43 protein-coding genes and 2 pseudogenes are annotated in these 57671 nt (G+C 71.8%); 27 read left to right on the forward strand and 18 right to left on the reverse strand.

Annotation, left to right across the window (positions count from 1 at the left end; all coding sequences use genetic code 11):
• Window positions 1-125 precede the first annotated feature (125 nt).
• The 5 genes from ACH4LD_RS32795 (at window position 126) to ACH4LD_RS32815 (ending at window position 7884) form a co-directional block, all read left to right on the forward strand.
• Window positions 126-3431, forward strand: a complete 3306-nt coding sequence (locus ACH4LD_RS32795; protein WP_398057921.1) for a lantibiotic dehydratase — start codon at window positions 126-128, stop codon at window positions 3429-3431.
• On the forward strand, window positions 3428-4735 hold the full coding sequence (locus tag ACH4LD_RS32800; RefSeq protein ID WP_398057920.1) for a lanthionine synthetase C family protein: 1308 nt from the start codon (window positions 3428-3430) through the stop codon (window positions 4733-4735). The genes ACH4LD_RS32795 and ACH4LD_RS32800 overlap by 4 nt, the downstream gene beginning before the upstream one ends.
• Window positions 4736-4774: 39 nt before the next feature.
• Complete coding sequence (locus ACH4LD_RS32805) at window positions 4775-5707, forward strand: JmjC domain-containing protein (protein WP_398057919.1); 933 nt, start codon at window positions 4775-4777, stop codon at window positions 5705-5707.
• A 1113-nt stretch (window positions 5708-6820) separates the two neighbouring features.
• Entirely contained in the window at window positions 6821-7360 is a 540-nt protein-coding gene (locus tag ACH4LD_RS32810; RefSeq protein ID WP_398057918.1) for a winged helix-turn-helix domain-containing protein, read from the forward strand.
• On the forward strand, window positions 7357-7884 hold the full coding sequence (locus ACH4LD_RS32815) for a transposase (protein WP_398057917.1): 528 nt from the start codon (window positions 7357-7359) through the stop codon (window positions 7882-7884). The genes ACH4LD_RS32810 and ACH4LD_RS32815 overlap by 4 nt, the downstream gene beginning before the upstream one ends.
• Window positions 7885-8056: 172 nt before the next feature.
• Here ACH4LD_RS32815 and ACH4LD_RS32820 read toward each other — a convergent pair whose 3' ends face one another.
• The 6 genes from ACH4LD_RS32820 to ACH4LD_RS32845 form a co-directional block, all read right to left on the reverse strand.
• A complete protein-coding gene (locus ACH4LD_RS32820) occupies window positions 8057-9244 on the reverse strand; it encodes a hypothetical protein (RefSeq protein WP_398057916.1) in 1188 nt (395 codons plus the stop codon).
• Window positions 9245-9573: 329 nt separating this feature from the next.
• A complete protein-coding gene (locus ACH4LD_RS32825; protein ID WP_398057915.1) occupies window positions 9574-11622 on the reverse strand; it encodes a hypothetical protein in 2049 nt (682 codons plus the stop codon).
• 49 nt (window positions 11623-11671) lie between these two features.
• On the reverse strand, window positions 11672-12811 hold the full coding sequence (locus ACH4LD_RS32830; protein WP_398106202.1) for a hypothetical protein: 1140 nt from the start codon (window positions 12809-12811) through the stop codon (window positions 11672-11674).
• Complete coding sequence (locus tag ACH4LD_RS32835; RefSeq protein WP_398057913.1) at window positions 12778-13758, reverse strand: hypothetical protein; 981 nt, start codon at window positions 13756-13758, stop codon at window positions 12778-12780. Before ACH4LD_RS32835 ends, ACH4LD_RS32830 begins: the two co-directional genes overlap by 34 nt.
• Entirely contained in the window at window positions 13755-14429 is a 675-nt protein-coding gene (locus tag ACH4LD_RS32840; protein WP_398057912.1) for a hypothetical protein, read from the reverse strand. The genes ACH4LD_RS32835 and ACH4LD_RS32840 overlap by 4 nt, the downstream gene beginning before the upstream one ends.
• Window positions 14430-14483: 54 nt before the next feature.
• Entirely contained in the window at window positions 14484-17210 is a 2727-nt protein-coding gene (locus tag ACH4LD_RS32845) for a protein kinase (RefSeq protein ID WP_398057911.1), read from the reverse strand.
• Window positions 17211-18003: 793 nt separating this feature from the next.
• Between ACH4LD_RS32845 and ACH4LD_RS32850 the strand changes: the two genes are divergently transcribed.
• The 6 genes from ACH4LD_RS32850 to ACH4LD_RS32875 all read left to right on the forward strand — a co-directional run bounded on the left by ACH4LD_RS32850 (window position 18004) and on the right by ACH4LD_RS32875 (window position 20344).
• Complete coding sequence (locus tag ACH4LD_RS32850) at window positions 18004-18420, forward strand: hypothetical protein (RefSeq protein ID WP_398057910.1); 417 nt, start codon at window positions 18004-18006, stop codon at window positions 18418-18420.
• Window positions 18417-18866 carry a winged helix-turn-helix domain-containing protein gene (locus ACH4LD_RS32855; protein ID WP_398057909.1) on the forward strand — a complete coding sequence of 150 codons (450 nt, stop codon included), beginning with the start codon at window positions 18417-18419 and terminating at the stop codon, window positions 18864-18866. Before ACH4LD_RS32850 ends, ACH4LD_RS32855 begins: the two co-directional genes overlap by 4 nt.
• A gap of 148 nt (window positions 18867-19014) precedes the next feature.
• Window positions 19015-19185 (forward strand): hypothetical protein, encoded by a 171-nt coding sequence (locus ACH4LD_RS32860; protein WP_398057908.1) that lies wholly within the window; start codon window positions 19015-19017, stop codon window positions 19183-19185.
• A 231-nt stretch (window positions 19186-19416) separates the two neighbouring features.
• Window positions 19417-19794: a hypothetical protein gene (locus ACH4LD_RS32865; RefSeq protein WP_398057907.1), complete on the forward strand. Its 378-nt coding sequence runs from the start codon at window positions 19417-19419 to the stop codon at window positions 19792-19794.
• Window positions 19795-19808: 14 nt separating this feature from the next.
• Window positions 19809-20201 (forward strand): hypothetical protein, encoded by a 393-nt coding sequence (locus tag ACH4LD_RS32870; protein WP_398057906.1) that lies wholly within the window; start codon window positions 19809-19811, stop codon window positions 20199-20201.
• Window positions 20198-20344, forward strand: a complete 147-nt coding sequence (locus tag ACH4LD_RS32875; protein WP_398057905.1) for a hypothetical protein — start codon at window positions 20198-20200, stop codon at window positions 20342-20344. The genes ACH4LD_RS32870 and ACH4LD_RS32875 overlap by 4 nt, the downstream gene beginning before the upstream one ends.
• A 522-nt stretch (window positions 20345-20866) precedes the next feature.
• On the opposite strand, the gene ACH4LD_RS32880 is transcribed toward ACH4LD_RS32875, so the two are convergent.
• A complete protein-coding gene (locus ACH4LD_RS32880) occupies window positions 20867-24364 on the reverse strand; it encodes a S8 family serine peptidase (protein WP_398057904.1) in 3498 nt (1165 codons plus the stop codon).
• Between ACH4LD_RS32880 and ACH4LD_RS32885 the strand changes: the two genes are divergently transcribed.
• Window positions 24351-24635 (forward strand): hypothetical protein, encoded by a 285-nt coding sequence (locus tag ACH4LD_RS32885; RefSeq protein WP_398057903.1) that lies wholly within the window; start codon window positions 24351-24353, stop codon window positions 24633-24635. The two genes, ACH4LD_RS32880 and ACH4LD_RS32885, sit on opposite strands and share 14 nt — an antisense overlap.
• Window positions 24636-24851: 216 nt before the next feature.
• Window positions 24852-25847 carry a LuxR family transcriptional regulator gene (locus ACH4LD_RS32890; protein ID WP_398057902.1) on the forward strand — a complete coding sequence of 332 codons (996 nt, stop codon included), beginning with the start codon at window positions 24852-24854 and terminating at the stop codon, window positions 25845-25847.
• A 460-nt stretch (window positions 25848-26307) separates the two neighbouring features.
• On the opposite strand, the pseudogene ACH4LD_RS32895 reads toward ACH4LD_RS32890, so the two are convergent.
• A pseudogene (locus ACH4LD_RS32895) lies at window positions 26308-27025 on the reverse strand (IS110 family transposase); the annotation flags it as partial.
• A gap of 377 nt (window positions 27026-27402) precedes the next feature.
• On the opposite strand from ACH4LD_RS32895, the gene ACH4LD_RS32900 reads away from it, so the two are divergent.
• Window positions 27403-27747 (forward strand): hypothetical protein, encoded by a 345-nt coding sequence (locus ACH4LD_RS32900; RefSeq protein ID WP_398057901.1) that lies wholly within the window; start codon window positions 27403-27405, stop codon window positions 27745-27747.
• Window positions 27748-28175: 428 nt separating this feature from the next.
• On the opposite strand, the gene ACH4LD_RS32905 is transcribed toward ACH4LD_RS32900, so the two are convergent.
• From ACH4LD_RS32905 to ACH4LD_RS32915, 3 genes are all read right to left on the reverse strand, one after another.
• A complete protein-coding gene (locus tag ACH4LD_RS32905) occupies window positions 28176-28508 on the reverse strand; it encodes a hypothetical protein (RefSeq protein ID WP_398106205.1) in 333 nt (110 codons plus the stop codon).
• 19 nt (window positions 28509-28527) lie between these two features.
• The gene (locus ACH4LD_RS32910; protein ID WP_398057900.1) at window positions 28528-28887 is read right to left on the reverse strand and encodes a DoxX family protein; all 360 of its coding nucleotides are present in this window, start codon (window positions 28885-28887) and stop codon (window positions 28528-28530) included.
• A gap of 167 nt (window positions 28888-29054) precedes the next feature.
• Window positions 29055-29549 (reverse strand): cupin domain-containing protein, encoded by a 495-nt coding sequence (locus tag ACH4LD_RS32915; RefSeq protein ID WP_398057899.1) that lies wholly within the window; start codon window positions 29547-29549, stop codon window positions 29055-29057.
• An 81-nt stretch (window positions 29550-29630) separates the two neighbouring features.
• On the opposite strand from ACH4LD_RS32915, the gene ACH4LD_RS32920 reads away from it, so the two are divergent.
• Together ACH4LD_RS32920 and ACH4LD_RS32925 are read left to right on the forward strand one after the other, a co-directional pair.
• Window positions 29631-30482, forward strand: coding sequence for a LysR substrate-binding domain-containing protein (locus tag ACH4LD_RS32920; RefSeq protein ID WP_398057898.1), 852 nt, complete (start codon window positions 29631-29633; stop codon window positions 30480-30482).
• Window positions 30483-30692: 210 nt separating this feature from the next.
• Window positions 30693-31178: a hypothetical protein gene (locus ACH4LD_RS32925; RefSeq protein ID WP_398057897.1), complete on the forward strand. Its 486-nt coding sequence runs from the start codon at window positions 30693-30695 to the stop codon at window positions 31176-31178.
• Here the strand turns inward: ACH4LD_RS32925 and ACH4LD_RS32930 are convergent.
• Window positions 31090-31944 (reverse strand): NAD-dependent epimerase/dehydratase family protein, encoded by an 855-nt coding sequence (locus ACH4LD_RS32930; protein ID WP_398057896.1) that lies wholly within the window; start codon window positions 31942-31944, stop codon window positions 31090-31092. The genes ACH4LD_RS32925 and ACH4LD_RS32930 overlap by 89 nt on opposite strands.
• A gap of 141 nt (window positions 31945-32085) precedes the next feature.
• On the opposite strand from ACH4LD_RS32930, the gene ACH4LD_RS32935 reads away from it, so the two are divergent.
• Entirely contained in the window at window positions 32086-32934 is an 849-nt protein-coding gene (locus ACH4LD_RS32935; RefSeq protein WP_398057895.1) for a helix-turn-helix transcriptional regulator, read from the forward strand.
• 928 nt (window positions 32935-33862) lie between these two features.
• Here the strand turns inward: ACH4LD_RS32935 and ACH4LD_RS32940 are convergent.
• The 6 genes and pseudogenes from ACH4LD_RS32940 to lanM all read right to left on the reverse strand — a co-directional run bounded on the left by ACH4LD_RS32940 (window position 33863) and on the right by lanM (window position 42363).
• Complete coding sequence (locus ACH4LD_RS32940; protein WP_398057894.1) at window positions 33863-34330, reverse strand: SUKH-3 domain-containing protein; 468 nt, start codon at window positions 34328-34330, stop codon at window positions 33863-33865.
• 420 nt (window positions 34331-34750) lie between these two features.
• Window positions 34751-35072: pseudogene (locus ACH4LD_RS32945) on the reverse strand (transposase); the annotation flags it as partial.
• A 286-nt stretch (window positions 35073-35358) separates the two neighbouring features.
• Window positions 35359-35589: a hypothetical protein gene (locus ACH4LD_RS32950; protein WP_398057893.1), complete on the reverse strand. Its 231-nt coding sequence runs from the start codon at window positions 35587-35589 to the stop codon at window positions 35359-35361.
• A 329-nt stretch (window positions 35590-35918) separates the two neighbouring features.
• Entirely contained in the window at window positions 35919-38825 is a 2907-nt protein-coding gene (locus ACH4LD_RS32955) for an AAA family ATPase (RefSeq protein WP_398057892.1), read from the reverse strand.
• A 69-nt stretch (window positions 38826-38894) separates the two neighbouring features.
• Window positions 38895-39101, reverse strand: coding sequence for a hypothetical protein (locus ACH4LD_RS32960; protein WP_398057891.1), 207 nt, complete (start codon window positions 39099-39101; stop codon window positions 38895-38897).
• Window positions 39102-39207: 106 nt separating this feature from the next.
• Window positions 39208-42363 (reverse strand): type 2 lanthipeptide synthetase LanM, encoded by a 3156-nt coding sequence (gene lanM / locus ACH4LD_RS32965; protein WP_398057890.1) that lies wholly within the window; start codon window positions 42361-42363, stop codon window positions 39208-39210.
• A 774-nt stretch (window positions 42364-43137) separates the two neighbouring features.
• On the opposite strand from lanM, the gene ACH4LD_RS32970 reads away from it, so the two are divergent.
• The 10 genes from ACH4LD_RS32970 (at window position 43138) to ACH4LD_RS33015 (ending at window position 57515) form a co-directional block, all read left to right on the forward strand.
• Entirely contained in the window at window positions 43138-43764 is a 627-nt protein-coding gene (locus tag ACH4LD_RS32970) for a LuxR C-terminal-related transcriptional regulator (RefSeq protein ID WP_398057889.1), read from the forward strand.
• Complete coding sequence (locus ACH4LD_RS32975) at window positions 43761-44399, forward strand: LuxR C-terminal-related transcriptional regulator (protein ID WP_398057888.1); 639 nt, start codon at window positions 43761-43763, stop codon at window positions 44397-44399. The genes ACH4LD_RS32970 and ACH4LD_RS32975 overlap by 4 nt, the downstream gene beginning before the upstream one ends.
• 161 nt (window positions 44400-44560) lie before the next feature.
• On the forward strand, window positions 44561-47752 hold the full coding sequence (locus tag ACH4LD_RS32980) for an amino acid adenylation domain-containing protein (RefSeq protein WP_398057887.1): 3192 nt from the start codon (window positions 44561-44563) through the stop codon (window positions 47750-47752).
• Between the two features lie 30 nt (window positions 47753-47782).
• Window positions 47783-49051 (forward strand): diaminobutyrate--2-oxoglutarate transaminase, encoded by a 1269-nt coding sequence (locus tag ACH4LD_RS32985; RefSeq protein WP_398057886.1) that lies wholly within the window; start codon window positions 47783-47785, stop codon window positions 49049-49051.
• A 27-nt stretch (window positions 49052-49078) separates the two neighbouring features.
• On the forward strand, window positions 49079-50026 hold the full coding sequence (locus ACH4LD_RS32990; protein WP_398057885.1) for an ornithine carbamoyltransferase: 948 nt from the start codon (window positions 49079-49081) through the stop codon (window positions 50024-50026).
• A 52-nt stretch (window positions 50027-50078) separates the two neighbouring features.
• On the forward strand, window positions 50079-52409 hold the full coding sequence (locus tag ACH4LD_RS32995) for a lantibiotic dehydratase (RefSeq protein WP_398057884.1): 2331 nt from the start codon (window positions 50079-50081) through the stop codon (window positions 52407-52409).
• Window positions 52406-53932, forward strand: a complete 1527-nt coding sequence (locus ACH4LD_RS33000) for an amino acid adenylation domain-containing protein (RefSeq protein WP_398057883.1) — start codon at window positions 52406-52408, stop codon at window positions 53930-53932. The genes ACH4LD_RS32995 and ACH4LD_RS33000 overlap by 4 nt, the downstream gene beginning before the upstream one ends.
• The gene (locus ACH4LD_RS33005; protein ID WP_398057882.1) at window positions 53929-54873 is read left to right on the forward strand and encodes a threonine/serine dehydratase; all 945 of its coding nucleotides are present in this window, start codon (window positions 53929-53931) and stop codon (window positions 54871-54873) included. The genes ACH4LD_RS33000 and ACH4LD_RS33005 overlap by 4 nt, the downstream gene beginning before the upstream one ends.
• A gap of 74 nt (window positions 54874-54947) precedes the next feature.
• A complete protein-coding gene (locus ACH4LD_RS33010) occupies window positions 54948-55208 on the forward strand; it encodes an acyl carrier protein (RefSeq protein ID WP_398057881.1) in 261 nt (86 codons plus the stop codon).
• Window positions 55209-55217: 9 nt separating this feature from the next.
• A complete protein-coding gene (locus ACH4LD_RS33015; protein ID WP_398057879.1) occupies window positions 55218-57515 on the forward strand; it encodes a lantibiotic dehydratase in 2298 nt (765 codons plus the stop codon).
• Window positions 57516-57671: the final 156 nt, after the last annotated feature.

Below are 57671 nucleotides of genomic sequence, written 5' to 3' on the forward strand. Positions count from 1 at the left end.
GGGCGGGGGCCCCCCCCGGGGGGGGGTCCCCCACCCCCCCCCCCCCCCCCGCGGGGTCCGGCGCTGCCCCGGCCCGGGGGGGGGGGCCGCGGCCGCCCCCCCCGCCCCCACGGCATGGAGCGAGTATGAAGGCGACGAGCGGGACCGGCAGGGCCGCGGCGGGCTTGTGGCGCGCGGGCCCGGTCCTGCTGCGGGCCGCCGTTCCGCGGTCCCTCCGTCCGCAGGAGGCCGATGAGCAGACGGCATCCGACGACACGGGGTTCCTGCGCGCCGTGGCGCACGACGCCTTTCTCCGCGAGGCCCTCCTGCTGTCCAGTTCGTCGCTCAGCGCGACCCTGGACAAGGTGGAGGCCGGGCAGCCGGTGCCGGCGCGCAAACTCCGCCGCGCGGTACGGGCGATCACCCGCTACCGCCTTCGTCTGGCCGGCCGGTCCACTCCCTTCGGCATCCTGGCCGGGGTGGCAGCCGGCGGCTTCGGGCCCGAGCCGGAGGTGCGCTGGGGGAGGGCCCACCGCAAGAGCGTGTACCCGGACGCCGGATGGCTCACGGACGTCCTGACGGAACTCGAAGGCGATCTGGGCGTCCTGCGGATGCTGCACGTGACGACGAGCGACCTGTGTTGGGCGCGCGGCGGCCGCCTCGTCGTCCCCCATGCCCCTGCCGGGGACAGCCGTGGCGTACGGCAGGTCTCGCTGCGTCACACCGCCGCCGTGCGAGCGGCGCTCACCGAGGCCGCCCGGCCGGTGGCCTTCACTCACCTGGAGAAGACGCTCGCCGTCCAGTTCCCTGCGGTCACCGAGGCGGTGGTGGCGAACCTGCTGCGGCAGCTGGTGGCCGTGGGGGCCCTGCTCACCGACCTGCGGCCGTCGTCGGCCACGCGGGATCCGCTGGGCCACGTCCTGGGATCGCTGTCCGGGACGCTCGACGAGGCGACCGCCGCCAGCCGTCACACACTGGCCGAACTGGCCGCCGTACGACGTGGCCTGGCCGAGTACGCCGGTACTCCGCTCGGCCGGGGCCGTTCGGTCCTCGGTCCGGTGACCGCGCGCATGGACGCGCTGCGCGCCTGCGCGCAGCCGGTCCAGGTGGACCTCGGCCTCGATGTGCGCGTCACGCTGCCGCCGGCCGTGGCCACCGAGGTGGAGCGCGCCGCAGAGGTGCTGACCCGGATGGCGGCCCGCCGGCCCGGCCCGGACTTCCTCGCCGCGTACCACGCCGATTTCCTCGAACGCTACGGCACGCAACGGGCGGTACCTCTCCTCGAACTCCTCGATCCGGACCGGGGGCTGGGCGCACCGGCCGGGTACCGTCACCCTGGCGGCGCGGCCAGGAAACCGGTCTCCCGGCCGTTGGTGCCGGACGGCATCGATGCGCTGCTCATCGCTTTGGCCCAGGAGACTTGCCTGCTGTGCGAGGACGAAATAGTGCTCGACGACACCCTGGTGCGGGCCCTGTGCGGCGAGGCCGGGTCAGCGGACGGCGGTTCCCGCACCGGATCCACTCTGCAGTCCTTCGACCTGCTGACCCATCTGCTCGCCGACTCCACCGCCTGTCTGGCCCGTGGCGACTTCCAGCTCGTCGTGCTGGGCGTCAGGACGCAGGCCGGCGCCTATGCCGGGCGGTTCGCCCACCTGCTGCCCACGGGCCCGGACGGCCACACCCAACTGCTGCGTGACCTGCCCGTCCGCCAACCCAGCGCCGTGCGCGCCCAGTTGGTGTTCGCACCCCTGCAACCGAGGGCCGCCAACGTGGCACGGACGGCGTATTGGGGCGCCACCCGCATCGAGGCCGGGACCTTCGCGGACCGCGGGAGCGAGCACGTGCTCGGACTGCACGACATCGCGGTCGTGGCGACCCCCCGCCGGCTGGCCGCCGTGGCTCTGTCGACTGGCTGTGAGATCGTGCCGACCCTGGCTGGCATGGTCGCCACTGACGCCCATGCCCCCAACGCCGTACGCCTGCTGAACGACATCGTGCGCAGCGGTGACACGGCCGCCCCCGGCTGGCGCTGGGGAACAGCCGAAGCACTGCCCTACCTGCCGCGGGTCCGCTACGGACGAACCGTGCTGTCCACCGCGCGGTGGAGACCGGTCGATCCGTCCCTGCACGACACCACGTCCTCCGACGAGCAGTGGGCGGCGGATTTCCGGCGGTGGCGGACGCGGTGGCGGCTGCCGGACCGAGTGCGCGTGGCCGACAGCGACCGCAGGATCACACTGGACCTGGACTCCCCGGCCCACCTCGCCCTGCTGCGCGGCGAACTGCGGCGGCGTCCGTCCGTCGTACTGGAGGAGCTGCCAGCCGGGGGCAGCACGGGATGCGGTTGGCTGGCGCCCGCCGACGGGGGCGCTGCGGAGGCGAACGGCGTCGCCGAGGTCGTCTTCTCACTCGTCCGGCAGCCGGGCGCCGCACCGGCCGGGACCGTGCCGTCGCTGCCCGGCCCGCTGGAGTCCCGGGACCTGCCGAAGACGCCCCACGCGCCGTCCGGCACCCCCGGCGCACGCCGGAACGCACTCCCCTCGCCCGACCCCGCCGTGCCGTTCCTGTACCTGCCCGGACGCACGGTCCACCCGCCGGGGTCGGAGTGGCTCTACGCGAAGGTCTACTGCGCGGCCGAACGCCACGACGAGATCCTCGCCGAACGCCTGCCCGAACTCCTGGCGGAACTTCCGCCCGAGGTAGACCGCTGGTTCTACGTCAGATACCGCGACGACTCCCCCCACCTGCGGCTCCGTTTCCACGGCGACCCCGGCGCCCTGACCGGCCGCCTGCTGCCCCGGATCACCGCCTGGACGCGCGGCCTCTCCGGTACCGGAACACCCCAACGGCTCGTCCTCGACACCTACGACCCGGAGGCCGAGCGGTACGGTGGTGCCGGCGCCCTGCCGGCCGCGGAAGCGTTCTTCGAAGCCGACAGCCGTACGTGCCTCGAAGAGATCCGCTTGCTGCGCCGGCCGCCGGCGGACATCGACCCGCTGATCGTCATGGCTGCCGATTACATCAACCTTGCCCACCGCATGCTCGGTCCGGATCGCGGGCACCGCTGGCTGATCGACAGGGCTTCCACGGAGTCCCCTGCCGTGGCCGGCCGCGACGCCGCCGCGCCGGGCGCGCGGGCCGAGAAGGTCCTCGACCCGGCCGACGACTGGAGCGCGCTGCGCTCGACCCCCTGGGGCGAGCACCTGACCGGGCTCTGGGCCGAACGGGGCGACGCGCTGGAGGACTTCACCAACCGGCTGCGGGCCGGAAGAACGGCCGACGAGGCCACCACGGCGGACACTGTCCTCGCATCCGTGCTGCACATGCACCACAACCGGCTGCACGGTATCGACCGGGCCCATGAGAAACAGGCGCTGGCGCTGGCCGCCAGAGCGTGCCGGGCCGCCGCCGCCCGCTCCCGCGCGGTGACCGTCGGGGACCGGCTCGCATGAGCCTCAGGGACGACGCGGCACACACGGTCGCCTCGATCGCCCGGCAGTTCTCCGACGTCGACGCCACCACGGCGGCCTGGCATGCCACCCCTCGCGGCTCGGTCGCCCGCACCACAGGCCTGGCCGGCGGCCTGCCCGGGATGGCGCTGCTGTTCGCCGAACTGTCCCGGCACGACGGGGCTTTCGCACGTACGACGCACAGGTGGCTCACTCAGGCTGCGCGTGCCCGGCCGGCCGCCCCGCCCGCCGGCCTGTACGACGGGACCGCCGCACTGTGCTTCGCGGCCCAGGCCGCCGCCGGCGGCACGGGGCACTACGCGGACACCCTGGCCCGCCTGGACCTGAAGATCGCCGCGCAGGTGCGCAGGCGCACCGAGACAGAGAGCCGGCGGCTCGCGCAGGGCCGCTGCGTCGGCATCGCCTCCTACGACGTGATCACCGGACTCACCGGGCTGGGAGCGCTGACCCTGTCCCGCGGGGCGGCCGGGCCGACCCGCTCGGTGCTCGACGCGCTCGTTGCGCTCACCCGCCCGCTGACCGCTCTCCGCATCGCGCAAAGCGGCGCCGGAGGAGGCCGGAGCGGGGCCGGCGGCATGCGTCCCGTCCCGGGCTGGTGGGTGGCCCAGAGCACGACCGACTACGCGCCGGCCCCCGTGCACGCCGGACACGCCAACCTCGGTCTCGCCCACGGCATCGCCGGCCCCCTGGCACTGCTCTCGCTCGCGTGGCGCGAGGGAGTGCGCGTGGCGGGGCAGCGGGACGCCGTCCACGCCATCGTCCGCTGGCTGCGCGAGCAGCGTCTGCCCGGCACCCCCGGCTGGCCGGCGATGGTCACCGAGGCCGGGCCCGTCCTGGGCGGTGCCCGCCTCTCGTGGTGCTACGGCACCCCCGGCGTCGCCCGTGCCCTGTATCTAGCAGGCAGCGCCTTCGGGCAGCCCCGGTGGCGGCAGGAGGCCGTCGCCGCCCTGAAGGCGGTCCTGCCCACGCCGTCCGGGCCGTTTTTGCCCGGTGACCCCGGCCTGTGCCACGGCCGGGCGGGGCTGCTGCACATCACCGCGCGCATGGCCGCCGACACTGGTGACGCCGAACTCCGCGACCGCCTCGACAGCATCGCCCGGCACCTCCTCGATCTCGCGGACGGCGACACGGACCCTCGTTTCGCCGCGGTGCCGCGTCCGGGACGGCCGCCTGAGGACGCGTTCGGGCTGCTGTCCGGCACGGCCGGCGTGGCCCTCGCTCTCCACGCCTACGCCACCGGTGAGCCGCCCCGGTCCGGCTGGGACCGCGCCCTGCTGGTGGCCTGACCCGTGAGACCGCACGCCCCATCGAGAGGGTTGAGCAGCATGATCCCCACTGCGCTGGACGACTGGACCGGCTCGACCGCCGCCTTCCTCGCGCGGCAGTGGCGCACGGCGCCACGTGTGTACCGCACCTCGCCCGTACCGCCGCTCACCGTGCGGGACGTCGACGCGGCGATCCGCGACCCCCTGCTGCGCACCCCACACCTCGCGCTCGTCAGGGACGGCGCCCCGGTGCCCGAGACGAACTACACCACCACCCGCACGGTCAACGGCACGGTGCTGACCGGATTCGCCGACGCGGCGGCGATCTTCCGGGGGCTGCGCGAGGGGTGCACCCTGCTGCTGCGCAACGTGGAGCACTGGCACACGGACGTCGCCACTCTGGCCGACCGGTGGCAGCAGGCCCTGGGACGGGCAGTGGAAGGCTTCCTCTTCATCACACCGCCCGGCGCTCAGGGGCTCGCCGTGCACCGCGACGACGCCGACGTCCTGCTGCTCCAGATCGGCGGGCGCAAGCAGTGGACCGTGTATCCCGGCCCCGCCGACGGCAACTGGGCACCGGGAGCGGCGTCGGACGTGGGTCCGCCCCTGCTGAAGGACACCCTGGCCGAGGGCGACGTCCTCTACATCCCCCGCGGTTATGCCCACAGTGCCATGGGCAACCGCGGACTGTCCGTCCACCTGTCGATGACAATCCGCGAGGCGAGCGCCCAGGACTCCTACGCTGCCCTCCAGCGGCTGCTCCTCACCGGCTTCACGGCACAGCCCCGCCCCCTGGACGACGCCGCGCTGACCGCCCACATCCGCCGGCTCACGGACCGGATGCGCCGGTCCCTCGACGAACTGGAACCGCACGAGGTCCTCACCGCGGCACGCTGCGCACGCATACCCCTCCACGGCACGCCCCCCGTGGACGACCTGACCAGCCTCGCCGCGTATTTCCGGGACCATTCACCAAACAGCACACGGCCGTGACGGCCACAAGGAGGGGGGTCGAACCATGCCTCTACCCGGCTGTCGGCCCCGCCCCCGGTCACCGACGGACAGCAGATACCACGCCGCCTTCGAACGGGTCAGACGATGCCGCGCCGGGCGCCACACCCGCAGGCGCGCTAGCGGGCGGCGGGGGTGCCGGTGATGTGTGCCCAGTAGCGGTCCGCGTAGGACCAGTGCCACCACTCGCTCGGACAGTTGACGAAAGCCTCTTCGCGCAGGCACTGGGCCGGCAGGTCGCGGTTGTCGCGCGGTCGGCGACAAGCCCGGAGCGTCGAAGGGACCCCACCGCTTCAGACGGCGCCTGGTTGCAGATCCGGAAGGACGGCGGGTGTGACCGCGGGTCCGCGCTGTCGCGTCCTGAACCTGCGCGCCGACCGGGTCACGGGCGGCGGCTGTGTGCCGGGCAGGGTGGCCGGCTCGTCGCCGAGGGGAGCAAGTGTCCGACGGGCTGCCAGTGGTCCCCACACCGGTCCGGCTCGCGGTCGCCTCGGCTCGTTCCCGGCCGGGGAGCATGCCCGGGGCCGGCCGGCTCTGTATCGGTCTGCCGGGCTTTCCCGGGTCACCTGACCGGGCATGGTTTCGGATGTACGGTCTGCCTGCTGTCAGCAGATTGTCCGCGCGCCTCCATGTCATGTGCACGACCGCTGTCTTTCCTGGCTCCTGTGCGTTCCTACCCGGCCGGGTCTTCCAATCGTGCGAAGTCGGTCAATCCAAAAGGGCGTCTTGGGCGTATGAGAAGTAGGGCGGCAGCCCGGGGTGCGCTTTGGTCAGCTGGAGGTGGAACTGACCAGCGACCGGTTTCACCGCGCCGACAATGGCGCCTACCTCACCCTCATCGAGGAACAGATCGCCCAGCCCGTAGCCGACTCACGGATGCCCCAGCAGTTCGGCAACGAAAACGGCTACCTCTCGCCATGTTCGAAGCAGTCACCAGCCACCCGCCCATCGTGGTCGCCGACCTCTTCGGCCTGAACATCACGACGGCCCAGAGGTGGGCGAACTACGCCAAGGACGACTGGAGTGCCTACTGAGGTTGAACTCGTCGTGTCGTAGGGGCTGACGAGCGGCAGTCCCCTGCGGTATCACCGGGGCATGCGGTATCCACAAGGGGGCGGGTTGACCGCCGAACGGCAGCAGTTCCGCGAGGGGTTACGGCTCCAGGCGGCCGAGCGGTTCGCCCGGGGTGAGGCGAGTTCTGTGATCGCCAAGGACCTGCGCGTCAGCGTCCGGTCGGTGCAGCGGTGGCGGCAGGCCTGGGAGGAGGACGGGCCGCGTGCTCTGCGGTCGCAGGGTCCGGCGTCGTTGCCGAGACTGAGCGAGAAGCAGTTCGCGCAACTGGAGGCGGAGCTGGCCAAGGGGCCGACCGCGCACGGCTGGCAGGACCAGCGCTGGACCCTGAGCCGGATCAAGACCGTGATCGGTCGGCGCTTCCACCTGACCTACACCATTCAGGGTGTGCGCAAGCTGCTGGTGCGCAACGGCTGGTCCTGCCAGGTGCCGGCCCGACGCGCGATGGAACGGGACGACGAGGCCGTGGCCGGCTGGGTGAAGGAGACCTGGCCCTGCGCGGAAGACTCGCGGCGGCCCGTGGAGCCTGGCTCGTCTTCGAGGACGAAGCCGGCTTCTCCATGACGCCGCCGCAGGCGAAGACCTGGTCACAACGCGGTCGAACCCCGGTGGTGCGGGTCCGCGGCCGCTCCCGCAGACGCATCTCCATCGCAGCGGCGACCTGCTACAAACCCGGTCACCGCTCAAGGCTGATCTACCGACCCCGCCGCGACGACGGCAACCGCGACGGACGCAAGAGTTTCTCCTGGCGCGACTACCGCGACCTGCTGATCGCCGCACACCGGCAGCTCGGCGGCCCGATCGTCCTGGTCTGGGACAATCTCAACGTCCACAAGGCCGCCGACCTGCGGGAATGGGCGGCAGCTCAGGACTGGCTGACCCTCTACTACCTGCCGCCCTACACACCCGACCTCAACCCCGTCGAAGGTGTCTGGTCGCTGCTGCGGCGCGGCTGGCTCTCCAACGTTGCCTTCAGCACCCCCGAACACCTCGTCCAGACCATCCGACGCGGTCTCCGCCACATCCAGTACCGCAGCCACCTCATAGACGGCTGCCTCACCGAGACAGGACTGACCATCAGCCCCTGATCACCGAAGACGACATCACGAGTTCAACCTCAGTAACCGGCAGCTCCGCCGCCGGATGCAGCCAACTTCGTTGGCTGCGGCTCGAATTGCTCCGCAATACGAGCCCAGCGGGAATTCGCTCCGCGAATTCCCCGGGGTCAGCTACAAGTCGGCGCAGCAGGTGGCATCTGCCTCAGCTGTCAAGAAGATCACTCGGTGTAGGAAAGATTCCCGGTATCCGACCGCTCGCACGGGATAGGTTCCTCAGATCAAAATCCCCTTCCCTCGCGGGGACTTCCTGCAATTCGCCACCTATATCCATGCTGCGATATACCTGGTGAAGAGAGTCGGGCAGTTCGTCGCGCCCTTGGCTTTCTGGGCGGAGCCGGTCAACTTGAGGAAGTGTCCAGTCAGTAGCGCAAAGAGTGCCGTCGACATATAGCGTGCGACGGTGGCGGGGACTGTGGCGACTGAGGAGGTGCAGGATGTCGTCGCGAAGGCCACGGCGCTGGTCGCGTCGTGACGCCCTTTCAACACGCTGCAGGACGGGTGCCAGTACCCCCAGCGTCACGCCGAGCGTGGGAAAGCTGGCCACGACGTAGTCGCCTAGGACCTGGGGTTGCTGGTGGGCGAAGACGTCTAGGAATGGCGAGTAGTAGGCCAGGACGTGCCAATCCGGGTCGACGGGGAGGTCTATGGCGTTGGGAGCGGCTTCGTCAGGGTCAATCGCCGTTAGACGCATGGCTCCGCGAGCAGAGGTAAAGTCCACCGCGCTCGCGTACGCGATCTCTGGTTCTTCGCCCTTGATGGTCTTAACCGTCCTCTTCTGTATTTCCATGTCATTGCGGAGTTTGCTCGTCAGGCGGCCGGAGCGACCCTTGGCTTCCGCGACGACGTAGGTGTGGCTGCCGCTCTCAACTGTCCGCTCCCCGAAAAAGTCTGCTCGCCTACGGCCTGGGGCGAAGGTGATCTGGTGAGTAGCGGCGTAGCGGGCGACATGCATGAAGAAGCGAACAGACAGCTGTTTCTCTGCGAAGATTTGGCACATGGCCTGTCCCAAGGTGTAGGACAACATGCCTTTTTCGGAGGGGTCTAGCTCTCGGGCAAGGTCGGTACGTGTGATGCGGCGCAACTGCTCGTCATCGTCTTCGTCTTCGTCGGTCCAGCTGAGATAGGCGGGCATCGCCGCGACCCTGTGACACCACTCGTATATCGATGATCGCCCGTGCTTATTCTGGTCCTTCGGTGCTCTGCCCGTGATGAACAGTGCGCGCGCCAGGTCTTGTGGTGTGATTTGCAGCTCTAGGCATGCCGGGACCTTTGCTTCATCTGGGAATTGTTCGGCGGTGGTGCGGACTTGGGCGGGGCCGTTGGGAAGCATTGTCGCCATTCCAGGGTCAGGGTTGTCAGACGTGAGTCGAGAGGTTCGTCGTGCCGGGTCTTTTATCACTCCGGTCTGAATGTTGCTCGATATAGGGACTACGTGGTCCCCGCCGCAGTCGACGAGGCCCAGGAGTTGCCCCGCCGGCAACTGGGCGTACCTAAGTGGGCGGTGGGCGTGGTCCAGGTGCGCGCTCCGGCAGCGGACGCGGCCCGATCTCCGTCAGCTGTGGTGGCCCCGCTTCTCTAGACGACGCCGCAGCGTGAGATGGGCGGGCGTCTGCGGTCGTCGGTGCTCCGCTCACCGTGGGAGTGCTGTCGGCTGCGCTGCTACGGAGAGGGGGCGGGGCGCAGCAGGTTGGGATTTTCGCGTCCTCCCGGAATGCGGATGATGACGACCAGGCATGGTTCGGATTCGCCGGGACGTTGGACTGGCTCGATCCAGATGCTTTCGAAGAGGTTGACGGCGCCTTCGGCGTCGACGGTTTTGTCGAGGGCAAGCAGAATAGCGAAGCGGGCGTTGGTGTTTTGGTATTCGGCGGCTTGGGCGACGTATTGGCGTAGCGCGGTTTCGCTGGCGTCGTCTTCTTCGATCTTGCATTCGACGTTGAATTGAACGGCGCCGAATGAGACGAGTATGTCGGTTCTTCCGCCTGCTTTGTCAATGACTTCCGAGTTCACGATGCTGAAGAGCGCTGAGAACTGCAGTACTTCCCGGTAGTGCTGGTGGAATAGCGCTTCGTCTACTTTCTGCTTCTTGCCGTCTTTATCGCGTTTGCGGAGGTATTCGGTGTAGGAGCCGCCCATCTTTCGACCGATGTCGTAGCACAGGTAGGCGAAGCGGATCGTGGTTTCCAGGAGAGCGGTGAACTCGTCGGCGACACCGGTGATCCAGTCACGGGAGGCTTCCAACTGCCTGAGGAGCCGCGCCTTGAGGTGGCCGTACTTGGGGTCAGCGATGGTCGCGAGGACGTCGTCGTGGGTGCGCAGGCCGAGTTCCAGGCGGTCGAGGACGTGCTCGGGTGTCTGGTCAACGAACGATGCGAAGTCGTCCTTGAGTTGGTATGCCAGCCGCTGCCAGCGTCGCGCTTTTCCCCGATCACCGGCTTGTTGAGCGGTGGAGTTCTCGCTCGTCTTGGTGCGGTGGAGGAGAGCAGTGTGGAGTCGTTGGGCCGCAGGGTCGTCCCGGAGTTCCTCGTCGTGGGCCAGGGCGTGCTCGAGGAAGCGCTGGCGGTGCTCGTGCTGGTGGAAGGCGTCCTCAATGACGGGCGCCACCAAGGTTTCCACGACGGCGGCCGCGGGGGTGTCCGTGAGGACGGCGACCGTGTTGTGGGCGGTGTACGCGCGGAGCAGTGCGGTGAGGATGCCGTTGCCGGCTTCGTACCAGGGGTCATCGTCGGCGAGGTGTGCGGCGGCGCCGTCGAGCAAAACGGTGAGTTCGGACCAGGCGATCACGTCGTTCTGCCGTGGTCGTGCCCAGGCCGGGGTGCGGGTGCGGTAGCGGTAGTCCCGGTAGCGGTGGAGGGCGTCGCGCAGAGTGGATGCTGCGGTGTGGACGCGTGCGGGGGCGTCAGGGGCGGACAGGCCGAGGACGGCTTCGATGGCGGCATGGTAGAGCTGAGCGTCCAGCCGGTCGGGGTCGAGAGCAATCAGTTCAGCGAGCCGGTCCTGGGTTTTGCGCAGTTGCTCGGCCATATGGGCGTACTGGTTTTGTTCCAGAGCGTGGCGCAGGTCGCCGAGGGCGAGTTCGAAGGCTGCGTCCCGGTAAGTGTGGTCGAGCATCAGGCAGCGTTGGAGGGCTTCGCGGAGGCCGGCGCCTGGATGGTGGGCGTCGAGGACCCCGAGGAGGCGCGGCAGGCGGGTGGCCATGGCCTCGGGAAGTGCGGCTGGGTCTTCGGTTGCTTCGTCCATGGCGCCGAGGAGACGCGCGGCCTTGGTGACGCCGGCCAAGGTCAGTTGGACGAGACAGTCCGCGGCTTCCACCCCGATGAGGGCCGCGGCGAGGTCGTCACCGGCGTCTTGGGCTTGCTGGAGGCGGGCGAGCAGCGCGCGGGTCAGTGGAATGCCGAGTTCGCGTGCCAGGGCCGGGCGGCTGGCGAGGGCGTCGGTGGCGTTGGCGAAGGCCGCGTGGTTGTTGTTGGTCCGTAGGCCGTCGAGGATGGCGTCGCACAGCGGCCTGCATGTCTCGCTACCCGCGGCGTCGAAGTGATGCGCGGTCGCCTGGATGAGGTGGGCCAGGAAGGGGCCTTGGGCGAGGTGGTCGGCGGCGGCGAGAACGGCGTCGAGGCCTCCGAGGTCCTCCAGTGTCGGGCCGGCGCGCAGTTGGGGGCGGGAGGCGTGTGCGGCCCACTGGGCTAGGCGCTCGTCGATGACGTGCACGGTGCCCTCCGCCTCCCTCGTCGTTGCTGGATAGTCCTGGTGGCCTGGCCTAGAAGAGATGGCGTTTGTCAGGACCGGTCACGGTACGGTCTTCGGGGTAGAACTCCCAAACCGCGTCGTCGATCGACGTGATCACGATCTGGATGCCGGGGTCCTGGGCTGCGGTCTCGTAGAGGGTCTTGATGCATTGGCGCGCGTTCTCGTGGGAGAGTTCCTCGGCTGTGGGCGCGTCGATGAGCAGCAGACCGGGGTGGGACATGATGCCCCGTTTGCGGCCGACTTTGATCATGCCGACGATGGCTGCGATACGCATGCGCAGGCGGTCGGTAGGGCTGAACGCTTCGAAGGGGTGCTTTTTGCCGGTTTTGCGGGCGTTGAGGTGTCCCGCCAGGTTGAGGTCGACGCTGGTCAGGTTGGCCACACCCAGGTCGTGGGCGATGGCGACGATCTCGACGTTCAGGTCGGCGAACAGGGCCTTGCTGTGGTCGGTGACCACCTTCGACAACACCTTGGCGGCCGCCTCCAAGATGGCGTCGCTGTCGTCGGAGTTGTCCTCGGTGTCCGACGGGCTCGTCGTTGCGGTGACGTAGTCTCCGACCACCCCTGGCAGTCCGGTCCCGTTGCCGGTGGCGACTGCCAGAGCGCCCCGGAGCTGGTAGACGTCCTGCCGGGCGGATTCGAGGCGGGTGTACCAGTTCCCGGAGCGTGCCGCGGTAAGGCGGGCGTTCACCAGGTCGTACGCGGCACGGCTGTTGTCGCAGGCGGCGCTGGCAGTCTCGACAGCCAGCCGGGCTGTGTCTTCAGCCGTGCGGGAGGCGTTCGCCCGGTCCTCCAGCCGGCTGAGCAGCACTGCCCGCGCCTCTGGATCGTCCTTAACCTCCGGCAGAGGGCTCGCGCACACGGAGCACCGGTGTTCACTTTCTTCCGCCGTGCGCCGGGCGTCATCGATCTGGTGGTCGCAGCGCGGGCAGGCCTCCGGCTCAAGCGCTCCCAGAAGGGCTCGGGCCGCGCGGCTTTGCTCGGCTCGGCGGACGGCTCGTTCGTCCTTGAGGCGGGCCTTGCGCGCGAGGGCGTGGCTTTCTTCAGCCTCCTGCAGAGCCGCCTGGTCGTGGGCGAGCCGTCGTGCGGCGGCGTCGACGTCGGCGAGCAGGCCCGTCAGGTCAGGCTGGCCCGCTTCCAAGGCCGCCACCTTCTCCTCGGCAGCCCTGAGCGCCTGGCGCAGCGGCTCGTCTGCTGCTCGCGGGCCTTGGTGTCCTCACGCGCCCGGCGCTGAACGCGACTGGTCTCCTGGGTGTCCTTCTTGCGGGCCGTGTTGATCTGGGTGAGCTCAGACGCGTAGGGGACGTCGAGGAAGAGCTGCATCAGCTTCACGGGGAGCTGGTTGTACGACGTCGGGCCCAGCAGGGTGCTGGAGTTCCCTGCGTTCAGCGCAATGGCGTAGAAGTAGCTCGCCCAGCCGTGCACCTGCTCCGCGCTGTCGCGGTTGCCTTCGGCGTCCTTCGGAGCGTCCGCCTCGGCCGCCCACAGGGACAGTGGTCGAAGGCCCAAGCGATCAAGCATGAAACGGTCGATGAGTTCCTTGACGCCGCCGGGCTCCGCGGTGGCCGCCAGGCGTACGCCGGGGCCGGTCTCCTGGGAGCCGTCGAGGGCTGTGAGGTGCTCGAGGGTGTCGGCGCTCAGGAGCCGGCAGCTGGGGCGCTCGGGTTTGTCGAAGGTCAGGCGGATGGAGGCGACAACGCCGGCGACCTCGATATCGGCGCGGATGTAGGAGAACCAGTCCACTGTCTCCGGCCGGCGGAAGGGCTTGAAGCCTTCCCCCCGCAGGGCGTAGCTCAGCGCCCACAGGAGGCTCGACTTGCCGACGTTGTTCAGGGTGCTGGCGATCGCCCAGGGTCCCGGCCCGAGCGTCATGTCGAGGGTGAAGGGGCCGTCGTTGTCGTCCGTCCCGGTCTTGGTGCCCTCGCAGTACAGCCGGTGCACGACCAGCTGCCGGCGCGCGGGCAGCGGGCTGGTCAGCTGGATGCCGTGGGCAGACAGAACGCCACGGACCCTCTCCACGTCAGCGGACGGAACTCGGGCGGCGATCTGCTCGTACAGCTCACCGTCGGACGGCACGGGCAAAGGCTGTGTGGTCACGCGGCGTCCCCCTGCTCTGCTTCGGCGCGCAGCCGGGCCAGGCGCGCGCGGGCCCGGTCGGCGATCGACGGGATGTACTCGTTCAACGGGGTCTCGGCGTAGTCACGCTGCAGGTACTGACGTTTGCGCAGCGCCAGTGCGGAGTGCCCGGTGGCCTCGGCGAGCGCCCGGACGAGGCGGGCGCGCTCGGTGTACCAGGCCAGCACCGGGAACTGCTCCGTTGCCCGTTCGGCGAGATCGCGGCCCTTGGCCGTGAGGTAGTAGTTGTCCTGCAGCACTCGCTTGGCGGTGCGCCGCGGCACAACCACGACCAGCCGCGGGGCGGCCAGGATGCTCATCGCCAGGTCGATGTACTCGAACGCCCCGAACAGGTAGCGCAGCATGGGGATGGCGCAGATCTCCGGCTCGTCCGAATCCAGGATGCTGCCGGCCAGTTCCAGGTTGATGGCTTCCTTCTCGCGCTCGTAGTCGTTGAGAAGCTCATCGGCCAGGTAGTCCGGGTTACGCAGCCAGAAGTCGAGCTTTTGCAGCCGGCCCTCAGCGCGCAGCACAGCCACCGCATCCTTCGGCGCGGCCTGCTGCTCGGCTTCGTTCAACGGATCGGACACCGCCGCTATGAGCAGCAGCAGCCGAATCGCGTCGGAGAAGCGATCCCCCTCGTCATCAACCACTCACACACCGTAGTAACTCGCGGTGGGGTTGATCAATGGCTCTGCAAAGACCGCTCAGGGCCTGTAGACAGCGCTTCGGATCGCCTGGTCGACCCGGCGGTCATCGGCAAGTTCGTAGAGGAGGCGGGCTCCGTTCGGCTGGGCTCGCAGCGCGGAGGCAACGATGCTCGCGGCGTGGCCGGTGAGCTCGCGCATCCAGTCCTTGATGTCGTCTCGCGGGTCCCACTGGTCGAAGCGGCCGTCCCATTCGCACATGCCCTGAACGGCCGTGTCGAGGAGAGCCCACTGCTTTTCTTGCGCTGCGAGACGGGCGACATCGAGCAGCCACCACATGGCCCGGTCGGCCTCCTCGGGGGTGGGCCAGTCGTGGGCAGCAGCATGCAGGGTGAGGGCCTGGGCCACGGCGGCGGTCTGGGCGGGGTTGTCGAGCAGCGCCTCTCTGGCTGTCGTCACACTCAGCCTGGTGATCACGTCGAGGTACAACTCGAAGGAGCCGGGCTGGTCGGCGGCGAGGGCGAGCAGCTGGGCCGCCGCAGCGGTGTCGTTCTTGTTGGCGTCCTCCAGCAGGCGCTGGGCGCGCACGATGGGCAGTTCGCTGCCGGCGCCTGTCTCGCGGTCGACCAGGTCGAGGAAAGCCGCCATGTCCTGGGGGCGGCGGGAGGGCTCGAGCTGGGTGGCCTGGCGCACAACGCCGTACCACGGGCCCGGCGGGGGCAGGAGAGGCACGTTGGCCTGCGGCCAGGTCCCGGTGAAGATCCAGCCGATGAGCTGTCCAAGGCTGTAGATGTCGCTGGCCGGGGTCACGTCGTGGCCGTCGAGGAACTGCTCCGGTGCGGCGAACCCCTCGGTGCCGATGGCGGTCGTGGTCAGGAGGCCGGCGGTGCTGGTCTGCCCTCGGGGGCGGCGCACGATGCCCCAGTCCGCGACCACCCAACGGCCCTCGAGGAGGAGGATGTTGGCAGGTTTGATGTCTCGGTGGATCCAGTCGTGGCGGTGCGCGTCGGCCAGGCCGGCGGCTATGCCCTCGACCAGAGACCGTAGCTTGTGCGGGTCCTGCAGTTCTTTTCGCTTGTCCTCTGCGGTGGCCTCGGCCTTCGGCATGACGAACCACGCGTAGCCGGGGTGGAAGTCGAGGACCGGCATGACGTGCGGGTTGTCACCGAGTCGCTGGGCGATCTCCACCTCGCGGCGCATACGCCGTTGGCCTCGCTCCCGCCAGCCTGTACGGCGTTTGAAGGCCACAAGCGTCCCCGACGGCCGGTGCGTGGCCGGAAACACCTCGGCTTGCCCGCCGGGCGGAGCCAAGGGGCGGGCTTGCAGCGCGTAGTCTGCGCGCTCGCCGCGCGCCGTCTGGCTCACCACGTCATAGCGGTAGGCCGTCGGGACGGGTGCGGAGCGGGGAGCAGCGGGGCGGTGTCCGGTGATCCGCAGCACAACGGGGCGGACCTGAGTGTGATCGTTCGAGGGCAGCGAGGCGAGCAGGAAGGCGGGGCCGCCGTCCAGGTCCTGCGCGAGGCCGAAGAGTTCACCGAGCCGGGCTTCGGCCACGGGTTCGCTCGTACGGCTGACGGTGTCGGTGCGGTGCACGGCGATCCTGGTGCCGGTGCCGTCCGGCGAGGCGCTCAGGACGCTGGTGGAGTCGGCGCGCAGCACATGGGACGGGAAGTGCACGGGGGTCCGGATCCACTCTTCACGCTGGCCCGCGTCCGTGGTGCGGGCCAGATCCACGACCGTGCTGTGTCCCGAGGCGGCGAGGAAGAACCGGCGCCGCTCCAGCCAAACCGCCGAGCGCACCGCGGCAGGGAAGTGGATCGGGTAGCGCATCTGATCCCCGACCGTGTCCCCGGCGCGCACCAGCGCAAGGTTTCCTTCACCGACACCGAACGTGACACCGGAGCCGGACAGTACCCACGGCTCCCCGTCCGGTCCGGCCAGCAGCACGGAGCCGTCGTCGAAGTCTCCGGCTACGGCGTGAAGACGGCCTTCGTGCCAGCGGATGAGGGAGGAGCCGCGCAGCACCAGGACACCGCCGTCCCGGCACACCAGCGCAGCGCCACGGCAGTCCGGCAGCGCGAGGTGCCAGTGGGCCTGGCCGCTGTTCGGGTCGACCTCAAGCAGGCCGTCGGCGCAGGTGATGAGGACACGGCCCTGGGGCAGGCAAGCCAGCCCCGTGGGCCGGTCAGGGCGCGCCGAACCGATCAGCAGCACCTCCGCCGTCGCTCCGGTCCACGTTCGCGTCTCCACGGGCACAGCAGACGTCAGACGTGCCGGCGCAACCATCGCCTCGGGTGCCGGCGCCGCCTTGCCCACGCCAAGCAGTTCGGCCAGCGGCAGGTAGGGCTCTTGCCGCCGCACGGCACGGCGGACCAGCTCCGGCAGTGCACACACCCCAGCCACGGCCGCGTCCAGGTGGGTCCTGTCGAGGACGGTGCCAAGCCTGGCTGCCTCGCGTACGAGCTCTTCGTCCGCCTCATCTTCCGGCCAGTAGAGCACCGCCCACACGTCGCCACGGACCACTCGGCTCGCGGCCGTGATGATCGCTGAGAGCCACGCAGACGGCTCCTCATGCCCCGCCAGGAGAAGAAGATAGTCCCGTCCCTCGAACTCGTAGGCCACCGCAGGCACGCCGGTGAGGTCGTAGAAATGTACGGAGTCCCACGACACGGACTGGTCCAGCAGCGTCGAGACGATATCGATGAGTAGCTGCGAAGGATCCTCGTCCGACTCCCCCTTGCGCCACCGGCCGTACACCCCCAGCAGGCCGCGTTCCCGGTTCTCCACCCTGCTGATTCCCCCTCGTCTCCTGCGCGTGGTTCCACGGATCCGCGCAACTCACCGCCCCTAGAGCGTGAGCCTACGGCTCGGGACGATTCAGCCGCCTGAAAACAGCTGACAACAGGCATGGCGGGGCCACCCCGGCCGGCGGCGGGAAGTCGCCTTCGGGCCGCGCGGCCGCAGCACGGCGGGAGGCAACGCGGGCGGCGGGCGGGGCACCGCGGACGGCGCGGTGGCGCGAGGAGTACAGCGGCGGGGCGCAGGACGGCCGGGCCCAGGGCGTGCCCATCCGGCCACCGGCCCCGGGGGCTGGTGCGGCGGGTGGCCGGCCGCGGGACGGCGCACGGGCGCAGCGGGAGCGGGAAGACGGCAGGCACGGGCAGCGCGGGGCGCCGGTGGGACAGCCAGGCGCGTGCGAGCCGGGAGCGAATGGCGCAGCGGGGCACGGCGTGGGCAGGCGGCCACCAAACCGCCGCCGGCCGGGCCTGCCCGGCCGCGCAAGGGCCGGCCGCCGCGGTATAAGCCAGGGCACGGGACGAGGTCAGCCACCTGATTCCGTGTCCTCGGCCGTTATGCGGCCCCGCGGGTACACCTGCAACACAGCTGTGGTGAGTGCGTCCTCAAGCACGGCCCGGCGGGGCAGGTCCAGACTGAACTCCGCCTCAACCACAGCCAGTACCCGGCGCGGCTGCATACCGCGGTATCTACGAACACGGGTCGACGGGGCAGCAGAAGCCTCGCGTGCCGCCGTTCCGACCCATCAGTTGCGATCATCGCAAAGTTCTGCGATGATCGCAGCATGCATTCGATTGAAGAACTGGCCGCCCTGCGCCACCCCATGCCCGAACCGGGCACCGTCACCCCCGAGGACTCCTACGCCGACGCCTGCGAACAGGTGGCGGAGCAGCGCAGGAACGACGCCCTCGCCCTGGAGGCCGCGAGCCAGGAGATCCGGACGGACCCGTTGCTGCTGGCGCTCGACGACTTGAAGGCACAGAAGGAGGCCGTGGACGCCCGGATCCGGCAACTGCTGGCCTTCGGGCGTGAGTTCCACGGCAATCGCCCTTACGGTCTGGAGGAACTCGCCCGCCACGCCGGGTACAGCCCCTCCGGGGTGCGCACCGCCTACGGCCAGGAAGAGATCAGGCAGGTCGCCGCGCAGATCGGCCGGGAGCCGAACCGGCTTCGCCGCGACACCGCCGGAAGCAGCCGGTGAACGCGGCGGGCGGTGCCGCGCCGCCTCCGCCGGATTCCGCACTGCTGCCTCCCTACCAGCGGACGGCGGCAGACTTGAGGCGGAAGATCCTGTCCGGACAGCTGCAGCCGGGTGAACGGCTGCCTGCCGTGCGCAGCCTCCAGGAGCAGTACGCCATCGCCGGCGCCACAGCCCAGGCGGCGCTGCGCGTGCTGCGCACCGAGGGGCTGGTCGACATCGTGCACGGCAGAGGCACCTTCGTCACCGGCCCCCTCCCCCAGGCCGTAGATGCACTGTCCGGCACGACGGCCGACGCCCGCCGCATCGAGGCTCTGGAGAACACCCTGCGCGACGTCCCGAGCCACATCCGGCCCCAGGGGCACCCCAGCTGGGAGCTCAACACCTGCCTGGTGAGCAATGCCCAGCTGGCCAAGTGGTGGGCAGCGCTGGGTGCCGCCCCCCACTGACAGACTCCCCCGAGTAAGAACGCTCGCCTGCGCCTCGACCCCCGCCCCGGGGCCCGGCTGTGCGGGAGGGAACGCCCCTCTCTTCGGCCGGCGAGAGCGCCGCCCCTGTTCCCCTACACGCGTCAGCGGACAATGGAGAGACACGGGCATGAGTAGTCCGGCCGAACTGCGCGCACGCGCCGACGATCTGGAGTCCCGGGTACCACCGGTGTCCGCCGGACCGCGTACCGACGACGAACGCATGTGGCTGGAGAAGGCCGCTGCCCTGCGTGCCGAAGCCGACCGGCTGGAGGCCCCGGCTGTACGCGGAGATGATTGACGAGGACCGCCGGCTACGGCTGGCCGGGTACGAGACCTACCGCCTCGGCGGCTGGGAACTCTCCCAGCCGCACGCCGGACAGCTGGTGGAAGACTTCTTCACGGAAGTTCCCACCCGGCACAGGCCACCACACAAGCCCGCCACCTCGGCCCCGCCGACCGCCTCCCGGCCGGTGATGCCGTCGCCGTCGTCAACAAAACATGAGCGTAGCGTTCGCTACACGTGTAGCGTATGCGTCTGAAGGAGCTGTACGCCGAAATCGGTGACGCCGACGGCAACAAGGACACCGTCTCGGGTGTCACACCCGACCTCGCCAACGCGTTCATCGACGCGATCCGCAACACGGCCGGCGTTGAACCGCCCCGGCAGGCCGTTACGTTCACCGATCTGATCGCCACCATCGCCCAGACCTCCCGCGTCATCCAGCACCTGGAGGCATTCCGGGAGCTCGCCATCGTGGCAGCGGACCAGACCGGCCCTTACGCCGACCGCAAGGGCATCGCCCTCGCCGCCGGCATGCCGCCCTCCCGGCTGTACCGGGTGCTGGACAAGCACGGCCGCCCGCGCGACCGCAAAGCCCACACCGCCGGCCCCGACGACGACGAGTGAGTGAGGACACTGACGTGAGCACCGAGGGACTGAACGGCGTGAAGGCCGGCGACAACCTGGTTCTGGTCACCGGCAACCGCTTTCGGGGAGACGAGCCCGTGACCGTCTCCCGCGTCGGCAGCAAGTACGTGTACGTGACCCTCCACGGCCAGGAGTGTCGGGAGCGCTACGACCGCAAGACGGGAATCGAGGAGGCCAGCGTGGTCTTCGGGGGAAGGCTGCTGACGCCGGAGCAGTACGAGGAGAGAACACACAGGGCGTCGCTGTTCGCCGCTCTTCTCGCCGCCGGGGTCAAGATCCGGCACGGCAAACGGGCGGACATGCCCACGGACAAGCTGAGAGCCCTGCTCGCCGTCATGCAGGACCACCACACCGACCACACCGGCGAGGAGGGGAGAACACCATGACAGCACAGCGACGCCACGACGTCGACTGGACCGACGAGAACAACCCGCGGACCGCCATCGCCCAGCCCGGCGACCAGCACGCCATGACTCTGGACGAGGCCCAGCAGGCCATCGACGAGGCAAGGAAGGAGAACCGCCCATAAGCACCCGAACTGCAGGGCCAGAGCCGAAGTTGTCACCAGTGTCGGGCCGCAGCCGCCGAGCAGCTCCTGGCCCCGCCCCGGCGCCGGGCGGCCTTTCGGCCGCTGCGCCGCCGACGCGACGTCGGTGCAGCCGCCTCACACCGGCACCGCTGTCCACAACGCCCTGGACCGCCGGCTGAGCGACCAGGCCCGGCGGCGCCCGGGGATGGTCGCTCAGCCGGCCGCTGCAGGGGGCGGCATTGGCCGGTCCAGACGCGGTGGTGCCGCTGGGCGTGGCGGCCGGGGGCGTCGCTCATGGCGTCGTAGCAGCGTGGGCCGCATGCCAGTCCCAGGCTGGCCTGCATCCAGCCCAGTTCAACGAACTGGTTCGGCGTGATGGTGGTCGAGCCGCAGTTGTCGCAGTGCCGTACGCCCGGGCCGGGGCACGGCAGTTCCAGTGTTGTCCTGACCGGGGAAACCAGGGAACACGTACCGTCCCACTTGAAGGGGTACGTACGGTCTACTTGAGAAGTAGGTGACGCCCTACTTGAGGCCGAAGGCCCGGATCAGGGTCTGGTTCACCGTGTTTCCGCCGGTGTCCCGCGCGGTCGCGCGCAGGCTCGCGTACCGGGCGCCGGACGGTGCGTCGAGCAGAGCCGTCCGGCCACCGTCCGTACTGTGCAACGGTGTCGGGAGCCAGGTGGTCCCGTCGTCGTAGGAGACCTCCAGCTCGACATCGCGGACCGGGGCGGCGCCTGCGGCGCCCTTCATCTGCGACGCGGTGACGGTCAGCGCGGTCCGCCGGTGTGCCCGGCCTGACAGGTCGGTCTCCACCGCGTAGTCGAGCTGGATGAGCGGCAGGGGCGTGATGGTCGTGTAGGCGGTGGTGCTGGAGGTGAATCCCCATTCGGTGCGGGTCCGAGTGGAGTACGGTCTGCCCGGCAGATCACGCGTGCCCTCGACGACGAGCCGGTACGGCTGCGGGTCAGGGGAGAGTCCGTCGACTGAGATGATCCGTTCGTTGGCCTCCTCGCCGAGCAGTTCGTCACCTTGGTAGAGGGAGATCCTCGAGGTGTCGCTGCCGGCCCACACGACGCCCGCGTGGCCGCCGGAGTCGCCCCAGGCGGTCATCGAGGACGTGCTCATGGAGTCGCCGACCCGGAAAGGCGCATGGTGGACGGCGTCGTTGAGCAGCCACGGCTTGTGAACGGGCGAGAACCAGGTCTCCGTCGTGACGCTGCGCGGCGCGTAGGAGCGGACCGTCCCACGTTCGCCGAGGTCGGCGACGGATGCCTCCGCGGTCCACCGGGCGTCGGGACCTGCCGTGACCCAGGATGTGAGGCTTCCCTGGGCTTGGATCGGCGTCGAATCGGCGCCCAGCATGACATCGGCACCGACAGCCAGGTCCCCGCGGAGTTCACGGCCCTCCGACTGTCGGGTGTCGCCGAACGACTCGTCGATCCGGGCCAGTTCACCGGTGCCAGGGCGGTAGGACGGATCGCGCGGGACGGCGTCCTCGTGATGCTGGACGAGGTCGTACAGGTAGCGTGGGTACGGGTGCGACACCACCTTCAGCGTCGCCTGGCCGGGCTTGCGGATCCGGCTCAGCAGTCGTGTGCTGTCGTCGGTGCCGAGGGAGGCGACCGGCAGCGGGGCGGCGTCGGGCAGATCGGCCCACATGTCCAGTTTTCCGTAGCCGTCGTCGAGGATCAGCAACTGTCGGGCGCCCGCCTGTGCCGCCGCGGCGGCCTGGTCCTGGGCGGGCACGGTGTCACTGCGCCGGACGACCGCCACCTGACCGCGCACCTCCAGCCCACGGAGGTCCGCCGCCGATCCGTCGCCGGCCCAGACCGCCCGGTAGGTGCCGCTGCCCTCGGGCAGCTCGGGGGACTGGCTCTGGACGACGACGTCGTCGTACGCCTGCGAACCCGAGGAGAAGGTCAGCGGTGGCTGGATCTGCCGCCAACGGGTCGCGAAGGTGTAGGAGCCCTGCGTCACCTTCGGTGTCGGGGTCACCCACAGGGTGTCGTATATCCAGTATTCCGGCATGTAGCTGTCCAGATAGGGCCGCATGTCGCCGTACGAACGGTACTGGTCCGCTCTTACGAAGCTGTTGGCGGTCGGCTCCGGGGTGAGGGCGGCCGCCTTGCGCAGGTCCGAGACGTTGAAGTGGATCGCGCCGTCGGTGTCGAGGTCGACCTGCGGCGCCGAGAAGACCCCGAGGCCCAGGGAGTGCGTCCCGTCGGCGCCGGGCACGGCGGCGTACATCCATACCGCGTAGGTGCTCGGGACCATGCTCAGATTCAGCGAGCCGGAGTCGTCCACGGTGTACACCTGCGGTGCGGTGTTCCGCTTGATGTCCTTCACAACGAGGGTCCCGGGGAGCCCTCCGTGCGAGCCCTTCGCTGTCACCGCGAGTGTGACGCGCCGTCCTACCTTGTTCACACCGATAGGTGTGCGGGTGAGGACCGAGCCGTCGGGGCCGGTGGCGGTGAGCATGCTGGTGTAGGCGGCATTGTCCTGGGCCGCGTCGTAATGCGTGAGGAGGCCGACGGACGCCGTGCCGTGTGCGGGCACCGTCAGATGGTCGTCGGAGAGGGTGAACAGGCCCTCCGGGGTGTTGGGTCCGAACAGGTTCAGGTCCACCGTGACGGGCGTGGACCCGGTGTTCGTGTAGGTGACGTCCTTGCGATCGGTCTGTCCCGGCGTGTATGGATAGTGGGCCTGGGTGAATGCCGACGACGGCGCGACCAGCGTGGCCCTGACGGCGGCCGCAATGTCGAGCCGGCCGCTGCCGCCCTGGTAGGGGCTGTACTGGCGGGTGCTCGACGTGGTGCTGACCAACGCGTCCTTGAGCTGCCGGCCGGTCCAGTCCGGGTGCTTGGCCGCCAGCAGGGCCGCGGCGCCCGCCACGTGCGGGGTCGCCATCGAGGTGCCGCTCATGGTCGTGTAGGCGCCCTCGCCCTCCGGCGAGTACTGCGAGCGCGCGGCGAGTATGCCGACGCCCGGCGCGGTCAAATCGGGTTTGACGGCGTTGTCGCCGACGCGCGGGCCGCGGCTGGAGAACGCCGCGAGCTGGTCCATGCCCTTGCCTGGACCGTTCACCGCGCCGACGGTGAGAGCATCGTCCGCGGCACCCGGTGCGCTGACGGTGTACGGGTCGGGACCGGAGTTGCCGGCGGCGATGACGAACAGGGCACCGGTCTCCTCGCTGAGCCGGTTCACGGCCTGGCTCAGCGGATCGGTGCCGTCGGTGGTGTCGCCACCCAGGCTCATGCTGATGACCTTGGCGTGCTGGTCCCGGGCGGCCCACTCCATGCCGGCGAGGATCCAGGAGTCCTGGCCGCTGCCGTCGTTGTCCAGGACCTTGCCGATGTGCAGGGACGCGCCCGGCGCGACGCCCTTCTCCTTGCCGTCGGAGGCGGCGCCGGTGCCGGCGACCGTCGAGGCGACGTGGGTGCCGTGGCCGTGCCGGTCGGTGACGTCCTCGCCGGGTACGAAGCTCTGCGTCGCCGCGATCCGCCCCGCGAAGTCCGGGTGCTCGGCGTCGATTCCGGTGTCCAGGACTGCGACGTCCACGCCCTGTCCGGTGTCTCCGCCCTGCCAGACCTCCGGGGCGCCGATCTGGGCGGTGCTGTCGGAGAGTGTGGCCTTGGCCTTGCCGTCCAGCCACACCTTGGCGATGCCGCCGGCCAGTTTCCCGGCCGACGGAGCGCTGCCGGCCGTCCGCGCGCGGTACGGGTCCGTCGAGGTGCCGGTGAGGGAGGACCAGAAGTCGGCCGCCCGTGCGTGCTCGGCGGAGATGGCGGCGCCCTGGATGCTGCTGAGCGTCAGGGTCCTGCGTGCGCCGTCCGGGGTCTTCGCGCTCCGGGCACGGGCGGCGGCGTCGGTGTAGGTGACGATCAAGGGCAGCCGGTCGCTGCGGGCATCGTCGTAGCCGTCCTTCAGCAACTCGGTGACGTCGAACAGCCGCTTGTCGAGGGCCCCCGAGGCGATGTAGGGCAGCGCCGCGTCCGGGTACACGTAGGTGTCGTCGCCCAACGATATGACGTGGGAGCCGCCCGACCTGCCGCTCGGATCGACCACGGACGTTGAGGAATGCCTGTCGGCGGTCGTGGAGACCGTCACCTTGTCACCGGTGATCAGAGTGACGACACGCGTGGAGCCGGCGCTCCGGACAGTGGAAACCGGCAAGGGGGCCGACGTGCCGGCCGACGCGGTCGGCACTGTGGCTGTCAATGCCGCCAGAACGGCGACGGCTGATGTCAGCCCGCGTCTGCGGGACGGAGGCATGCGCAAGAGAACCTCATGAACTAGAAGGGCAGGAGACTCCGCAGTCAGCCATCCGTTCGCCGTACTGTAAACAAAGATCTTTGACACTTGGGTGTCATGTCACCGAACGGACAGGATGCAAAACGGTGCAGTCGACCCACTTGGGACACTCGACAAAGACGGATGTTTCCCCGTCTGCCGCCGCGGCGTTGGCCTTCCCCACGGGTGTGCGCGGGTGATGTCGGGAGTGGACGACATGGCGGAGAAGCAGGCCCCGTTGGCGACGGTCGGGCTGGACGAGCAGGCCGAGGAGGTGTACCGCCGGCTGCTGGCACAAGGCGGCGGAACGGTCGACGACGTTGTCTCGGCGTTCGGGATGACCTATCCGGACGCACTCGCCCTGCTCACACGACTCCACCACTCCGGTCTGGTCAGCCGCCGTTCCTCGGGCGAGTTCCTCACGGTCGATCCGCGGCACGCGCTGCGCGCACTGGTGGAGTCGCGTGAACGGCAGCTGGCCGCCGTGCGGGATGCGGCGGGTCCGCTGGGGGAGATCTTCGACGACGCGCGACGCGGCAGCGCGGCCGCACCCGCGACCAGGACGATCAGCGGCCCGGAGGCGGTCGGCGACCACTACTACCGTCTGAAGCAGGCCGCCCAGGAGGAGTTCTCCGCGCTGGGACGTCCGCCGTTCCTCCTCGCTCCGAACGAGCCGATGGACGAAGCCGCGGTCGGGCGCGGCGTGCGGGTGCGTGCCGTCTACGCCGCCGCGAGTTTCGACACCGAGGCCGGCTGGCAGGAACTGGGCAGTCTCGTCTCGCGTGGCGAGGAAGCCAGGATCGTGCCGTCCCTGCCCATCAAGCTGGCAATTGCCGACCGGTCGGCGGCCATGGTGTCACTGGACCTGTCGCCCGGCAGTGCTGAGTGCCTCTACACCGAAGCGCCCCCCTTGTTGGACGCGCTCACCGAGTTCTTCGAGCACTACTGGAGCGCAGCCTCCCGCCTGAGCGGTGTCCCCGGCCCCCGGTCGACGGCGCCGGCCGTCATGAGCGATGAGCCCCGGCCTCCCACCGACGATGAGCGCAAACTCCTCGCGTTCTTCGCCGCGGGTGTCAAAGACGACACCATCGCCCGCCAGTTCGGGATCTCGACGCGGACGCTCCGGCGCCGCATCCAGGAACTCTACGGGGAACTGGGCACCACCAACCGGTTCGGCGCCGGCGTGGCCGCGGCGCGACGCGGGTGGGTCTGAGGTGCTCCGACGACGCACGGTTCGCCGCCGGGCCAGGTGCACCAAGACGATCGCCGCAGGTCCCACCATGCCCCTGGCCCTTCGAACACCCCGGCGCCGCGGACAGACACAACCCGCCCGTCCACGGCGCTGCTCCACTCTCCCAGGCCATGCCGCCTCCCCAGTGGGGCACGCGAGTGAGAACCAAGGGAGCGCGGCAGAAAGGTTCGATGCCGGCGCAGCGCACGGTCGGTGACGCCGGGGTAGATGCCGGAGCACCTCCATTTGTACTCGCCCGAACCGCGTTCGTTCTTCGCGGCCTGGAGGCATTCCTCGATCGCCCAGCCATCCCGGCCACCCTCGCCAGGTCTTCAACCGTGCAGGTCACCGGCGCGTAGGCGAAGTAGTAGGGGATCTCCTCTGTCCGTGTGAGACTGCGGCGGGCCAACACCCACCGGTGATGGGTGGGCTTGTCGCCATCCTTCGCGAGGCGGACTACCATCGCGGCGGCCAGTTGCTCACCGGGCAGCGCAGTCTGCTGGGCCTGCGCGGCTTCCACGCAGGTGCGAGCGAGCGCGGCGGCGTTCTTGGCCTTGCGGTTTCTCAGCCAGGTCTCGATCCGCTTTGCGCCTGTGCGGCGGATCTCGGCCGGAGTCTGGTAGCCGTCAGAAGCATCACGGGACCCTTGTTAGTCAGGTCCAACGAGCGCTCCAACGCTGGGAAGATCTCCAGCAGTTGGGCCCGGAGACGGTTGATCTGCCGGGTGCGGTCGAAGACAAGGTCCAGCCGTCGGGTGGTAAGGGTGCGCAGGTCGGTGGCTATCTCGTCGCCGGGCCGCAGCAGCCCCAGGTCCCCCGGCGGACGCGAGCCTGGTCCGCGATGACGAAGGCGTCCTTCGCGTCCGTCTTTCCCTCACCGCGGTAGGTGGTTGAGGCCCGATGCACTGCCAGGCCGGTGAGATAGGCGACGGGCTGACCGTGGGCGGTGAGCAGCCCGATCAGCAAAGCAGCACCGCCGTGATTGAGATCGACGGCCCACAACACGTCGTTGGATAGCGCCAGCACATCGCCGATCAGCGCCAGTAGCTCTGTCTCGTCGTTCTGGATCCGGCGAGACAGCAGCCGCTCGCCCTCCGCGTTGATCACCACGGCATGATGATGCGTCTTGCCGATGTCCACCCCGGCCCAGATCTCGGGCACGGTCACCTCCGCCAGCTCGTCGTACATCGATCCCGCAGACGACCTCGCCGGCGTTGTCCTACAGCAGCGATCGAGTCGCGTCTCCCAATTGGCGGTCGAGTCGTCGCGGGGCCCCGGGCGGCCAAGTCCCGTAAGCCGTCCAGCGGCTCAGCCTTTACAGCCATGCCCGGAGCCCCGGGCCCTCCGATCGTACGAGTGACCAGATCAGACCCACGTGGTGAAGGTAGGACAACCTTTAGGGACGGATCGAGTCCGACCCCACGATCGGCATCGAGTGACGGCCGGCACCGCCCGACCGCACCAAGGCCCTTGCTGAGGAACAGATCGCCGCCCTGTGGCGGCCGGACGTCTCGCTGCGGGAGAAGCCGTTCTGGAAGGTGCTCTACGAGTCGGCGGCCCGCGCCGATGAGGTGCTGTGCCTGAACGTGGAGGACCTATATCCGCAGGACAAGCGCGGCAGGATCACCGCCAAGGGCGGGGCGATCGAGTGGATTCACTGGCAGTCCGGCACCGCCCAGCTCCTGCCCCGACTGATCGCCCGTCGCACCCGCGGCCCGTTGTTCCTCACCGACCGCAAGGCCCCGGCCGGAACACCCACGCTGGACGTGTGCTCCGACACCGGCCGGGCCGGCTCTCCTATCGCCGGGCCGAGGAAATCTTCGAGGAGAACACCCGGCTACTGGCCAACCCTCTCGCCTCGCCCGAAGACATCGAGGACCTGAACGGCTGGAGGCTCCATCGGTTACGCCACAGTGCCCTGACACACGACGCTGAGGGGGGCACCTCCACCCCGATGCTGCGGGCCCGCTCCCGCCACGCCTCCGTCCGCTCCCTGGAACGCTACCCCCGCCCCAGCGTCGACGCAGTCGCCCGACACGTCGCCGAACGCGACCCCGCCGCCCGCCGGAAACGCTGATGCCTCAAAGATCAACTTCTGGCGGCTTCTGGATCCACCTCGGTGCTCCCCCTTGAGCGGCGACGGCAGGAACACCTGACGAGCCGTTCGGGCGCTGTCGCGAGGCGGGGAACGAGCCGAACGTAGGCAACCATCCCGACGGTCCTCACCAAGGTCTGGGGCGCCACGACCGCCGCGGCCGCAGCCATGCCGCCCGGCATGGGCCGACGCCTCACCGAACCGCTGGAGTGTCGCTTAGCGGGGCCTGAGTCCGTCGACGACGACGTCCAGCATGCGGTTCAGCTGAGGGCGCTGCTCGGGTGCGCCGGCCACGGAGAGCAAACCGGCGAGGATGGCGCCTACCTCGACCGGGTCGATGTCGCTGCGCAGTTCTCCTGCTGTGGCGCCGGCCTCTAGCACCATCGCCAGGACTTGCTGGACCTCGTCGCAGACCGGTCCGGTGCCGAAGCGGCCGGAAGCGCTCATGGCGACCAGGGCCTCGCAGATGCCGCGTCGTTCGCCGGCCCAGTCGGCGAATCGGAGCATCCACGCGTGGAGGGCCTGTGCGGGCGGCTTGGTAGCCAGCAGGGTGTGCGCTGAGCCACGATCACGGCCTGGTGGCCAACCAGACGGTCACGGCCGCGGTGGCGGTGAGTCCGACATTGAGTGTGATCCGGCGGTCTTCTCCGGTCAGGTGAACGGCGATCGCACCGATCTGAAGAAGTACGAAGCCGATGGCTGCGGCCGACGCCAGCCAGGGAGCGGTACCGGTCAGCGGTGGGAGGACCAGACCGGCCGCGCCGAGTATTTCGACCGTTCCCAGGGCCCTGACGGCGGGCAAGCGTATGCGGTCGACCCAAGCCATCATCGGTCGGAGCTGATCGCGGCTGCGGATCACCTTCAGCGTGCCTGCGTAGAAGTAGAAGAGCGCGAGCAGTCCCGCGACGATCCAGTAGGCGATGTTCATGGTTCCCGTTCACGGGCCCCGGTTCGCGGGGTCCTGTCGATTGCGTCGGGTGCCAGGGAAGCCCCTGGAGACGGCTGGTCCGTCGTCCGAGGGGTTCGGACGCGAAAGGCGGGAGCGGCACGGTCCCAGAGGCCCGAGGGAGGGGGCCGTTTCCCGTCCCTTCGGCTTCAGGCGAGGTCGGTGGCGGGCTGTGTCGCGTAGCGGCTCATCGTGTCGATGTTGGCCTGTGGCGTCAGCGGCCGGCCGGATGCGAGCACTTCCTGGAGGTCTCGGAAGTACCGCAGGTAAAGGTCGGGTGTGAATGTGCTGAGCATGACGGCGGGTTGGTCGGTCAGGTTGGCGAAGGTGTGCGGGGTGCCGGGCGGAACCATGACGAGCGTCCCCGCGGTGGCGTCGTAGTCCTGGTCCCCGACGGTGAACCGCACGTTGCCGGAGAGGACATAGAAGCCCTCGTCGTGTTGGCTGTGACGGTGCTGCGGTGGACCCTGCGTGTGCGGGGCGAGGACGGACTCGGCGATCGCGAGGCGGTGCCCGGTGTGGCTGCCGTCCTCCAGAACACGCATGCGCGTGGTGCCCAGAATGATCGTCTCGCCGTCGTGGGGACCCACCACCGATACGGCGGGGTGGGCCTGCGGCTCGTTGGTCTTCGCTTCTTCGGTCATGTTCACGAGTGCACCGCCGGGACCTCGCCCTTGTCCAAGACCCATTCGGCAGAGCCGATACCTCATGGGTATCGTTGCAGCGTGGAGCTACGGACCTTGCGCTACTTCGTGGCGGTCGCCGAAGAACTCCACTTCGGCCGGGCCGCCACCCGACTGCATATGAGTCAGCCGCCTCTGAGCCGGGCGATCAAACAGTTGGAAGCCGAGGTAGGGGCTCTGCTCTTCGCCCGCTCGCCCACCGGCGTCACGCTCACTCCGGTGGGTGCGGTGCTGCTCGACGAGGCGCGAGCCCTACTCGACCACGCCGACCGCGTCCAGGTGCGCGTGAGCGCAGCAGCCGGCGTCGCGACCATCACCGTCGGCATCTTGGGCGACGGCACCGATCCGCGAGTGGCCAGGCTGGCCGCGGCCTACCGCCGAAACCACCCCGGAGTCGACATCCGCATCCGCGACACCGATCTGACTGACCCGACGTGCGGACTGCGCGCTGGACTGGTCGACGTCGCCCTCACCCGGGCGCCGTTCGACGAGACCGCCCTGACGGTGCGTGCGCTGCGGACCGATCCGGTCGGCGTGGTCCTGCGCGCCGACGATCCGCTGGCCCGCCGCGATGAGCTGCGGCCGGCCGAGCTGAGCGACCGCCGCTGGTTCCAGTTCCCGCAGGGCACCGACCCCATCTGGCAGTCGTACTGGAACGGTGGCAGGCCGCGCGAGGGACCAGTGGTGCGCGCCGTCCAGGAATGCCTGCAGGCTGTGCTGTGGAACGGTACGGTCGGCCTGGCTCCGCTCGGGCACGACCTGCCCGTCGAGTTCACCGTGGTGCCGCTGATCGACATGGCGCCTAGCCGAGTGGTGGCAGTGTGTAACGAAGGAGACACCAACCCGTTGACCCGATCATTCATCGAGATCGCGACAGCCGCGTACCGCCACTGAGGATTGGACTGGCAATGGCGCTGCCGCGAAGCTGGGGCAGGCCAACCAGGACACCGTCCGGGAAGTGATCCACCGGTCCAACGAGATCGGCCTGGCCTGGCTGGACCCTCGGTGGGCGTAAGGCCGTCCGCGCCTTCTCAGTCCTGACGACGAGGGCTTCGTCGTCCGGTCAACGGCCAGCCCGACGTCAAACGTGCCGTCGACGGGTCGGTGCGGCACCTGCCCGACTACATCCGCGGCAAGGGCAGTTCCATCATCAACAACAGCAGCCGCACCGCACGCGTCTACCAGAAGGACGACTCCTTCGGCCGACACGTCTGCGTCGGACGCGAGGGCGGCACCATCGGCGACCTGCGTTCCTACCAGCTCCACGACACCACTCACAGCGTGCGCAACAACGACACCCCCTGTGGTGAGCCGAAGCACGATAGGTGTCACCACCGGCATCCGCTGAACTGCGGCTTCAGCCGGGCGAAGAACAGTGGTCGTCACCGATACGGCGCGCCATCTGTCACCAGCGGCCCGCGAAGCAGAGTCGATGTCACCGCCTCTGCGCCCCGCAGCTGGAATGTGGTCGGGCGAATCACAGGGGTGGACTGCGGTGACGTCACAGGGCTCCGGCGTCCCGGGCCGTCCAGACGCTCGGGTAGATCGGCCGGAAGCCGAGTTCCCGACGGATCCGCAGGTTGGACGTGATCCCGAACCACGGGTCGGGGTCTGTGAACTCGTAGAGCCCTGCGGGCACCTCGACGCCGTTGAGCTGAAAGAGCTCGACCGTCGTGACGGGGGCGTCGTCGGCGATGTTGTAGATCCGGCCGGCGATGCCCGGCGCGTACAGCAGGCGCATCAGGCCCTGGGCTACGTCCGCATGGTGGGCCATCTGCAGGCGCTGGTGCGGCGCCCAACGGGCAGCCCAGTGCAGGACGTCGGCGAGGTGCGGGTCGCCCTCGCCGTAGACGAAGGGGAGCCGTCCGATGCGTACGTCCAGGCCCTTGAGCGCGAGCAGTTCGCGCTCGGCCTCGGCCTTGGACTCGGGGTAGGCGCCCCACATCGCGCCGCCCGGCCGGCTCTCGTCCTCCTCGGTCAGCGGGCGGCCCCGTCCGACGCCGTACACGTTGTTCGTGCTGACCTGCACGAACCGCTCCACGCCCAAGGCCTGCGCGGCGCGGCCCAGGGCCACCGCGGCGTCCCGATTGACTGCCCATGCCTCCTCGTCCGGCACGCCGCGGAAGGAGGCGGCCACGTTGACGACGGCGTCCACGCCGGCGAGCGCCTTGCCGAGTGTCTTCTCGTCGCGTATGTCTCCTACGGCGACCTGGGCGCCCAGCTCCGCGAAGTGCTCGCCGCGGGCCGCGTCCCGTACAAGGACGCGCACCTGCTCGCCCGGCTGCCGCTGGGCCAGCAGCCTCGGCACGAAGCGGCGTCCGACCTGTCCCGTCGTACCGGTCACCAAAGTCAGCATGATGTGCTCCTCACCTCACGCGCTGTGTCGCCTGTCGTTGATGACCAGCCTCGGCGGATGCGGGGACGAGCAGGAGAGACTTCTTCATCAGGGGATCGGGAGTCCCTGGATAAGCCGGCCGGCCTCGCGCACCCTGGAGAGGTGAACCGCGCCGAACTCGCCGACTTCCTGCGCCGCGCTCGCGCCCGCCTGAACCCCTCCGACGTGGGCCTCACGGACGGAGCCCGCCGCCGTACGCCGGGGCTGCGCCGCGAGGAGGTGGCCCAGCTGGCCGGCATGTCCGTGGACTACTACACGCGGCTGGAACAGTCCCGGGGCCCGCGTCCGTCCCGCCAGATGCTCACCGCGCTGGCCCGCGCCCTGCGCCTGACGGAGGAGGAACGCGACCATCTCTTCCATCTCACCGGTGAACAGCCGTCGCGCCGGGAGGAGACCAGCAAGCACGTGCGCCCGGGCCTGCTCCTGGTGCTGGACCGACTGCACGACACCCCGGCGATGGTGGCGACCGACTGCGGCGAGGTCCTGGCCCAGAACGCGCTGTCGCGGGCGCTGAGCGGGGACGTCCTGGTCCGCCCGCCCCGAGGACGCAACATGATCCGCCGCTTCTTCCTGGACCCGGCGGCCCAGGAGCTGTTCCCGCCCGAGGACCGCCCGGAGCGCGCCCGCGAGCAGGTGGCCGGCCTGCGAGCGGTGGCCTCGGCCCGTCCCGCGGACCCCGAGCCCGCCGCCCTCGTCGCCGAACTGCGCGCCGCGAGCGAGGAGTTTGCACGCCTCTGGGACGAACACGAGGTCGCCGTACGCCGCGCCTCCACGAAACGATTCCGGCACCCTACGATCGGCATCCTCGAACTGGACTGCGAGGTCCTGGTCAACTCCGACCACAACCAGCAGCTCGTCATCCACACGGCCCGCCCCGGCACGGAGTCCTACGAGCGCTTGCAGTTGCTGCGGGTGGTGGGCTTGCAGGACCTGACGCCGACGGGCCCCTGACCACGAGCGTGCCTTCGAGTGCGCTCCCTGCCCGCCGCACATCGCCCACGATCTCGAACCCCCACATCATCTGAAGCCGATAGCAGTACAACGTCTGCCACTGCCACAGGCAGGCGGACCACCTACTACCGTGCACTCAAGCCGCTGCTTGCGCGGCGGGGAAGCCTGCGCACGACGGCCGTCACACCGCGCTGCCCGGCCCTACTGCCCGCCTGTCGCCGATCCAAGCGTGCACGGGTACAGGTACTCGTCGGCGGGGATCGTGGTGCCGTGTGCCCAGGCCGCGAAGAAGCCGGTCAGATCCTGGCCGGCAGTCTTCTCGGCCAGCGCCTCGAACTGCGGCCAGGAGGCGTTGCCGTACCAGAACCCGTTTCATACAGGTGACACCACCAACCGATCATTCCTGTCCAGCCAGACGCCGGAGAGGGCCGCGCCCGCACCCGGTGAAGTTGCAGGACGGGCGGGCCCAGCGGAACGGCCCGCCACCGGCGGGGTGGACGGTCAGTACCACTCAGCTGCCCAGGCAGTACCTCGGCCGCCTGGCGCGAGCGGTGTTGTTCCTCGGCCACGTCGCCGTTCATGCCCGCGCCGCCGGCGCAGGTGACCACGGGTGCAGCGGCGGGTTGTGGGCGCCCGGCGGCCGGGACGTGCCTCGGCTACAAGAGGCAGCAGTTACCAGCGAGTTCGCGTCTCCTTCCGCGCCAAGCGTCTCTCGGCTTCCGGTCGAACCGGATGCACTCACCGGACATGTCCGGTCCTTCCCCGAGATCCTTACCGAGTGGCAAGGCCAACGGCTGCCAGAGTGGCTCGGCGCCTTCCGCAACGACAACCTGCCCGGTCTCCACACCGTCGCCGCCGGTATCGACCGCGACGCTGTCATCGCCGGTCTCACCATGACCGGATCAAGATGCTCAAGGTGACCGACGCGTCAGGACGGCTGTCCCGCTGGCTCATACCCCTCATCGATTCGGCGAGGAGCCACACCGAGAACCAAGTTCTCCATGGCCTGGGGCATCGGTCCAAAGCGGGCGACCCAGGTCTCGACGAGATAGATCACGCCCACTTCATCGATACCCAGGAAGAACCGGCCGTGGTCCAGCTCGCCGAGCGGGTAAAGGTGGCGCCCGACCGCTTCGCCCCACTCTGCGAATCGGTCATCCTCGCCCCAGGCCAGTTCGGGGTCCAGCTCGAACGGCGTGCGTGCACAGCTGATCCCTGGTCCGCTGACGTTCAAAGTCAAACCGCCGAACTCTTGCAGGAAGGCTTCCGCAGCGTCGTGCATGGCGAGGCCGACCGCGTCGAACACGGATCGCCAGCGTGCCGTGTCCACCTTTCGTCCAGGTGTCCATCCCGACGCCTCCAACACCTCATCTACCTCTGGCGACCAGCTACTCATCCGGGCCTCGACTCCTCAGCTACGGGTGAGCAGTGATCATCCCAGCGGCCGGCGTCCCTGAACAGTGTGTGACCGCTTCACGGGAAGCGAGCCAGAGCCCGAGCTTTGACAGCACTGCGGTTCTTGTCAGGGCAGCATCGGGGTGGGTCTGGTGAAAGGTGCTGGTGATGCCGCAGATGTCGAAGGCCGAGCTGTATGCCGCCATCCGGCGTGACCACCGTACTGGTGCGTCGACGCGGGCCCTGGAGCGCAAGTCCGGAGTGGCGTACCGGACGGTGCGGCAGGCGGTGAACTCTGCCTGGCCGGAGCCGCGGAAGCAACGCCCGCCGGGTGCTACCGCGCTCGATCCGTACAAGTTCGCAATCGACCAGATGCTGCGGGCGGACCTGGATGCGCCTCGCGAACAGCGGCACACGATCACGTGGCCGCGACCTGGGAGTTCGCCCGCTTGCCCAGCGTTCCGCAGTACTGCCGGGGCCACCCCCACCGAGGCGGTGCCGCACTTGGGAAACAACACATTCTCGACCACCCGCACCTCAGGGCGGATCGCCTCGCACAGCCGCTGGGCGATCCGCCGCGTGACCGGCAGCGGATCCCACGGCGACTGGTTCACGAACTGCTGCAGGGCCTGCATGGTGCCGTCCGGCAGCCGTTCGGCCATCGGCTGGATCGACTATCGCCGGCCGGCCAGCATCAGCCCCCGCAGATAACACTCGCCCCACCGGCGCTGATCCCGGCCGATGCCGTCCTCGCCCGCCTCGACCTCACCAGCGGGGCCGCCGACGACATCGCCACGGTCGTCGTCCGCCTGGAGGCATAATCCTGGTTGGCCTCGTCCACGAGAACGGGTTCCGGTTCAACTTCCGTGGTGTACCTACCACCTGTGACCATTGATCTTGCTGATTCGTCCCGCGGGATCGTCTGGAGATCGCGCAGGACGACGGCGACGTGATCCGGGTGGGTGTCACATGCCGGGCAACCCGGGCTCGGTGCCCGGTCCGCGGAGCTGGCAGGGGCGGGTGCACGGCTCATGGCGCTGTCGGCGACGATGAGGAAGGTCCCGAAGCCGCGGAGCTGGTGGGCAGGGCCCTTTCGATGGCGGTGCCGGTGTCACGGCCGTCGATGTAGGACCACAAGTCCCGGATGTGGTAGTCGAGGTCGTCGGCGAAGCTGAGGTATCCGGCGTACTCCTCCACGTCCTGGACACAGGGCAGGCGCGACGCGGTGACCCACAGGTCGGGCGGGGTCGTTCTTGGCATACTCCTCCGCGATCTGCTCGATGAGGAGTCCGCTGAGTCCGTAGGAATTGCGGCCGCTGCGCGGGGAGTTCTGCGTCGTGGACCGGTGACCCGGTCAGGGCAAGGGCTGATCCTGCTCGCAGGTGCCGCCATGACTTCGCCTCGTCCGGGGCGGCGTGGTCGCGGACCGGGTCGCGGGCGGTGATGGTGTGCGCGGGCGGTTCGGGGACCCGGAATGGTTGCGGGGTGGAGACGATGTGTCGCGCGGCGGGCCGGGCGTGTCGCGTCGGTCAGCGGCGGAGCGGGGGCACGGTCGGCGCCCACGTGGGACCGGCGTCACCGCTCGGCCGTCAGCACTGCTCCGCCGCCAGGGCGCACAGCTGGGAGCGGTTGGGCAGGCCGGTCTTGGCGATCAGGCTGGCGACATGCTTCTCGACGGTGCGCGGCGATATGTAGAGCCGGGCGGCGATGTCCTTGTTGCTGGGGCGGTCGGCGAGCAGCCGGAAGATCTCGTATTCGCGGACCGTCATGCCCTTCAGGCGCAGCTCCGGTGGAATCCGGTCGCTGCCGGTGCGGTGCTGGCGGACCGGGGCACCGATCGCGCGCAGCAGGGTCCGGCAGGCGCCGGCCACCGCGGCGGCGGAGGTCTCGCGGAAGTGGTGCTCGGCCTCCCGCAGCCAGCGCTCCGGCTCGCCCCAGCCCAGCGCGTGGGCCTCCTCCGCGATCAGCCGTTGTCCGAGGTGGCGGGCGGTGGGGTAGGGCTCGCCCGCCTGCTGGGCGCGCAGTGCCGCCTCTCCGGCGGCCTCGGGGCGGCCCTCCCGGCCGAGCAGGAGGGCCTCGGCGAGCAGGACGAAGTGGTGGTTCCAGCGCATACGGCCCGCGGCGCTGCCGGCCAGCCGTTCGAGGTGGGCGCGGTCGGCCCGGCCGTCCAGGAGGTCGAGCAGCAGGCCGAGACCGTGCCGTCCGCTGAGGTGGAAGGTGGTCGGGTTCTCGGCCTCCAGCGCCTCCAGGTCGGCCATGGTCCGGGCCGCCTGTTCCCGGTTCTCCTCCAAGAGGGCGCAGAAGACCTCGGCGAGACCGAGGGCCAGCGGTTCCTCGGGCGAGCGGCTCCCGCCCCAGTGGCCGAATCCGGTCAGGGCCTCCTCCATGGCGTCGCGGTCGCCCTGGTGGGCCGCCAGCACCGCGCGGGCCATCATCAGATAGCGGGCCACCGGCGTGAGCTTCAGGCGGGCCGCCATGGTCAGCGTCTCGTCGCCGAGCGCCCTTGCCTCGGCGAACCGGCCGCGCAGCACGTCGTGCAGGGTGAGGATGCCGTCGATGCCGTAGACGACGGGGACCGCGCCGAGCCGCCGGGCCTCCGCGCGGGCCTCGTCGAGGGTGGCGGTGCTGCCGTCGTCCAGCCATCGAATGCCGCCGAGGCGGGTGAGCGCGTACATCCGCGGGAGGGGCAGGCTGTGCCGCTCGGCGGTGTTCATCGCCTGTTCCAGGTAGGTGCTGGCCTCCGCGAGGTCGCGTTCGCGGGCGACCACGCCGAGGAGCTCCCATGCCTGGCAGGCGACCAGGGGCAGGTTCTGCCGCTCGGCGGTGGCGAGGGCCGAGCGGGCCAGCCGCTCGGCCCGCTGGGTGCGGTCCCGTCCCGGCGTGTCGAGGCACAGGTACGCCTCCACGACATCGGTCAGCGCTGTCTGCGCCTCGTCGGGCGCCGTCGCCAGCAGTGCCCGGGCCCGTTCGATCTGGTTGTTGCCGTCGGCCCAGCGGCCCGCCACGTAGGCGACGTGTGCGAGTCGGGTGTGCAGGGCCGCCAGCCGGGCCGGTCCCAGGCCGGCTCCGACGAGTTCGCGCAGGCTGCTGGTGAGGCTGAGCGCACGGGTCAGGTCCCCGGTCTCCGCGAGTGCCGGCAGCAGCGCCTCCAGGGCCTCGGCCCGGGCGGTGGAGTCGCCGCCTTCCGCCAGCAGCCGCTCGGCGCGGCCGAGCATGGCGACCGCGGAGCCGATCGCGCCGTCGGCGAGGGCGCGCCGCCCGGCCTCGGTGAACAGCCGGCCGGCCCGGACGGGGTCGCCCGCGTTGGCACGCAGGGTCGCCGCCAGGGGGCACCAGTCGCCCGGCAGACCGGGGTTGAGGGTCTCGATCGCGTCCGCGGCCTGCGTGGAGAGGGCGACCCGAGTGGTGGGGGTGAGCTGTGCGAGCAGCGCCTCGGCGGTCAGAGGGTGTTGGAAGGCGTACCAGTCGGGGGCGGGTTCGTCGGCCGCGACCAGCCGGGCCACCACGCTCGCGTGCAGGTGACTGAGCAGGCTGCGGTCGTCGACGCCGGTCATCGACTGGAGCACCGACAGAGGGAAGCGCCGGCCCAGTACGGCGGCGGCGCTGAGCAGGGTGCGTCCCTGCGGGCCGAGCTGGTCGATGCGGTGGATGGCACCCTCCAGCAGCGCCCTGGGCATGTTGCGGCGCAGGTCGCCGACGACCCGCCAAGCGGCGCCCTCGCGGACGAGGGAGCCCCCGGCGACCGCGCCCTGGAGGAGTTCCTCGACCAGGTACGGGATGCCCGCGCTGTCCTGCCACATCTGGACGAGGACCTCGGCGGGCATCAGGCCGGGGTCGGTGTCCAGGCAGGAGGCGATCATCCGGCCGACGTCGTCGGCGTCCAGCGGCGTCAGCCGGAAGACGGTCGCGCTGCCGCGGCGCCCGGCGGACTCGGCGAGGCTCAGTGCCTCCCCGGGATCGGAGCGGAGGGTGGCCACCAGCATGAGCGGTTGCTGTTGGAGGTTGTCCACCAGGTACTCGACGACGGCGAGGGTCTCGGTGTCGGCGTCGTGCAGGTCCTCCAGCACCAGGAGGCAACCGGTGTCACGGCCGGCGTGGGCGAGCACCCGCAGGACCGCTTCCGCGAGGACCACCGTCGATCCCTGGTCGGGTGCGCCGGTGCTCCAGCCCGGGATGAGCCGGCCGAGCACCGGCCGGTACGGTCCGAGGCTCGCCTCGTCCGGGGTCACCCCGCCCCGGGAGAGCGGCATCAGTGCCTCGGTGAGGGGCCGGAGCGGCACCATCGGGCCGATGGTGCTGCTCCGGCCCTTGAGGACCCGGACACCGGTGTCCAGCGCCGATCCGATCAGCTCGGCGACCAGACGTGACTTACCGATCCCTCCCTCCCCGACCAGGAAAGCCGTGCCTCCGCGTGACCGGTCCAGACCGCGCAACGCTTCGCCGAGCTCGGTGACCTCGGCCTCACGACCAATGAGATGAGCTGCCCGCAGACGCATACCTCCGGATGGTAGCCACTTGCTCACGGAGGTCACACACCGCGCGGACGGACCGTGCGTGACGAGGGGTCAGGCGGGGCTCGACACGGTGGTGATGGTGGCGGAGCCGAGGGCGACCACCACGCCGCTGCCGAGGGTCATTCCGGCCAGTGCCCGGGTCCGGGCGCACGCCCCGTTCCAGCGGAACAGCCGGATCTGGCCGGCCGGGTCGGCCACCGTCGCGGACGCGCCCGTGCTCCGGGCGGGGACGGAACCGTTCTGCGGGAAGCTGGACATGGGTTTTCCTCTCTGTGGACGTCGATCCGGCTGGGGATCGCTTGGGTTCACCGAATGTTCGTCTTTCCAAGGGGGTGTGGTGCCCCCGAGCCTGGGCGCGGGGGGCTCAGCCCCCGCCGTCCGGGCCGGGTTCGAGCAGCAGGACGGAGGGCACGGTGTCGGCGAAGCCCAGCCGGAGCAGGGCGTAGCCGATGCCCGAGAGTCCGGTGAGCAGGCCGGGCGTGGCCACGCGGCCGGGTGTCCCACAGCGGGGTCCCCAGGCGTGGAGCAGTCCGAGTGCCAGGCCGGTCCGTCCGGTGGGGCCGCTGCGTGTCTCGGCCTGGCCGTGGCCGGCGAGGGCGGCCACCGCTTCGGCGATGCCCAGTTCGCCGTGGCAGAGGCTGAGGTCGGTCACCGGGGGGTGTTCGACGAGCCGACGGGCCGCGTTCCCGGCCGGGCCGTTCGCCCGGTGCGGCGGGAGTCCGGCGTCGGCCGCCGCCAGGAGGACGCCGCTCGTGCCGGAGCACCAGCCCGCGTCCAGCCGGTCCGCCGCGGCGAGGGCGCTGGTCAGCCTGGCCCGGCCGGCTTCCTCGGCCCGCGCGCCCAGCGGGCCGCCGGAGAACCGGGCGTGCCGGGCGAGCGCCCAGCCGATCCCCGCCTCGCCGAAGGCGAAACCGAAGTCCTCCGGTGTCCCGTCGCCGGGCCGGCGGGCCGGCGGGAGCTCCAGCAGCCGTGCGGCGACGCGGTCGGCGAGGGCGGCGGCCTGCGGCAGCCGGCGTTCGCGGTGCACCGCGTGCAGGGCGGCGAGGGCCCCGGCCAGGCCCTCCGACACGTCCGGCGGGGTGTCGTCGTCGAGGGCCGCCGACGCCAGGGCGTCCAGCGCCGTCGGCAGGCACCCCGCGAGGTCGTCGTCGACCAGGGTGGCCACCCGTGCGAGGGCGTAGCAGATCCCGCCGAGGCCTTCGAAGCCGCCGGGGCCCGCGGCCCGGCTCAGCGCCGGATCGGCGGCCATCGCCGTGACGAGGTCGGGCACCGGGGCGAGCGCCGCCCGGGCCAGTCCGGTGTGCCGGGGAGAGCCGGTGAGCGCGCCGAGCTGGGCCAGGAAGAGGGCCACTCCGCTGTACCCCTGCGCCAGTCCGGCACCCATGGGCAGTACCGTCCATCGGCCGTCGACCGCCTCCAGGCCGATCCAGTTGGCCCGGCCGTGCCCGTGGACGGCCCGACCGGCGATCTCGTCGGCGATGCCGGAGGCGGCGGCCAGCAGGGCGGAGGGTTCCGGCAGGGTGGCGGGGGCCGGCCGGGCCCGGCGGCTCACCCGGTGGTGGCGCCGGGCGGCGTCGGGTTCCGCGGACGCCAGGGTGGCCGAGATGATCCATTCCTGGGCGTGGCGGTCGACGGTGGTCATGGCGGCGAGCTTGGCCTGTGCGGAGGCGAGGCCGGAGGTGTCGAGGACGCCCTCGACCGGGCTGCCGTCCGAGGCGTGGACCTCGGGCGAGCGGGGCCGGTGGAAGAAGACGGGGACGTCGCCGTCCCACAGGTCGGCGATCTCGTGCTCGATCAGGGCCTGGCGGGCCGGGTCGCCGTCCGAGTCGGCCCAGAGCACCGCGAACATGGCGTCCCGGTCGAGCCCGTCGCGCAGCACCTGCGGATGGGTCGCCTCCTCCAGCAGGGTGGCGTAGAGCACCGTCGGGCGGGGCACGAGTCGGCCGACGGCGTCCGCGCCGGCGGCGAGCGGTCCCGCGGGGCCGGACAGTTCGTCGCGGTGCCGGACGACGGCGTCGTACCCGGTGCGGAATCCCGCGAGCACCGAGGCCTGCCGGTCGGCGCTCCCGGGACCGGCGTCGGCGCTGTAGGGCCGGTTCAGCGCGCCGGTGAACGGCACCGGGCGGCGTACCAGGCGCATCTCGTCCGTGCCGGCGTCCTCCCAGACCATCCGGGTGTTCGGGGACAGCCCGCCCGGTGCGCCGCCGAGCGCGGAGACGTCGACCGCGCCCAGTTCGCCCACCAGGAGCTGCGGCAGGAGGCAGGTGCGGTGCACGGAGGAGGCGTGCGCCGCGGCGGCGGGGTCCGGCAGGGTGGTCCCGCCCTCGCGCAGGGCGGGGTGGAGCAGCGTCTCGACGTCGACGAGCACGGGGTGGTCGCCGTGCGCGAGGACGTTCTCGTAGTGCAGGTCCACCCCTTCGAGGGTGTAGGCCAGTGCGATCAGCGCCCCCTGCCGGCGGTGGAACCGGTCGATCTCGGCCAGCGAACGGCACGTCCGGTGTTCGATGTACTCCACCCAGCCGTAACCGTCCCCGGCCACCCAGCGCGGGGTGCGCAGCCCGAGTTCCGGCGTCCTGTCGTCCAGCCAGCGGGCCATCCGGTCCAGCAGGGCGTGCTGGTCGACCGGCCGCGGCTTGTAGACCGCGCCGGCACCGTCGGCGAAGCGGAGCACCGCGACCGACCTGCCGCGCTGGTGCAGGTCCCCCCGCCCTAGTTCGACGGAGGTGAGCCGGCCGGGGTCCCGTCCGGCGAACAGGTCGTCGGTCAGCCGCGGCCGGTCGGCGGCGAGCCGCGCCAGTAGTTCCGCGCCGGACCGGGCGGTGTGCCGGCAGGTCTGGGCGAGCAGCCGGGCGAGTACCGGGTATCCGGCGAACAGGCGGGCGAGACCGGCCCGGGTGCCGGTCCGGGCGGTGAAGTCGGCGAACCGGGCCGCGGCGGTGGCGCCGGACAGCTCGCCGCCGGCCCGAGCGGCGGCCAGTTCGACGGCCAGCGTCCGGGCGGCGGCCTTGGCCAGCCGGCGGGTCAGCCAGTGCTCGTAGGCCCCGGTGAACACCGCCACCTCGTCGGGTTCCGCGCCGTCCGCCCCGGCCTGCTCCGCCAGCTCTGCGACGGCCGCGGTCACCAGCGGGCGCAGCACCGGCGCGAACACGGTCGCTCCGTCCGCCGGGTCGGCGGGCGCGGTCACGGCTGTCCCGCCGACCTCCGCGGGTGCTTCGGGGGCCGCGGCGACCGCGTCCTCGACGAACACCGACCACCGCGGTTTGGTGAGCCGGGCGGCCAGCCGGGCCGGGGGTTCGGCGGCGAGCGCGGCCATCAGCCGGCTGTCGGCGCCCAGATAGGCCGAGCGCACCGACTCGCAGGTCAGCTCCATCGGCGAGCGCGGGTGCGGTCCGGCGGCCGGGCCCGCCGTCGGCGCCGTCGGCGGGTGCGGGGCCGACAGCCGTTCGCGCAGTGTCGCGGCCGGCGCCCACCAGGCGGGCGTCGCCTCCGTGGTGGGACGGGCGGTGTCGGTTGTGGTCACGTCCGCCACCCTTCCAGCGGCGGCGCCCGCCCGTACAGGGGATGGGGACCCCCACATTCCGCGGCGGACTACCCAGTCGGCGCCACCGCCGGGCCCCCATTCGCCCGGAGGGGGGGTCCGCCGGGTGCGGTGGGCGGCCGTGAGGACGTGGGGCCGGGGCCGGTCGAGCCCGCGGCGACGGGCGCCGTCCGGGGGCGGGGGCCGCGTGCGGTCGGGGGCGTCCGACCGGGCGCGATCGAGGGTGCCCGGCCTTACGGGGAGCCGCTGTTGACGCACCGTCAGCTGGGGAGCGGGAGCGGTGACGGCCGTGACGACACCGGATCCAGGCCGGACGAACCCCGGCGACCGGCACCGCCAGGGGAATGCCCGGCCGTGCGCGAACGGTGGGGGCATCCAGCCGAACGCGGACCCGCCGAACGCGGACCCGCCGTGCGCGGACCCGCCGTGCGCGGACCCGCCGCTGACACACAGTCAGCAGCGGAGCGGGAGCGGTGACGGCCGTGACGACACCGGATCCAGGCCGGACGAACCCCGGCGACCGGCACCGCCAGGGGGAATGCCCGGCCGTGCGCGAACGGTGGGGGCATCCAGCCGAACGCGGACCCGCCGAACGCGGACCCGCCGTACGCGAACCCGCCGCTACGGGCCTGGGGCGGGCGCGCGGGCCCGGCGGCGGGGCGCGGGAATGCGGGTAGTCGCGCCCCATGCGGTGCCGCGCACCGGTTGCCGAGACTCCTCGCCGAGAGGTTCGCCCACGCTGACCGAGGAGTACACATGGGCAGTCCCCTGTCGCTGTGCGTCGTGGCCCTGGACCCGCTGCTGGAGGCCGGCGCCGTCAGCGCCCTGTCGGGCGCTCCGGACTTCACGCTGGTGAAGCCGGAGGAAGAGGCCGACGTGGCCGTCGTGATCCTCGACCGGGTGGATCGCCGGGAACTCGACCTGGTGGCCTCGGCCGGCGCCGGCCCGCACCGGCCGGCCCTCGTCGTGATCGCCTCCGACATGTCCCCGGGCGAGGCCGCGGACGCCATCAGTGCCGGGGCCCGGGGTCTGCTGCGCCGCCACGAGGTCGACGCCGACCGGCTGGCGCGGACCGTGCGGACCGTGGCCGGCGGCGACTGCACCGTGCCGCCCGACCTGATCGACGGCCTCCTCGACCGGGGCGCCGAGGAGGCCGACGCGTATCCCGGTGTGCGGGGGCGGGGACCCGACTGGGGTCTGGACGAGCGGGAGCGCGCGGTCCTGCGGATGGTGGCCGACGGCCGGGAGACCGATGAGATAGCGAGGGAACTCTGCTACTCCCCCCGCACGGTGACCACCGTCGTCCGCGACATCACCCAGCGGTTCCGGCTGCGCAACCGCGCCCACGCGGTGGCCTACGCCCTGCGGACGGGCCTGCTGTGAGCGGCCTCGTCCTCGAAGCGCCGCCCCGGTCCGGCCGGGCCGACGTCGTGCCGCGCGTGCATCTCGGCCCGGCGGGCGGGCCGGTCCGGGACGCGGTGGCCGCTGGACTGCGCCGGGCGGGCGTCGAGCTGACGGCCGGACGCTGCGAGGGTGCCGTCCGGGTGGCCGTAGGGCGGACGCCCGGTGCGGCGCTCGACGGCTGGCCGGCGTCCGGCGGCGGTCCGCTCGTGCTGGTCGCCGACACCTTGACCGCGGCGGGCGTGCGGCTGGCCGTGCGGGCCGGGGCGGTGGCCATCCTGCAGTCCGCGGAGGCCACCCCGGAGCGCCTGCTGACCGCCGTCCACGCGGCCCGGTACGGCGAGGGCCGGATGTCCTACGACGTCCTGGTCCGCCTCCTCGACCGGGCGGACGGCGACGCGGAACGCCGGGGCCCCGCCCCCGACTCGCCGCTGACGGCCCGGCAGAAGACGGTGCTCGCACTGGTCGCGGAGGGGCACGGCAACGCGGACATCGCCCGTGAGCTCTCCTGCTCCCAGCACACCGTGAAGAACGTCATGTACGACCTGATGACCCGCCTCCAGGTCCGCAACCGGGCCCACGCGGTGGCGTACGGCGTCCGCACCGGGCTGATCTGACCCGGTCACGGCCACGAACAGAGACATTGACGCAGCAAAAGCCGCGACGGGCGCTGCCGCTCCTTCCCTACTGCGCCGCCGTGCCCGGACGGCAAGCTCCGGACGTGCCCCGGCCACCCGGGGCGCGTGACGACCTACCCGACTTCCCTGGAGGTGAGCCGGTGGACCGCGGTGACGGCCGGACGGTGTCCTTCTCACAGCAACGGCTGTGGTTCCTCGACCAACTGCGACCCGGCACGGCGGACCATCTGCTTCCGCTGGCGCTGCGCCTGCGCGGCGGCCTCGACGCCGGGGCCCTCGCCGCCGCCCTGACCGACGTGGCCGACCGGCACGAAGTGCTGCGCACCCGGTACGTGGCCGCCGACGGTGAGCCGGTGGCACAGGTCGTCCCGCGCGTCGAGGTGCCGCTGGAGACGGTGGAGGCGCCCGCCGCCGACGCGTCCGGCGTCGCCGCGGTACTCGACCGCGCGGTGCGCCGGCCGGTCGACCTGTCCGCGGCGCCACCGCTGCGGGCCACCCTGGCGCGGCTCGGGCCGGACGATCACCTGCTCGTCGTCGTGGTGCACCACATCGCCTTCGACTTCTCCTCCTGGAACATCCTCACCCGCGAGCTGGCGGCGGCCTACCGCGCCCGGACCACCGGCGTCCCGCACGGGCTGCCGGAGCTTCCCCTCCAGTACGCCGACCTCGCGGCCCGGCAGCGCGAGCGGTCCGCGGGTCCCAGGCTCGCCCGCGGCCTCGACCACTGGCGTACGCGTCTGGCGGGCCTGCCGCCGCTGGAGCTGCCGACCGACCGGCCCCGCCCCGCCGAGTTCGACGGCGCCGCCGCCGTGGCCCGGTGCACCCTCCCGGCCGATCTGGTGGCCGAGGCCGACCGGCTGGCCCGGTCCCGCCGCGCCACCCGGTTCATGGTGCTGCTCGCCGCGTTCCAGGCCCAGCTGGGCCGCTACAGCGGGCAGAGCGACTTCGCCGTCGGCACTCCGGTCGCCGGCCGCGGGCACGCCGCCGCCAGGGACCTCATCGGCCCCTTCGTCAACACGGTCGTCCTGCGCGCCGACCTGTCCGGCCGGCCGGGCTTCGGCGCCCTGGTGGACCGCGTCCGGAACGCGTCCCTGACCGACCTGACGCACGCCGACACCCCGTTCGAACGGGTGGTCGGCGACCTGGCCCCGCCCCGCGACCTCAGCCGCAATCCGCTCTTCCAGGTCTCCTTCCTCACGCTCGACGCCCAGGCCGAGCCGCCCGACCTGCCCGGCCTGTCGGTCGAGGTGGTGCCGACACCGATCGCCGGGACGCCGTTCGACCTGGCGCTCGACGTGCTCGGCCGGCCCGACGGCAGCCTCGGGCTGCGCCTCCAGTACGCCACCGCGCTGTTCACGCCCGAGACGGCCACCCGCATCACCGAGGACTACGTCCGGCTGCTGCGCGCGCTGCTCGCCGCTCCGGACGAACCCCTCACCCACGCCACCGCGTCCCTCGAACCGCTGCCGGGCGGCGAGCGCCGCCGCCGGCTAGCGCTCGGCCTCGGCGGCACCCGCGCCGTGCCCCCGCGGACCGTCACCGACCTGTTCGAACAGCAGGCACGCCGCACCCCGCACGCCGTCGCCGTCCGCTCCACCGACGGCGAGCTGAGCTACGCCGGTCTGGACGAACGGGCCGACAAGCTGGCGTACCGGCTGCGTGGGCTCGGTGTCGGGCGGGGCTCCCGGGTGGGCGTCCTGCTGGAGCGCGGCACCGGGCTCCTCGTGGCCCTGCTCGGCGTGCTCAAGGCGGACGCCGCCTACGTCCCGCTCGATCCCCTGCACCCCGCGCGGCGCATCGGCGACCTGGTCCAGGGCACCGACGCGGCCGTGGTCGTCACCAGCGGACCGCTGGCCGACCGGGTGGCCGGCACGCGGGCGAGGACCCTGCTGCTCGACGGCGCCCCGCCGCCCGCCGGCCCGGTGCACCGGCTCGACCGGAGCACCGGCCCGCACGACCTCGCGTACGTCTTCCACACCTCCGGCTCGACCGGCACCCCCAAGGGCGTGCAGATCCCGCACAGCGCGCTCACCAACTTCCTCCACGCGATGGCGGCCCTGCTGGGGCCGCGGGCGGGGGACACCGTCCTCGGCGTCACCACCGCCTCCTTCGACCCCTCGATGCTGGAGCTGTGCCTGCCGCTGCTGACCGGCGCCCGGCTGGTGCTGGCCGACGCGGAGCAGGCCCGTGACCCCGAACGCCTGATCCGGCTGATCGACGAAACCCGCCCGGACCTGTTCCAGGCCACGCCGTCGATGCTGCGGATGCTGGTCGACGGCGGCTGGACCCCCGGCCCGGACCTCACCGTGCTGTCCGGCGGTGAGAAGCTGCACACCGACCTCGCGGCGGCGCTCGCCGCCGGCGGCGCCTCGGTGCTGGACCTGTACGGGCCGACGGAGGCCACCATCTGGACCAGTGTCGCCCGGCACGGCGCCGACGGGCGGGTACGGCAGTGGGCCGCGGTGGACAACACCACCGTCCGGGTGCTCGACGACCGGCTGGAGCCGGTGGCCGAAGACGTCACCGGGCACGTCTGCGTCGGGGGCGACGGCCTCGCCTGGGGGTACCGGGGCCGGCCCGCCCAGACCGCCGGCGTCTTCCTCCCCGACCCGCACGCCACGTCGCCGGGCGGCCGGCTGTACGCCACCGGGGACCTCGGCCGGCTCCGCCCGGACGGCTCGCTGGAGATCCTCGGGCGCAGCGACCACCAGGTCAAGATCCGCGGCCACCGCATCGAACCGGGGGAGGTCGAGGCCGCGCTGCTCGCCCTCGACGGCGTCCGCGCCGCCGTGGTGCACCCGACGCCGGACGCCGACGGCGGCCGGCAGCTCACCGCCTACCTGGTCGCGGAGGACGCCGGGAATCCTCCCACGCCCGACGCCCTGCGCGCCGAACTGCTCGACTCGCTCCCCCACCACCTGGTCCCGGCCACGTTCGTCCTGCTGGACGCCATCCCGACCGCGGTCAGTGGGAAGGTCGACCGTCACGCGCTGCCCGTGCCGGCGCCGCGGGCGGCCGGCCCCGCCGCCGCGCCCGCCACCCCGCGGGAACGGTCCGTGGCCAAGGTCTGGGAGGACGTCCTCGGCACCACCGGGATCGGCGCCCACGACGACTTCTTCCTGCTCGGCGGACACTCGCTGCTCGCCACGCGGGTGTCGGTGCGCCTGCGCGCCGCCCTGGGGGTGGACGTCCCCGTACGGGCGCTGTTCGACCACCCCACCGTCGCCGCCCTCGCCACGGCCCTGGAGGGCTACCCGCCCCTGGCGGCGGACGGCCCACTGCCCCGGCTGACCGCCCGCCCGCGCGGCGCGCGCACGACCGCCGGCCGCTGACCGAAACCGCCTCCTCCCCCAAGGACCGCCATGACCCTCGTTGCGACCACCGACACCTCCGTCTTCGACAAGATCGAGTCCGAGGTGCGGATGTACTGCCGTACCTTCCCCGTGGTGTTCGAGCGCGCCAAGGGCGCGCTGCTGCACACCGACGACGGCCGGGCCTTCATCGACTTCTTCTGCGGCGCGGGCAGCCTCAACTACGGGCACAACCACGACGCCGTCAAGGGACGCGTCCTCGACTACCTCGCCGACGACGGGCTGATGCACGGCCTGGACCTGCACACCGTCGCCAAGCGCGACTTCCTCACCCGCTTCACCGAGGTCGTGCTGCGGCCCCGCGGCCTCGACTTCAAGGTGCAGTTCACCGGCCCGACCGGGACCGACGCGGTGGAGGCCGCGCTGAAGCTGGCCCGCCGGGCGACCGGCCGCACCGGCCTCATGGCCTTCACCGGCGCGTACCACGGGATGTCGCGCGGCGCGCTGGAGGTCACCGGCAGCCGCCGCGCCCGCCGCGCGGGCGCGGTCGCCGGCGGGGACGTGACCTTCGTCCCCTTCGAGGACGGCCCGCTCGGCCCGTTCGACTCGATCGGCCTGATCGAGCGGCTGTGGGCCGACCCGTCCTCCGGAACCGAGGTGCCCGCGGCGGTCGTCGTGGAGGCGGTGCAGATGGAGGGCGGCGTCTACCCGGCGAGCCGGGAGTGGCTGCGCCGGCTGCGCGAGGTCACCGAACGGCACGGGGTGCTGCTGATCCTGGACGAGATCCAGACCGGCTGTGGCCGCACCGGCGCCTTCTTCGGCTTCGAGGATTCCGGGATCGTGCCGGACGTCGTCACGGTCTCCAAGTCCCTCAGCGGCTACGGACTGCCGCTGTCGCTCACCCTGTTCCGCCGCGAGCTGGACCTGTGGCAGCCCGGCGACCACACCGGGACGTTCCGCGGCAACCAGCTCGCCTTCGTAGCGGCCACCGCGGCGTGCGAACTGTGGCAGCAGGACGGCTTCCTGACCGGCCTGCGGCGAGGTGCGGAACGCCTCGCCCGGTTCCGGGCCGAGGCGGGCGCGCTGGACCCCGGTCTCGTACTGCGCGGCCGGGGCATGGTGCTCGGCGTCGACACCGCCCTCGCCGGCGGCGCGGAGCGGGCCGCACGCGTCCAGCGTCACGCCTTCGAGCACGGCCTGGTCGTCGAGCGCTGCGGCCGCCATGACGAGGTCCTGAAGGTGATGCCCCCGCTGACCATCGCCCCCGGCCTGCTCGACGAAGGGCTCGGCATCCTGCTCGACGCCCTGCGGGCGAACTGACGGCCGGCCACCCGAGAGGAGTCACCGATGCCCCGCCCCAACCGCCACCACCTGATCTCCGTCGACGACCTGACCGACCGGGAGCTGCGCTGGCTCGTGCACCGCGGCGCCCAGTACGCCGCCGGCGAGTGCGAAGGCGCCCGACCGCTCGCCGACGCCGTCGTCGGCGTCCTGTTCCGCAAGACGTCCACCCGCACCCGCACCGCGTTCTCGGCGGGCGCGCTCCGGCTGGGCGGGCGGCTGATCACCTATGGCCCCGGCGACCTCCAGGAGAACACCGGGGAGAGTTCCGAGGACACCGGGGACGTGCTGTCCCGCATGCTCGACGTGCTGGTGGCGCGCACCGCGGGCAGCACCGAGGAGCTGCGCGCCTACGCCGCCCAGCAGCGGATGGCCGTGGTCAACGCGATGAGCGCCGCCGAGCACCCCACCCAGGCGCTGACCGACCTGACCACGATGCTCGGCCGCTTCGGGCGGATCGAGGGGCTGCGGGTGCTGTACGCCGGCGAGGGCAACAACACCGCCTCGGCGCTCGCCCTGGCCCTCAGCCGGTTCCCCGGCACCGAGCTGCACCTGCGGACCCCGCCCGGCTACGGACTCGACCCGTCCTTCCTCGACCGGGCCGGCGTGCACGCCAAGGAGTCCGGCGCGCGGGTGGAGGAACGTCACAACATGGCCGACCTGCCCGAGGTCGACATCGTCTACACCACGCGCTGGGAGACGACCGGCACGACGAAGCCGGACCCCGACTGGCGGCGCGTCTTCGCGCCGTTCCAGGTGAACGCCGAGGTGATGGCGGCCTGCCCCGGCGCCGTCTTCATGCACGACCTGCCCGCGCACCGGGGCGACGAGGTGACCGGCGAGGTACTGGACGGCCCCGCGAGCATCGCGTTCCAGCAGGCCGAGAACAAGTACCACAGCGCCCGTGCCGTTCTGGAGTGGTGCCTCGGCGGCACTCCGGCCGTGCTGGCCTGACGACCGGCCGGCCGCCGGTCCGGCGCACTCTTCCCAGGGAGGGACCCCAGCAATGTCCGACACCGTACGCATGCCCGGCGGCGGGTGGCGCCTGTGGACGCACTTCGCGCTCCGCGGTCCCGGCTTCCCCGCCGCCGGGGTCCTCCGGCTGGCCCCGGAGGGCCTGGCCTCCGCCGCGGACAAGTTCGCCCCCGGGGAGGTGCCGGAGGGGGCGGACTGGGAGGCGTTCGAGGAGGCCTTCTCGGCGGCCGCGGTGCGCACGGCCCGCGAACTCCAGGAGATCGCCGCCTCGGCACCGTTCCGGGCGGCGGTCGCGTGGCAGAACCGTGCGGTGCTGCGCACCGGCATCAAGCCGTTCCTCGACTGGACGCCGTCCGCGGAGGGCCGCACCAGCATGCCCCGCCAGCGCGAGGAGCTGGTCGCCCACTACTGGCAGCGGTTCTGCGTCAAGAACGACACCATCGGGTTCTTCGGACCGGTCGGCTGGGGGGTCTTCGACACCTCCCGGCGCGGCGTCGAGGTGCGCCCGGGCTCCGGTCTGGTCGCCGAGTCCCGGGTCTACTTCTCAAGCTGGTCGATGGACGCCCTGGCCAAGGCGATCGACCAGGACCCGCGGGTGCGGGCGTGGACTGCGCCGCGCCCGGTGCCGTACGTCCGGGTGGTGGACGGCACGGTGCGCCTGCCCGGCCGCCCGCCGCAGGCGGCCCCCGGGCCCGCGCTCACCGTCCTGGGCCTGTGCGACGGGCGGCGGACACCCGCCGAGATCACCGCGCTGGCGGCCCGGGAACTGGGCCGGGACCTGCCGGAGCGCGAGGTGACCGAGGCCCTGGAATGGCTGGTCTCGCGCCGTCTGGTCGGCTGGCGGCTGGAGGTGCCGGCCGGTACCTACCCCGAGCGCGAGCTGCGCGCCCTGCTGGAGCGCATCGGCGACCCGGCGGTACGGGAGCCCGCCCTGGCCAAGCTGGCCGTGCTGGAGGCCGGCCGCGACCGGGTCGAGCGGGCCGGCGCCGACGCCGAGGAGCTGATCGCCGCGCTCGCCGCCCTGGAGGCGGACTTCGCCGAGATCACCAAGGCCTGCGCGGTCCGCGAGAAGGGGGCCCGCACCGCGCCGAACCGCGCGCTGGTGTACTCCGACTGCCGCCGCTCCGCCACGGCCACGGTGGGCACCGCCGTCCTGGAACGGCTCGCCCCGCTGGAACTGTGCCTGACCGCGGCCCGCTGGATGACCGACCGGTACGCCGAGGCCGTCAGCGCGCGCATCCGCCAGGCCTACCTCGCGCTGCGGGAGCGGCACGGACAGGTCGACCTCGGCTCGCTCTGGTTCGCCTGCCTGCCCGCCCCGCACCCGGAGTCCATCACCGACATCGAGCGCATCCAGGCGGAACTGCGCGAGCGCTGGGGACGGATCATCGACGCCCCGGCCGGCGCCCGGCGGGTCCGCCTGTCCAGCGCCGCCATCGCCGACCGGGTCCGCGAGGCGTTCCCGGGAGGCGGGCGGGGCTGGTCGCTCAGCAGGTACGTCAGCCCCGACCTGATGATCGTCGCCGATGACCCGGGCGCCGTCGAACGCGGCGACTTCCAGCTCGTCATCGGCGAACTGCACGTGGCCATGAACACCATCGGCCAGTCGCTCTTCGTCCACCAGCACCCCGACCGGGCGCAGTTGGTCGAGGAGACCACCCGTGACTTCCCCGGCCCGCGGCTGCTGCCCATGCTGCCCAAGGAGCTGCCGCTGAAGTGGTCCGCCCGCAGCCGGCAGTCCCTGGACCGCCCGGAGGACCACTACGTCGCGCTGGCCGACCACAGCGCCGACCCGCACCGCCCCCGTACCGTCCGCTCCGGCGACGTACGGGTGGAGGAGCGCGACGGCCGGCTGGCGGCCGTGCTGCCCGACGGTTCGGTCTTCGACCTGCTCGACGTGTTCTGCCACGCGCTCAGCAACCGCGTGATGGACCGTTTCACCCTGCGGCAGGACGGCGACCACTCGCCCCGGATCACCATCGACTCCACCGTCGTCGCCCGGGAGAGCTGGCGGTTCGCCGGGTCCGCGCTGGCCTTCGCCGACGACAAGAGCGAGGCCCGGCGCTTCGTCCGGGCCCGGCAGTGGCGCGACGCCCACGAACTGCCCCGCTTCGTCTTCGTCGTCTCCCCCACCGAACCCCGGCCCTTCTTCGTCGACTTCGACAGCCCCGTCTACGTCAACATCCTCGCCAAGGCCGCCCGCCGGCTCGCCCGCAAGGACCCCGACGCCCGCCTCACCGTCACCGAGATGCTCCCCACCCCCGAACAGACCTGGCTCACCGACGACCAAGGCCGGCGCTACACCTCCGAACTCCGCCTCGTCGCCGTCGACCGGAGCGCCGCCCCCGGGGAGCCGGCATGACCGCACCCGCACGGACGACCTTCGTCGACGACATCCGCGCGCACGCCGACCGCGCGCCGCGCTCCGCCGCCCTGCTGACCGCCGACGGTCCGACCGGCTACGGCGAACTCGCCGCCCGGATCGACCGGCTCGCCGCCCGTCTCGTCGCCCACGGTGTGGGTCCGGAGCGGGTCTGCGCGGTGGCCCTGCCGCCCGGCGCCGACGCCGTGGTCGCGACCGCCGCGGTCGTACGGGCCGGCGGGGCGTTCCTCACCCTGGACACCGGTCTGCCCGACGGGCGGCTCGCCGCGCTGGCCGCCGGCGCCGGCGTGGCCCGCCTGATCACCCGCGCGGCCCTCGCCGACCGCCTGGGACCGCTGGTCGACGCGCCCTCGCTCCTGGTCGACCGGCTCCCCGCGGACGACCCGCCGCCGGCCGTCTTCGCAGCCCCCCCTCCGCGCTCGCTCGCCTACGTCAGCCACACCTCGGGCTCGACCGGCGCCCCCAACCCCGTCCTGATCGAGCACGGCGGTCTCGACACGTATCTGCGCGCCGTCGTCCGCGACAACGCCCTCGGCCCGGGCACCGTCACCCTCCAGCTCGGCCCGCCCGGCTACGACGCCTCGATCCGGGACACCTTCGCACCGCTCGCCGCCGGCGGGTGCGTCGTCCTGGTCGAACGCTCCAGTCTGCTGCGGGCGGAGTCCTTCGCCGACACCGTCGCCGAGTACGGCGTCGACACCCTCCTGAGCACCACCCCGTCCTTCCTCGGTTTCCTCGCCCAGTCCCCGACGGCGGCCGAGCGGCTGCGCTCCCTGCGCCTGGTCTGCTCCAGCGGGGAGTCGCTGCGTCCCTTCCTCGCGGCCGGGGGCCGTGCCCTGGTAGGCGGCCGGCTGGTCAACCAGTACGGGCCCAGCGAGTGCACCATGACCTCCACCCGCCACGAGGTGCCGGCCGACCCCGACACCTCCGTGGACACCGTCGGGACCCCGGTCGACGGCACCGTCGTGCGACTGCTCGACCCGGAGGGCCACGAGGTCCCGGACGGGCGGACCGGCGAAGTGCACATCGGCGGCGCGGGTGTGGCGCGCGGCTACGGCGGACGGCCCGCGCTGACGGCGGACCGGTTCCCGCCCGATCCGTACGGGCCGCCCGGCGCGCGGCTGTACCGCACCGGCGACCTCGCCCGGCGCGGCCCCGGCGGCACCCTCGAATACCTCGGGCGGGCCGACCGCCAGATCAAGATCCGCGGCCACCGCGTGGACCCGGCCGAGATCGAGGGCGCCCTGCTCGCCCACCCCGATGTCACGGGCGCCGTTGTGACCGCCGAGACCGACGACCGGGGCCGGACCTGGCTCGGCGCCCATGTCACCGGCCCGCTGGAGGGCATCACCGACGCCCAGCTGCGCGCACACCTGGCCCGCACGCTGCCGCCGCACATGATGCCCCGGCGGTTCACCCGGCTGGAGCGCCTGCCCGTCACCCACAGCGGCAAGGCGGACCGGCGGGCGCTGCGCGCCTCCGTACCGGAGCCCGTGTCATGAGGGCCGCGGACACCGGCGTCGCACCGGCCGCGGTCCAGGCAGCGGCCGACCGGATCGCCCCCCATGTGCGGCGTACTCCCCTGCTGCGCCACGACGTGCTGCCCGGGCTGCTGGTCAAGGGCGAACACCTCCAGCGCAGCGGGTCGTTCAAGCTCCGCGGCGCGGCCAACGCGCTGCTCGCGCTCGGCACCGACGAGGTGGTCGCCGGCTCCTCCGGCAACCACGGCATCGCGGTGGCCACCCTCGGCCGCGCGCTCGGCGTCCGGGTCACGGTGGTGATGGCGTCCGGCGCGGCGGAGGCGAAGGAAGCGGCCGTCCGGGCACTGGGCGGGCGGGTCGTCCGGGTGGCCGGCGGGGTGGCCGACCGCGACCGCCACGCCAGGGACCTCGCCGGCCGCACCGGGGCGGCGCTGGTGCCCTCCTCCGATCACGAACTCGTAGTGGCCGGACAGGGCACCGTCGGCCTGGAGCTGTTGGAGGACGCCCCCGACCTGGACGCGATCGTCGTCCCGGTGGGCGGCGGCGGCCTGCTGGCCGGTGTCTGCCTCGCCGCCGCCCATCTGGGCAGCGGGGTCCGGATCATCGGCGTGGAGCCCGAGGGGGCCCGGCGCTACGCCCTCTCCCTCGCCGCGGGCCGCCCGGTGGAGGTGCCGCCCAGCGACTCGGTGGCGGACGGACTGCGGGGCCAGCGGCCCGGCGAGGTGGTCCTGCCGATCGTCCGGCACCGGGTCGACGAGCTGACCGCTGTCGGCGACCGGGCCGTGCTGCGCGCGATGTCCCTGTTGCACCGCGCCGGCATCCCGGCGGAGCCGAGCGGCGCCGCCGCCCTGGCCGGCGCGCTGCGGCTGGGGCTGTCCGGCCGTGTCGCCGTCGTCGTCTCCGGCGGCAACAGCGCAGCCGCCCTTGCCACGGCCCGGTCCGCGCCCGCCACCGGCCGCTGACCGGCCGCGCCGCACCGTGCCGCTCCCCTCCCCTCCCTTGTCCACATCCCTACCCCTACGAAGAAGGACGGGCCATGAACCCCATCGACACCGCCGAACTCACCGGGCTGATCACCGGCTACTACCGGGAGACGCTCGGCGACGACACCCTGGACGCCGCGAGCGACTTCTTCGAGGCGGGCGGCGACTCGCTCGCCGCCTTCCAGATCGTCCACCGGCTCCAGGAGCTGCTGGACGCCGAGATCGCCGTCGCCCTGGTCTTCACCTATCCGTCCCCGGCCGAGCTGGCGGAGGTCGTCGCCGACGACCTGTCCCTCGCTCCCGCGTCGGCCTAGGGGGCCGGGATGCACGACGGATCCGTCTCCCTGAGCGGCCGCTGGCGGCTGTGGGACCAGGTCGCGGTGCGCGGCGCGGGGTTCCCGGCGGACGGGGTGCTCCGGCTCGCCCCGGCGGGCCTGGCCGCGGCAGCGGACAAGTTCGGGCCGCGGGACGCCCTGTCCGGGGCGGCCTGGGATGCCTTCGAGACAGAGTTCACGCAGGCTGCCGTGCGCGCGGCCGGGACCGCGCAGGAGATCGCCGCCGCCGGACCGTTCCGGGCGGCGGTCGCCTGGCAGAACCGGGGGGTGCTCGACTCGGCGATCCGGCCGTTCCTCAACTGGTCACCGCGGACGGCGGGCCGCACCTTCAAGCAGCGTCAGCGCGAGGAGCTGGTCGCCCACTACTGGCAGCGGTTCTGCGTCAAGAACGACACCATCGGCTTCTTCGGTCCCGTCGGCTGGGGCGTCTTCGACACCGACCGGCCGGGCGTGGCCGTCGAGCCGGGCGCCGGGCTGACCGCCTCCTCGGAGGTGTTCTGGTCCAGCTGGTCGGTCGACGCCCTGGCCCGTGAGATCGAGGCCGACCCGGCGGTGCGGCCCTGGGCGGCGCCCCGCCGGGTGCCGTTCGTACGGCTGGAGGAGGACGCCGTACGGCTCCCCGCCAGACCGCCGCGACCGGTGCCGCCGCAGACGCTCCGGCTGCTGCGCCTGTGTGACGGCACCCGTTCCGTCCCGGCCCTCCAGCGGGAGATCGGCCCGGGAACGGACGTGCCCGCCCTGCTGGAGGAGCTGGTCCGGCTGCGCTGGGTCACCTGGCGGCTGGACGTGCCCGCCGACATCCGGCCCGACCGGCGGCTGCGCGCCTGCCTGGAGCGGATCGGCGAGCCCGCGCCGCGCGCCGCCGCCCTCGCCCGAATGGACGAACTGGAGACCGCGGTCGCCGGTGTCCGGGCGGCCGCCGGGGACCCCGAGCGGCTGGTCGCGGCGCTCACCGCCGTCGAGGAGACGTTCCGACGCGTGACGGAGTCGGCCGCCAAACGCGAGAAGAGCACCACGACGGCGCCCGGCCGCGCCGTCGTCTACTCGGACAGCCGCCGTGCCGCCCGGGTGACGCTCGGCAGCCGGGTGCTGGACGCGCTCGCCCCGCTCGACCTGCTGATGTCCTCGGCCTCCTGGCTCTGCTCGGCCCTGGCCGCCCGTGTGACGGAGCGCGTCACGGAGGTGTACGAGCGGTTGCGCGCCGACGCCGGGCCCGGGCGCGCGGTGGACCTCGCCGCCTTCTGGTTCGCCTGCATGCCGGTCCTGCACGGGGCCGCGGCGGCCGAGGCCGCCGGCCTCCAGGCGGAGTTCGAGCGTCGCTGGCAGCGGATCCTCCCGGCCCCGCCGGGGGTGCGCCGGGTCACGGTCGCCGCCGCGGACATCGCCGGCCGGGTGGCGGAGGTCTTCGGGCCCGCCACCGCGCCGGGCTGGACCGCGGCGCGGTACATCAGCCCGGACGTGATGATCGCCGCGGAGGACGCCGCCGCCGTCGAGCGCGGCGAGTTCGGCCTGACCCTCGGCGAACTCCACCTGGCCTCCAACACGATGGGGAACGAGCTGTTCGTCAATCAGCATCCCGACCCGCGCGAGCTGTTCGACCGCACCGACCGGGACCACCCGGAGCCCCGGCTGATGCCACTGCTGCCGAAGGAGCACAGGTCCCGGCTCTCCGCCCGCATCCGGCACGCGCTGGTACGGCCGCGGGACTACCAGGTCGCCCTGCTCGACGACACGGCGGACCCGTTCCGCGAGCGCACCGTGCCGAGCGCCGACGCGGTGGTGGAGCACCGCGAGGGCCGGCTGTGCGTGGTGCTGCCCGACGGCGCGGTGTTCCCGGTCGTGGAGGTGTTCGCCCATGTGCTGACCACGCTGGTGACGGACCGGTTCCGGCTGCTGCCGGAGGCCGACCACTGCCCCCGGGTCACCATCGACCGGATGACGGTGGCCCGGGAGAGCTGGCGGTTCGCCGGGTCCGCGCTGGCCTTCGCCGACGACAAGAGCGAGGCCCGGCGCTTCGTCCGGGCCCGGCAGTGGCGCGACGCCCACGAACTGCCCCGCTTCGTCTTCGTCGTCTCCCCCACCGAACCCCGGCCCTTCTTCGTCGACTTCGACAGCCCCGTCTACGTCAACATCCTCGCCAAGGCCGCCCGCCGGCTCGCCCGCAAGGACCCCGACGCCCGCCTCACCGTCACCGAGATGCTCCCCACCCCCGAACAGACCTGGCTCACCGACGACCAAGGCCGGCGCTACACCTCCGAACTCCGCCTCGTCGCCGTGACGGACTGAACCCTCGGCGCACCCGCGCGCCGCCCCGTACGAGACGGCGGCGCCGGACCGTTCCTGACGCCTGAACAAGGCCGCACCGGGCCGGGCCCCTCTCCAGGAGCCCGGCCCGGTCGCGTGCGGCGCCGAACGGCCGGGGGTCCGGGGGCGCCCGTCCGG

Origin of the sequence: Streptomyces sp. NPDC017676 (genome assembly GCF_044329325.1) — a bacterium.
GTDB lineage: Bacteria > Actinomycetota > Actinomycetes > Streptomycetales > Streptomycetaceae > Streptomyces.

What these genes read in the sequence shown, in the direction of transcription:
- ACH4LD_RS32860 (WP_398057908.1), top strand. Translation starts at nt 19,015, where the DNA reads ATGAGTAGTCCGGCCGAACTGCGCGCACGCGCCGACGATCTGGAGTCC.
- ACH4LD_RS32800 (WP_398057920.1), top strand. Translation starts at nt 3,428, where the DNA reads ATGAGCCTCAGGGACGACGCGGCACACACGGTCGCCTCGATCGCCCGG.
- ACH4LD_RS32940 (WP_398057894.1), bottom strand. Translation starts at nt 34,330, where the DNA reads ATGAGTAGCTGGTCGCCAGAGGTAGATGAGGTGTTGGAGGCGTCGGGA.
- ACH4LD_RS32915 (WP_398057899.1), bottom strand. Translation starts at nt 29,549, where the DNA reads ATGACCGAAGAAGCGAAGACCAACGAGCCGCAGGCCCACCCCGCCGTA.
- ACH4LD_RS32810 (WP_398057918.1), top strand. Translation starts at nt 6,821, where the DNA reads ATGCGGTATCCACAAGGGGGCGGGTTGACCGCCGAACGGCAGCAGTTC.
- ACH4LD_RS32865 (WP_398057907.1), top strand. Translation starts at nt 19,417, where the DNA reads ATGCGTCTGAAGGAGCTGTACGCCGAAATCGGTGACGCCGACGGCAAC.
- ACH4LD_RS32990 (WP_398057885.1), top strand. Translation starts at nt 49,079, where the DNA reads ATGCCCCGCCCCAACCGCCACCACCTGATCTCCGTCGACGACCTGACC.
- ACH4LD_RS32950 (WP_398057893.1), bottom strand. Translation starts at nt 35,589, where the DNA reads ATGCCAAGAACGACCCCGCCCGACCTGTGGGTCACCGCGTCGCGCCTG.
- ACH4LD_RS32890 (WP_398057902.1), top strand. Translation starts at nt 24,852, where the DNA reads ATGGCGGAGAAGCAGGCCCCGTTGGCGACGGTCGGGCTGGACGAGCAG.
- ACH4LD_RS32960 (WP_398057891.1), bottom strand. Translation starts at nt 39,101, where the DNA reads ATGTCCAGCTTCCCGCAGAACGGTTCCGTCCCCGCCCGGAGCACGGGC.
- ACH4LD_RS33015 (WP_398057879.1), top strand. Translation starts at nt 55,218, where the DNA reads ATGCACGACGGATCCGTCTCCCTGAGCGGCCGCTGGCGGCTGTGGGAC.
- ACH4LD_RS32820 (WP_398057916.1), bottom strand. Translation starts at nt 9,244, where the DNA reads ATGCTTCCCAACGGCCCCGCCCAAGTCCGCACCACCGCCGAACAATTC.
- ACH4LD_RS33005 (WP_398057882.1), top strand. Translation starts at nt 53,929, where the DNA reads ATGAGGGCCGCGGACACCGGCGTCGCACCGGCCGCGGTCCAGGCAGCG.
- ACH4LD_RS33000 (WP_398057883.1), top strand. Translation starts at nt 52,406, where the DNA reads ATGACCGCACCCGCACGGACGACCTTCGTCGACGACATCCGCGCGCAC.
- ACH4LD_RS32875 (WP_398057905.1), top strand. Translation starts at nt 20,198, where the DNA reads ATGACAGCACAGCGACGCCACGACGTCGACTGGACCGACGAGAACAAC.
- ACH4LD_RS32985 (WP_398057886.1), top strand. Translation starts at nt 47,783, where the DNA reads ATGACCCTCGTTGCGACCACCGACACCTCCGTCTTCGACAAGATCGAG.
- ACH4LD_RS32815 (WP_398057917.1), top strand. Translation starts at nt 7,357, where the DNA reads ATGACGCCGCCGCAGGCGAAGACCTGGTCACAACGCGGTCGAACCCCG.
- ACH4LD_RS32995 (WP_398057884.1), top strand. Translation starts at nt 50,079, where the DNA reads ATGTCCGACACCGTACGCATGCCCGGCGGCGGGTGGCGCCTGTGGACG.
- ACH4LD_RS32795 (WP_398057921.1), top strand. Translation starts at nt 126, where the DNA reads ATGAAGGCGACGAGCGGGACCGGCAGGGCCGCGGCGGGCTTGTGGCGC.
- ACH4LD_RS32970 (WP_398057889.1), top strand. Translation starts at nt 43,138, where the DNA reads ATGGGCAGTCCCCTGTCGCTGTGCGTCGTGGCCCTGGACCCGCTGCTG.
- ACH4LD_RS32805 (WP_398057919.1), top strand. Translation starts at nt 4,775, where the DNA reads ATGATCCCCACTGCGCTGGACGACTGGACCGGCTCGACCGCCGCCTTC.
- ACH4LD_RS32850 (WP_398057910.1), top strand. Translation starts at nt 18,004, where the DNA reads ATGCATTCGATTGAAGAACTGGCCGCCCTGCGCCACCCCATGCCCGAA.
- ACH4LD_RS32955 (WP_398057892.1), bottom strand. Translation starts at nt 38,825, where the DNA reads ATGCGTCTGCGGGCAGCTCATCTCATTGGTCGTGAGGCCGAGGTCACC.
- ACH4LD_RS32930 (WP_398057896.1), bottom strand. Translation starts at nt 31,944, where the DNA reads ATGCTGACTTTGGTGACCGGTACGACGGGACAGGTCGGACGCCGCTTC.
- ACH4LD_RS33010 (WP_398057881.1), top strand. Translation starts at nt 54,948, where the DNA reads ATGAACCCCATCGACACCGCCGAACTCACCGGGCTGATCACCGGCTAC.
- ACH4LD_RS32910 (WP_398057900.1), bottom strand. Translation starts at nt 28,887, where the DNA reads ATGAACATCGCCTACTGGATCGTCGCGGGACTGCTCGCGCTCTTCTAC.